General features: G+C 53.6%; 39 protein-coding genes (1 of these 39 running past the window's edge). 10 read left to right on the forward strand and 29 right to left on the reverse strand.

The genetic code is table 11. The features are described from left to right. From HBA55_RS08795 to HBA55_RS08810, 4 genes are all read right to left on the reverse strand, one after another. On the reverse strand, positions 1 to 8,973 hold an 8,973-nt coding region (locus HBA55_RS08795; RefSeq protein ID WP_166989594.1), incomplete at its 3' end, for a retention module-containing protein. A gap of 62 nt (positions 8,974 to 9,035) precedes the next feature. After that, positions 9,036 to 10,331 carry a TolC family outer membrane protein gene (locus HBA55_RS08800; RefSeq protein WP_166989596.1) on the reverse strand — a complete coding sequence of 432 codons (1,296 nt, stop codon included), beginning with the start codon at positions 10,329 to 10,331 and terminating at the stop codon, positions 9,036 to 9,038. A 455-nt stretch (positions 10,332 to 10,786) separates the two neighbouring features. Then, the gene (locus HBA55_RS08805; protein ID WP_338109381.1) at positions 10,787 to 12,181 is read right to left on the reverse strand and encodes an HlyD family type I secretion periplasmic adaptor subunit; all 1,395 of its coding nucleotides are present in this window, start codon (positions 12,179 to 12,181) and stop codon (positions 10,787 to 10,789) included. Then, a complete protein-coding gene (locus HBA55_RS08810; RefSeq protein WP_166989598.1) occupies positions 12,165 to 14,333 on the reverse strand; it encodes a type I secretion system permease/ATPase in 2,169 nt (722 codons plus the stop codon). Before HBA55_RS08810 ends, HBA55_RS08805 begins: the two co-directional genes overlap by 17 nt. Before the next feature lie 69 nt (positions 14,334 to 14,402). Here HBA55_RS08810 and HBA55_RS08815 point away from each other — a divergent pair, with 69 nt between their 5' ends. Further along, a complete protein-coding gene (locus tag HBA55_RS08815) occupies positions 14,403 to 14,798 on the forward strand; it encodes a hypothetical protein (protein WP_166989600.1) in 396 nt (131 codons plus the stop codon). On the opposite strand, the gene HBA55_RS08820 is transcribed toward HBA55_RS08815, so the two are convergent. From HBA55_RS08820 to HBA55_RS08830, 3 genes are all read right to left on the reverse strand, one after another. After that, a complete protein-coding gene (locus HBA55_RS08820) occupies positions 14,791 to 15,387 on the reverse strand; it encodes a regulatory protein RecX (protein ID WP_338109400.1) in 597 nt (198 codons plus the stop codon). The genes HBA55_RS08815 and HBA55_RS08820 overlap by 8 nt on opposite strands. Positions 15,388 to 15,412: 25 nt before the next feature. Then, entirely contained in the window at positions 15,413 to 16,444 is a 1,032-nt protein-coding gene (recA, locus tag HBA55_RS08825; RefSeq protein WP_166989604.1) for a recombinase RecA, read from the reverse strand. A gap of 178 nt (positions 16,445 to 16,622) precedes the next feature. Continuing rightward, positions 16,623 to 17,150: a CinA family protein gene (locus HBA55_RS08830; RefSeq protein WP_166989607.1), complete on the reverse strand. Its 528-nt coding sequence runs from the start codon at positions 17,148 to 17,150 to the stop codon at positions 16,623 to 16,625. A gap of 696 nt (positions 17,151 to 17,846) precedes the next feature. Between HBA55_RS08830 and HBA55_RS08835 the strand changes: the two genes are divergently transcribed. The 6 genes from HBA55_RS08835 to fdxA all read left to right on the forward strand — a co-directional run bounded on the left by HBA55_RS08835 (position 17,847) and on the right by fdxA (position 24,321). Next, a complete protein-coding gene (locus HBA55_RS08835; RefSeq protein WP_166989609.1) occupies positions 17,847 to 18,626 on the forward strand; it encodes a hypothetical protein in 780 nt (259 codons plus the stop codon). A gap of 31 nt (positions 18,627 to 18,657) precedes the next feature. Then, on the forward strand, positions 18,658 to 18,912 hold the full coding sequence (locus HBA55_RS08840) for a hypothetical protein (protein ID WP_166989611.1): 255 nt from the start codon (positions 18,658 to 18,660) through the stop codon (positions 18,910 to 18,912). Continuing rightward, positions 18,909 to 19,820 (forward strand): HprK-related kinase A, encoded by a 912-nt coding sequence (locus tag HBA55_RS08845; RefSeq protein ID WP_166989613.1) that lies wholly within the window; start codon positions 18,909 to 18,911, stop codon positions 19,818 to 19,820. The genes HBA55_RS08840 and HBA55_RS08845 overlap by 4 nt, the downstream gene beginning before the upstream one ends. Continuing rightward, entirely contained in the window at positions 19,820 to 20,908 is a 1,089-nt protein-coding gene (locus HBA55_RS08850; RefSeq protein WP_240946005.1) for a nucleotidyltransferase domain-containing protein, read from the forward strand. Before HBA55_RS08845 ends, HBA55_RS08850 begins: the two co-directional genes overlap by 1 nt. Positions 20,909 to 21,154: 246 nt before the next feature. Continuing rightward, on the forward strand, positions 21,155 to 23,833 hold the full coding sequence (gene mutS / locus HBA55_RS08855) for a DNA mismatch repair protein MutS (protein ID WP_240945981.1): 2,679 nt from the start codon (positions 21,155 to 21,157) through the stop codon (positions 23,831 to 23,833). 164 nt (positions 23,834 to 23,997) lie between these two features. After that, a complete protein-coding gene (fdxA, locus tag HBA55_RS08860) occupies positions 23,998 to 24,321 on the forward strand; it encodes a ferredoxin FdxA (protein WP_166989617.1) in 324 nt (107 codons plus the stop codon). A gap of 143 nt (positions 24,322 to 24,464) precedes the next feature. Here fdxA and rpoS read toward each other — a convergent pair whose 3' ends face one another. The 6 genes from rpoS to HBA55_RS08890 all read right to left on the reverse strand — a co-directional run bounded on the left by rpoS (position 24,465) and on the right by HBA55_RS08890 (position 31,620). Then, positions 24,465 to 25,490 carry an RNA polymerase sigma factor RpoS gene (rpoS, locus tag HBA55_RS08865; protein ID WP_206019677.1) on the reverse strand — a complete coding sequence of 342 codons (1,026 nt, stop codon included), beginning with the start codon at positions 25,488 to 25,490 and terminating at the stop codon, positions 24,465 to 24,467. A gap of 173 nt (positions 25,491 to 25,663) precedes the next feature. Beyond that, positions 25,664 to 26,440 (reverse strand): peptidoglycan DD-metalloendopeptidase family protein, encoded by a 777-nt coding sequence (locus HBA55_RS08870; RefSeq protein ID WP_206019716.1) that lies wholly within the window; start codon positions 26,438 to 26,440, stop codon positions 25,664 to 25,666. A gap of 217 nt (positions 26,441 to 26,657) precedes the next feature. Continuing rightward, entirely contained in the window at positions 26,658 to 27,593 is a 936-nt protein-coding gene (locus tag HBA55_RS08875; protein ID WP_240945982.1) for a DUF368 domain-containing protein, read from the reverse strand. Between the two features lie 27 nt (positions 27,594 to 27,620). Continuing rightward, the gene (locus HBA55_RS08880; protein WP_166990914.1) at positions 27,621 to 28,262 is read right to left on the reverse strand and encodes a protein-L-isoaspartate(D-aspartate) O-methyltransferase; all 642 of its coding nucleotides are present in this window, start codon (positions 28,260 to 28,262) and stop codon (positions 27,621 to 27,623) included. An 83-nt stretch (positions 28,263 to 28,345) separates the two neighbouring features. Beyond that, positions 28,346 to 29,326, reverse strand: a complete 981-nt coding sequence (gene truD / locus HBA55_RS08885) for a tRNA pseudouridine(13) synthase TruD (protein WP_166989619.1) — start codon at positions 29,324 to 29,326, stop codon at positions 28,346 to 28,348. A gap of 2 nt (positions 29,327 to 29,328) precedes the next feature. Then, positions 29,329 to 31,620 carry a YgiQ family radical SAM protein gene (locus HBA55_RS08890; protein ID WP_166989621.1) on the reverse strand — a complete coding sequence of 764 codons (2,292 nt, stop codon included), beginning with the start codon at positions 31,618 to 31,620 and terminating at the stop codon, positions 29,329 to 29,331. A 227-nt stretch (positions 31,621 to 31,847) separates the two neighbouring features. On the opposite strand from HBA55_RS08890, the gene HBA55_RS08895 reads away from it, so the two are divergent. Genes HBA55_RS08895 through HBA55_RS08905 form a run of 3 tightly spaced genes read left to right on the forward strand, consistent with a single transcriptional unit; the run spans position 31,848 to position 37,585 of the window. Further along, entirely contained in the window at positions 31,848 to 33,245 is a 1,398-nt protein-coding gene (locus tag HBA55_RS08895) for an efflux transporter outer membrane subunit (RefSeq protein WP_166989623.1), read from the forward strand. Between the two features lie 21 nt (positions 33,246 to 33,266). Next, complete coding sequence (locus HBA55_RS08900) at positions 33,267 to 34,463, forward strand: efflux RND transporter periplasmic adaptor subunit (RefSeq protein ID WP_166989625.1); 1,197 nt, start codon at positions 33,267 to 33,269, stop codon at positions 34,461 to 34,463. Then, complete coding sequence (locus tag HBA55_RS08905) at positions 34,460 to 37,585, forward strand: efflux RND transporter permease subunit (protein WP_166989627.1); 3,126 nt, start codon at positions 34,460 to 34,462, stop codon at positions 37,583 to 37,585. Before HBA55_RS08900 ends, HBA55_RS08905 begins: the two co-directional genes overlap by 4 nt. On the opposite strand, the gene rfbD is transcribed toward HBA55_RS08905, so the two are convergent. The 16 genes from rfbD to HBA55_RS38005 all read right to left on the reverse strand — a co-directional run. After that, the gene (rfbD, locus tag HBA55_RS08910) at positions 37,545 to 38,549 is read right to left on the reverse strand and encodes a dTDP-4-dehydrorhamnose reductase (protein WP_166989629.1); all 1,005 of its coding nucleotides are present in this window, start codon (positions 38,547 to 38,549) and stop codon (positions 37,545 to 37,547) included. The genes HBA55_RS08905 and rfbD overlap by 41 nt on opposite strands. After that, on the reverse strand, positions 38,542 to 39,099 hold the full coding sequence (gene rfbC, locus HBA55_RS08915; RefSeq protein ID WP_166989631.1) for a dTDP-4-dehydrorhamnose 3,5-epimerase: 558 nt from the start codon (positions 39,097 to 39,099) through the stop codon (positions 38,542 to 38,544). The genes rfbD and rfbC overlap by 8 nt, the downstream gene beginning before the upstream one ends. A gap of 16 nt (positions 39,100 to 39,115) precedes the next feature. Further along, positions 39,116 to 39,979, reverse strand: a complete 864-nt coding sequence (rfbA, locus tag HBA55_RS08920; RefSeq protein WP_166989633.1) for a glucose-1-phosphate thymidylyltransferase RfbA — start codon at positions 39,977 to 39,979, stop codon at positions 39,116 to 39,118. Positions 39,980 to 39,981: 2 nt separating this feature from the next. Next, positions 39,982 to 41,064, reverse strand: a complete 1,083-nt coding sequence (rfbB, locus tag HBA55_RS08925) for a dTDP-glucose 4,6-dehydratase (protein WP_166989635.1) — start codon at positions 41,062 to 41,064, stop codon at positions 39,982 to 39,984. 3 nt (positions 41,065 to 41,067) lie between these two features. Beyond that, positions 41,068 to 42,267: a hypothetical protein gene (locus HBA55_RS08930; RefSeq protein WP_338109382.1), complete on the reverse strand. Its 1,200-nt coding sequence runs from the start codon at positions 42,265 to 42,267 to the stop codon at positions 41,068 to 41,070. Positions 42,268 to 42,338: 71 nt separating this feature from the next. After that, positions 42,339 to 43,400 (reverse strand): glycosyltransferase, encoded by a 1,062-nt coding sequence (locus HBA55_RS08935; protein WP_166989639.1) that lies wholly within the window; start codon positions 43,398 to 43,400, stop codon positions 42,339 to 42,341. A gap of 20 nt (positions 43,401 to 43,420) precedes the next feature. Further along, on the reverse strand, positions 43,421 to 44,305 hold the full coding sequence (locus HBA55_RS08940; protein WP_166989640.1) for a DUF6492 family protein: 885 nt from the start codon (positions 44,303 to 44,305) through the stop codon (positions 43,421 to 43,423). A 319-nt stretch (positions 44,306 to 44,624) separates the two neighbouring features. Beyond that, on the reverse strand, positions 44,625 to 46,631 hold the full coding sequence (locus tag HBA55_RS08945) for a response regulator (RefSeq protein ID WP_166989642.1): 2,007 nt from the start codon (positions 46,629 to 46,631) through the stop codon (positions 44,625 to 44,627). Further along, a complete protein-coding gene (locus tag HBA55_RS08950) occupies positions 46,628 to 47,215 on the reverse strand; it encodes a heme NO-binding domain-containing protein (RefSeq protein ID WP_206019679.1) in 588 nt (195 codons plus the stop codon). Before HBA55_RS08950 ends, HBA55_RS08945 begins: the two co-directional genes overlap by 4 nt. Next, positions 47,215 to 48,633 (reverse strand): sigma-54-dependent transcriptional regulator, encoded by a 1,419-nt coding sequence (locus tag HBA55_RS08955; RefSeq protein WP_166989644.1) that lies wholly within the window; start codon positions 48,631 to 48,633, stop codon positions 47,215 to 47,217. Before HBA55_RS08955 ends, HBA55_RS08950 begins: the two co-directional genes overlap by 1 nt. Before the next feature lie 224 nt (positions 48,634 to 48,857). Then, positions 48,858 to 50,423, reverse strand: coding sequence for a WecB/TagA/CpsF family glycosyltransferase (locus HBA55_RS08960; RefSeq protein WP_166989646.1), 1,566 nt, complete (start codon positions 50,421 to 50,423; stop codon positions 48,858 to 48,860). 19 nt (positions 50,424 to 50,442) lie between these two features. Continuing rightward, positions 50,443 to 51,414 (reverse strand): chain-length determining protein, encoded by a 972-nt coding sequence (locus HBA55_RS08965; RefSeq protein WP_206019680.1) that lies wholly within the window; start codon positions 51,412 to 51,414, stop codon positions 50,443 to 50,445. Positions 51,415 to 51,434: 20 nt separating this feature from the next. After that, positions 51,435 to 54,122: an SLBB domain-containing protein gene (locus tag HBA55_RS08970; protein WP_240945983.1), complete on the reverse strand. Its 2,688-nt coding sequence runs from the start codon at positions 54,120 to 54,122 to the stop codon at positions 51,435 to 51,437. A 432-nt stretch (positions 54,123 to 54,554) separates the two neighbouring features. Continuing rightward, complete coding sequence (locus HBA55_RS08975; RefSeq protein WP_166989648.1) at positions 54,555 to 55,481, reverse strand: sulfotransferase family protein; 927 nt, start codon at positions 55,479 to 55,481, stop codon at positions 54,555 to 54,557. Beyond that, positions 55,478 to 56,827, reverse strand: a complete 1,350-nt coding sequence (locus HBA55_RS08980; RefSeq protein WP_166989650.1) for a lipopolysaccharide biosynthesis protein — start codon at positions 56,825 to 56,827, stop codon at positions 55,478 to 55,480. Before HBA55_RS08980 ends, HBA55_RS08975 begins: the two co-directional genes overlap by 4 nt. Next, positions 56,817 to 57,671: the 3' portion of a glycosyltransferase gene (locus tag HBA55_RS38005; protein ID WP_206019681.1), read on the reverse strand. The gene runs 432 nt beyond the window's last position; only the last 855 of its 1,287 coding nucleotides appear in the window; the start codon falls outside the window, past its right edge; its stop codon occupies positions 56,817 to 56,819. Before HBA55_RS38005 ends, HBA55_RS08980 begins: the two co-directional genes overlap by 11 nt.

The raw sequence follows: 57,671 nt of genomic DNA on the forward strand, positions 1-57,671 counted from the left end.
CGCCCCTTCGGTAACGGTGGCCGGGCCACTGATCACCGCGTAAACCGTGTCGGCCGAGGTGGTGTCTTCCGGATCATCGGTTTCACTGCCGGCATCGGTAATGGTGCCCACGCCCACCAGGTCGTTGCCCGCCGCGGCCACATTGGCGCTCAGGTTCGACAAGGTGACGTTGTAGGTTTCGTCGCCTTCTTTCAGGAAGTCATCGGTGATGGCCACGGTGAGGGTGGTTTGGGTATCACCGGCACCGATCGAGCCGCTGCCGCTGTTGGCGGCGTAGTCCGCGCCGGCGATGGCGCTGTCGTCGCTGGTGGCAAAGTCGAAGGTCACCGCTTCGGTGGTGGCGTGACTCAGGCTGACGGTAAAGGTGGCCGTGCCCGCGTCTTCGTTCACCGTCACGTCGTTGATGCGGATGGTCGGGGCGGTGTCGTTGTCCTGGATGGTGGTCAGCTGGCTCGGGGTTTGACCGTCGGCACCGTTGGTGGTGTCGATGGCTTCAAACTGACCGGTGTCTTCCACGCTTTGGATGCTGGCGGTAAAGGTGTCGTTGTCGAAGTCGGCGTCTTCGTGGGTATCAACCGTGAGTGTGGTGCTGCTGGCACCACTGCTGATGGTGACGGTCTGCGAGGTCGCGTCGTAGTCGCCCACTTCCGCGCTGCCGTTGGTAAAGACCACGGTCACATCGGTGTCGGCATTGACCGTGACCGCGTTGCCGCTGGCGTCGATCAAACTGACGGTGTAGTCGGTGGTGGTCGCCCCTTCGGTAACGGTGGCCGGGCCACTGATCACCGCGTACACGGTATCGGTGGCATTCACCGTTTCAGGATCGTCGGTCTCACTGCCGGCGTCGGTGATGGTGCCCACACCCACCAAGTCGTTGCCGGTGGCGGCCACATTGGCGCTCAGGTTCGACAGAGTGACGTCGTAAGTTTCGTCGCCTTCTTTCAGGAAGTCGTCGGTGATGGCAACGGTTATCGTGGTTTCCGTATCACCGGCACCGATCGAGCCATTGCCACTGTTGGCGGTGTAGTCCGCACCGGCGGTGGCGCTGTCATCGCTGGTGGCAAAGTCGAAGGTCACCGCCTCGGTGGTGGCGTGACTGAGGCTGACGGTAAAGGTGGCCGTACCCGCGTCTTCGTTCACGGTCACATCATTGATGCGGATCGTCGGCGCCGTGTCGTTGTCCTGGATGGTGGTCAGCTGGCTCGGGGTTTGACCGTCGGCACCGTTGGTGGTGTCGATGGCTTCAAACTGACCGGTGTCTTCCACGCTCTGGATGCTGGCGGTAAAGGTCTCGTTGTCGAAGTCGGCGTCTTCGTGGGTATCCACAGTGAGCGTTGTGCTGCTAGAGCCACTGCTGATGGTCACGGTCTGCGAGGTCGCATCGTAGTCGCCCGCTTCCGCGCTGCCGTTGGTAAACACCACGGTCACATCGGTGTCGCTGTTAACAGTAACAGCATTACCAGACGCATCGATCAGACTGACGGTGTAATTGGTGGTGGTCGCCCCTTCGGTGACGGTGGCCGGGCCACTGATCACCGCGTACACGGTATCGGTGGCATTCACCGTTTCGGGATCGTCGGTCTCACTGCCGGCGTCGGTGATAGTGCCCACGCCCACCAAGTCGTTGCCGGTGGCCGCCACATTGGCACTCAGGTTCGACAGGGTGACGGTGTAGGTTTCGTCGCCTTCTTTCAGGAAGTCATCGGTGATGGCCACGGTGAGGGTGGATTGGGTCTCACCGGCACCGATGGAACCGCTGCCGCTGTTCGCGGTGTAATCCGCACCCGCCGTAGCGCTGTCATCGCTGGTAGCAAAGTCAAAGGTCACCGCTTCGGTGGTGGCGTGACTGAGGCTGACGGTAAAGGTGGCCGTGCCCGCGTCTTCGTTCACCGTCACATCATTGATGCGGATTGTTGGCGCGGTGTCCTCTTCGCGAATGGTGGTAGTCTGGGTCGGCGTTTGCCCAGATGCACCATTGGTAATATCGATGGTTTCAAACTCACCGGTATCCTGAACACTTTGGATACTGGCGGTAAAGGTTTCATCGTCAAAATCTGCATCTTCAACGGTATCCACAGTAAACGTTGCACTGCTGCTACCGCTGCTGATCGTTACGGTTTGGGGCGCTGCATCGTAATCACCGGCCTCTGCTGTGCCATTGGTAAAGACGACGGTCACATCCGTATCGCTGGTAACCGTCACAACGTTGCCACTGGCATCGATGAGGCTTACGGTATAGTCCGTGGTGGTGTTACCTTCAACAACTGCACTTGGACCACTGATCACTGCATACACAGTGTCTGCTGCACCGGTTTCTTCTGGATCATCGGTTTCGCTACCGGCGTCGGTGATCAGCCCATTACCCGTGGCAGAGGTATTTGACGCATTGATAATGGAGGTCGCGTTCAGGGTAAATCCTTCATCACCCTCCAGCAGGAAATCATCCACAACTGGTGTGCGCACCTTGACTTCGGTATCCCCTGCGGCAATCGTGGCACTGGCAGCGTTTACCCAACTTCCGCCAACCTGAACCTGAATATTAGAAGCACCGACGGCACCATAATCCACTCCACTTCCTGTCGCTCCAGCATTCGACAAGGAAAGATCAAAGCTCACCGACTCTGCGCTCGGCGTGCTCAGACTGATGGTAAATTCTGCATAGTCCGCGTCTTCATTGACGGTAACATCGTCGATACTGAGGAGCGGGGCTTCATTACTGTCTAATACCACTGTCGTGGCCGAGCCGGTACCGATCAACGCCCCCGCACCAACAACAGAGTTAATGGTTACGGTTAAATCTTCTGCCCCTTCGAACACCTCATCGGCGATGGTCTGAAGATTAATAGTGACCTGGCTATCCGCATCGCCCGCAGGAATCACAACCGAATAGCCCAGTGGTGCAACGTAGTCGGAACCGTCAACATCACCACTGATGCTAAAGCTGATCACAACATTTTCGCTGGCGACCGAAGTCTGACTGAAGGTAAAAGTGGCTTGATTGCCTTCAATAACCGCTTCGTCCGTGGCGACACTGACATACAGAGTGTCGTCATTGTCCCCGATAAACCCATGAGCGGATACGCCACCAACACTTAGTGACAGGGCCTCTGTATCTTCATCCAGCACATCATCGATGGTCGGCAAAAGCACCTGAAATGAACTGACGCCTTCAGGCACCGTAAGCTGAGTACCCGCGCCATTCAAAGTCACACCGTTGGTAAAACTGATGCTGCCAAGATCATAGTCAGAATTGACGGTCGAAATATTTGCAACGGAAAACGCGTACTGCTCGGCCTCCTGTGTGGCTTGACTCAATGTAACGCTGAAGCTGAGGGTGTTGCCTTCCGTCTGGAAATCACCAGAGACACTTTGTACGCCAGGCGCCGGAAAATCATTATCAATGACAGAGGCGGTAACGGAATCGACAGGAAGACCGTCAAAATTAGGATCATCGCTCTCGACTGTACCCGTAATTGCAGAAACGTGGTTACCCTCGATCACTACATCATCAAACGCCCTGACGGTAATGCGCTGACTCTGATCCCAATCGTCGGGTGTAAAAGTCACCCGATGCGGTTGACCGACACCACTGCCCAAATCACTTTGAGCATCCGGCTGCAGGGTCACGGTAACGTTTTCTTCAGGACGAGCGGTCAGAACCACAACCAGATCGTCTCTGGCGCCGTCTTCAGAGACGGTGGTACTGCCACCCGTTTCAATCAGCCTGACACCCGCTTGGTCGTTGTCCTGAATTTCAACAATACCCGTGCCGTTGGTCACCACCAGATCTTCAAAACCACCGCCGCTGGTGCCTGTGATGGTCACCTGTGCGGTCTCGGTATTTTCAATTCGGAAGTCGTCAAAGGTGTCGATGCCAAAGCTGACGCTGGTAGCGCCGGCCGGAATAACCACCTCCCGTGTCACTGCCTCAAGGTCACCGTCATCGGTGGTGATATGCCCGATCACAACGGTCACGGTCAGATCTGTAGCAGGCGGATGACTGACGGTAAGAACGCAAACCGCCGTTTCTCCCTCCACTACCGGGCCTTCACCCGTCATGGTCAGGGTCGCGCTTTCCGTAGGCCCTGCGTCCAGAATGGTGGTTTCAATTGCCTCACCCAGTGCGACATTTTCGAAGCCGCCACCGCTACTGCCTTGTAGCGAAATCGAGAAAATCTCGCCGCTGTCGACATAGATATCATCCAATGTATCAACACTGAAATTGGCGCTGGTGGTACCCGCTGCAATTAAGATCTGTTGCGTGACGGGGGTAATATCTCCATCGTCTGTGGTGATGTGACCGACTTGAATTTCGACCAGCAGATCCGAGACAGGTGCCTTATCGACGCTGACGGTGTAGTTGGCAGTATCTCCTTCGTCCACCGAAGCATCCCCGGCAAGCGTGATGGTGGCCGTATCTTCGGGACCAGGGGTCGCGTCGCTGCCAATTTGATCAAGGATTGTGGTTACAACCGAGGTATCACCCAGAACCAGGTTCTCGAAACCGCCACCTGAGCTGCTATCAATACTGATCCGGAAGTCGCGATTGTCATTGTCGTAGGCATTATCGAGTGTTTCGACCTGGAAAGAGACGGACGTCTCACCGGGATTGAGAACAAAGGTTTCGTTGACCGGCACCAGGTCACCGTTGTCCGCGGTAATAAAACCGGTGACGATACTGACGCTCAACGGCGTTGCAACGGGATGCTCGACACTGAGGGTATAGTTGGCGGATTCGCCTTCTACGACACTGGTGTCACCACTGATATTGAGAACAACTTCATCACCTTCACCCTGGTCAATGATAGTGGTGTTGACGGGTTCGGCTGGCAGTTGTATCGCTTCATAGCCACCACCGCTGGACCCAACGACCGCAACGGAAAACTCTTCGCCGCCATCGGCATAAACGTCATTGAAGGTTTCAACGCTGAAATCGACGCTGGTACTGCCCGCCGGCAGTGTTACCTGCCGGGTGACTGCGCTGACGTCGCCATCGTCCGTGGTGATGTGGCCAATAACGATTTCGAGCACCAGATCTTGTGCCGGTGCCGGTCCCGCAGTGATGGTATATACCGCGGAATCTCCCTCGTTGACCGTTTCTGCACCCGCCAGGGAAATGACGGCGGTATCTTCCACGCCAGGTGTCGCGTCACTGCCCACCTGGTCCACGATGGTGGTTAAGACCCGGGGTTCCGCCACCTCGGTATTTTCAAAACCACCACCATCGACGGTAGTAATTTGCAGATCAAATTGACGCTCAGTGTTGTCATAGGCGTTATCCAATGTTTCAACACTGAAGCTGACTGAAGTCTCGCCGGCGGCAATCACAAACGTATCGTTAACCGCTACCAGATCACCATTGTCGGCGGTGATAAATCCGGTCACCACAGAAATTTGCAGATCGCTGGCTGGAGCCTTGTCCACACTCAGTGTGTAGCTGGCACTTTCACCCTCTACGACCTCGACATCCCCGGTAATAGATACATAAGCGGTATCCTCTTCTCCCGCAGGCGCATCGCTTCCGGTCTGGTCCAGAATCGTTGTGACCACCGGTTCGGGGTCCAGAGCAACCGCTTCGAACCCGCCGCCACTGAAGCTCTGCAGGCTGACGTTAAACTGCTCGCCGCTGTCAGTGTAGGCATCATCTAACGTCTCGACAGAGAAACTGACTTCATTTTGGCCCGCCGGAATGGTTACCTGCTGTACCACCGCGTTGATGTCGCCGTCGCTCGTCGTTAGATGCCCAACAACGACATCCACCACAAGATCAATGGCGGGAACTGGTGTCACTGAGAGCGTATAACTGGCAGCTTCCCCTTCAACCACCTGGGTGTCGCCGCTCAGGGACACCACGGCGGTATCCTCTTCCCCGGCGATGGCATCACTACCCACCTGATCGAGAATGGTAGTGACCTGCGTGGCGGTACCCACACTGAGTTGTTCGAATCCGCCTCCGGTCACCTCGGTAATGGTGACATCGAACTGACGCGCGTCATTATCGTAGGCGTTGTCCAGGGTTTGGATTTCGAAACTGACGGAGGTTTCCCCCGCGGGAATGACAAAGGTCTCATTGACCGGTATCAGATCACCGTTGTCCGCGGTAATAAAGCCGGTGACTACGGACACGTTCAAGTCTGTCGCTGCAACCTGGTCGACGGTCAGGGTGTAGCTCGCATTCTCGCCTTCGACAACCGTTTCGGAACCGCCGATGCTGACTGTAGCCCTATCTTCCTCACCGGCGATCGCATCACTGCCGACCTGATCAAGGATCGTGGTCTCAACCGAATCGTTGCCCACCTCAAGGGCCTCAAAGCCACCCCCGTTGACAGATTCAATTGAGACCGAAAAACGCTCTCCGCTGTCGGCGTAGGCATCGTCGAGCGTACTGACAGTGAAGTTGATCTCGGTCTGCCCGGCGGGCAGGGTAACCTGTTGCACCAGCGCCGATAGGTCACCTTCGTCCGTGGTGATGTGACCAACCACCACATCGATCTGAATATCGGTTTGCGGAGCAAGATCAACGCTGAGCGTATAGTTCGCGCTCTCGCCTTCAACGACCTCAGCATCGCCGCTCAGAGTCAGGGTGGCCGTATCTTCGACACCGGCAATGGCATCACTTCCGATTTGATCCAGTATTGCAGTGGTTGTGGTTGCGCCACTGAAGTCGACGTTTTCAAAACCGCCACCGGTACTGCCCTGCACCCTTACTTCAAATTGTTCTCCCGAATCCGCATAAGCGTCATCCAGAGTAGCCACGGTAAAATCAGCACTGGTGGTGCCTGCGGCAATGGTGATCTGAACACTCACAGGCACCAGATCGCCATCGTCCGTTGTTACATGGCCGGTGACCACATCCAAAAGCAGATCGGTGACGGGGGCCAGATCAACGCTAAGGGTGTAGCTGGCCGTTTCCCCTTCAACCACTGTTGCGTCTCCGGTGAGACTGATGGTTGCCGTATCTTCGGCACCGGGTTCGGCATCACTGCCTACCTGGTCCACAATCGTCGTGGTGATAACATCGTTGTCCACAACGACGTTTTCAAAACCACCACCGCTGGTGTTTGCCAGAGTGACATTGAATTCACGGCCGGAATCGGCGTAGGCGTTATCCAGTGTCTCGACCTCAAAGCTGACCGAAGTCTCCCCGGCTGGAATCACAAAGCTCTGGTTAACAGGGACTAAATCGCCCTCGTCACTGCTGATAAATCCGGTGGTAACCCCTACGGTAAGGTCCGTTGCTGTGGGCAGATCAACGCTGATGGTATAGGTGGCGTTTTCGCCCTCGACCACTTCCGCATCGCCGCTGAGCGTCACCGTCGCGGTGTCTTCCGGACCCGGTTCGGCATCGCTTCCGGTCTGATCGAGAATGGTGGTCGTCACCGGGTCTGTGTTCAGTTCGATGGCTTCGTAGCCACCGCCAATGGAGTCACCGGTTAAGGCAACCGTAAAGGTTTCACCACTATCGGCGTAGGCATCATCACTGGTATTAACCACAAAGGTGATGCTGGCCTGGCCTGCGGGCAGCACCACTTGCTGTACAACAGGCACAAGATCATCATCGTCTGTGCTAACGTGTGCGACGACGACATCAACGGTCAGATCTTCGCCGGGCACAGGATCTGCGCTTAGGGTGTAGGTAGCGGCTTCCCCTTCAACCACGGATTCGACGCCACTCAGGGTAATGATGGCAGTATCTTCCGGTCCGGGTTCGGCATCACTGCCAACCTGATCGACGATGGTGGTTGCCACCGTGCCGTTATCAATGACCAGATTTTCGAAACCACCGATGCCGGTAGCGGCAATGCTGATATCAAACTGCCTGGCGTCATTATCGTAGGCGTTGTCCAGTGTCTGGACGGTAAACGAGATGCTGGTTTCTCCAGCGGGAATGATCAGGGTTTCGTTAACCGGGATCAGATCACCATCGGCAGCGGTAATAAATCCGGTCACGATTTCAATTGTGAGATCTTCGCCTGCCGGATGGTCAAGACTCAGGGTATAGCTCGCGGCTTCCCCTTCCACCACTTCGTCCTGTCCAGTCAGGGTGAGAGTCGCGGTATCGTCTTCTTCATTGCCTGCATCATCAATGATGGTGACATCGACGAAGCGAGCGTTGCTGTCGATCAAAATGGCGCCGCCATCGCCGCGCTCAACAGCTTCAATGGTGATGGTAAAACCGCGGGATTCGTCAAGATAGACGTTATCGATGGAGTTGATAGGGAACTGCGCCGTATCGAGGCCGGCCGGTAGTGTTACGCTGGAGACGCCAGCGAAATCGGTGCCATCCTGAGCCACACCACTGTATGAAAAATAAACAGTAACTTCTGCGTCGACGCCGAAATTCAGGTTCAACTGAAACAGGCCGCTTTCACCTTCCAGAATTTCAGTGGTACCCGTTAGCCCCACCGCGGGCACACTGCTGCCACTGAAGTCGTCGGTGGTTTCAGTGCTGGCTGCCAGACCGTCGGTTTCAAATCCACTGGTAGGCGTCACCCTATCCGCCGTCAACTCAATACGGATTCCGGGAGTACCGGCACCACCCTCGGCACCACCGCCCTCACCGGCAGCAGGCGCTGGCAGCAATTCGTTAAGATCACCGCCGGCCTCCAGGGCCTCGGCAATTTTATCAAAATCGATGATCTCTTCTGGTTGGTCAGGCTGTGTGCTTTGCTGAATATCTTCGAGCAGCTGGAAAAGCTGTTGGTCCAGGGTCAATTGCTGATCCTGGCCGAGGGAAATCACTTTGCCATTGGTGAGTTTGAGCACAACCACACTGGCGGAGCCAGTCTGGAGGATGTCGTTTTCTCGCAAATGGTCGCCAACCGCCAGCGTGCGCGCTCCTTCCCCGGTCTTGGACACCGCCTCTCCCTGAGACGAAACGATCAGTCCGACCACGTTGGAACTGCCCTCATTCTGGGCGACAGCTTTTTGACCATCAACGAATTGCTGATTGAGTTTTACGTCATCTGCCATATTAACAACACCTAAGTGAAAGTCCCTATAAACACAAAAGCCGCCCGTAGGCGGCATTGGCTCTAAGATTCAGAGCTTAAATCCCGAAACTCGAAAAGCAGCTTGCCCATCGAGTTGTAAATTCTGTATTGAGAAAACAGCCGGTCGTAGGTGGCGTTAATCAACGTCCGCTTGGAATCCACCAACTCATTCTCCGTATTCAGCAAGTCCAACAGGGTTCGTCGACCGATGTTGAACTGTTTTAAATAGGCCGCTTTGGTATCTGTGGCCGCCCTAACGTGCATTTCCAGATATTTCATCTGCGCCTCAATCGCTTTAAAGGCACTCCAGGACAGTCGCAGACTTTCCACCACCTGGCGCTGGGTGTTGCCACGAATGTCTTTCGCCTCTTCCAACAAATAGGCCGTCTGTTTGCGACGGGCCTGGTCCGCACCACCGTTGTAAAGGTTGTAGGTCATCCGCAAAGCGACAATCAGGTCTTCGTTATCACCTTCGATCCCACCGATGTCTTCATCCCAACGTTTGTCGGCTTCCAGTTGCAGGCGAGGCCAAAACGCACTTTCGCTCGCCTTGTACTGGGCATGGGCCGAGTCTATATCGGCTCCCGCTGACAGCAGCGTTGGATGATTCTCCAGAGCCAATGCCTGGGCCGCTTCTACACTGGGTGGAAGCGATTGCCGCATGGTCGGCATGTGCAAGTCGTCCAGCTGCACATCAACACCGGTGATACGGTAAAAATTGGTTCTCGCGTCCATCAGATTGGTCTGGGCACTGATCAAGTTGCTCTGTGCCAGTGCCAATCGCGCGGAGATCTGGTCCAGGTCCGCCTTGCTGCCAACTCCGGATTTGTTCCGCAGCACCATCTGGTCATGGATATTCTGGTGTGCATATAGCGTCTCGCGAGCCAGGTCCAGCAGCTGATTGCGGCGCAGCAGGTTGAGATAGAGCTCAGCGGTTCGCAGCGCCGTTCGCTCTTCTATTTCCTGCAGCTTATAGGCGGAGCTGTCTGTCCTCGCCTTTTGCCGCTTGATCTCTTCGCTGGTGGCAAAACCATCGAAAACCATCTGGCGGGCTGCAATCGACGCCTCCTGACGAGTCAGGTCCACCTCTTCATTGCCGGTCGCGGGCGCTTCAATGGTCTCTCGACCGATTCCTGCAGCCAGATCGACAGTGGGAAGATAGCCGGCCTTCGCCTGGCGGATTTCCTGCCCCCTTGAACGTACCTCATTGCGCGCTGCCTGGACTTCAGGATTGGTTTCCAGGGTATGCCTTACCGCCTCCTTCAGCGTTAAGCCATGAGCCCCCATGGCCAGCAGCGCACCACACGCTGCCGCTCCGATGATCCCCATCAATCTCATAACGTTGGATTTCTCCCAAATCCCTAAAGCAAAACCGAAACTTTCTTCGTAACAATCTCTTTAACAGCGGATTGTAACGTTAAGAAAGTAACTAACAAAAGCTTCGCCTTAGCATGAAATCCTATATAGGGGCCAAATATCCACCAAAAGCGATACAAATCAACCAGATAACATCTAATCCACAGGGTTCAAATATTAAACTATGATGATTATAACGCCAAACAGCGGTTAAAAAAGGCTACCCTAATCACATTTAGGAATATAAAGATGATTTTTATGCCATTTCACTCAGATCGTGAAAAATCGGATTTTACGTGTTTTTACAACTCGCTGAGTGCCCCCACCCGCCCTGTCGGCGATACCTTCACATTTATTATTTCTGTTGAAGGTAGCCAGTGACGGTATATCGAACTCGAGTATAAACAAGCAGGCGCAAGAAAGCAGCCAACTCACGGCTATCGCTCTCGCAGCGCCAACTGCTTGGTCTTGAGTATGGGCTTTAACAGATAATCCAGTACAGATTTTTTGCCCGTCAGAATGTCTACACTGGCGGTCATGCCCGCAATGATCGGCAGTGCCTGGCTCTCACTGCCCAGAAAGTTTCGATCGGTTTCCACCCGCACCAGATAAAAGCTCTCATCGCTCTCATCGACAATAGTGTCCGGGCTGATATGGACCACCTCGCCGTCCAAGCCACCATGAATGGAGAAATCATAGGCCGAGAATTTAACCATGGCCTTTTGGCCGGGGTGTAAAAAGGCGATATCCGCAGGACGGACCCTTGCCTCCACCAGTAACTTATCTTCTGTGGGGACAATCTCGACAATATCCATACCCGGCTGAATCACACCGCCGATTGTTTTGACCAGCAGCTGCTTGACCGTGCCCGCCACCGGCGAGCGCACCAGGGTACGTTGCACCCGGTCTTCCAGTGCATCGCTGGTCTCCACCAGCCGCGACAGCTCCGCCGCCGCCTCACTTTTTTCCCGGCGCGCTTCAGCCTGAAAGGCAAGCTCTGCGTTATTGAGTTTCTGGCGGGCCTCCTCCAGACTCGACTCGGCTCTCGGCAGAGCCAGTTTGGCCCCCTGGAGCTCGCCTTCCAGATCATTGACCTGCCGTTCCAATCGCAGCAATTCTACACGAGAGATGGCCCCCTCATCGGCCAGAGGGCGAGTCATATTCAACTCGCTTTTTAACAGCTTCAGACTGCGTGCGAGCTGGTTTCGCTTGGCCTCCAGCTCAGACAACTCCTGACGCTTTTGCTGAACCTGCTGGTGCAGTACCTGGTTGCGGCTGTTGAGCTCCCGGCGGCGGGAGTCAAACACAGCTTGCTCTTCATCAAGCACCGAGGCCTCCAGATCCGAGAGCGCACTGATATCAAAGGGCTCGCCCTCTGCCTCGGCATCCAGCCTAGCCACCTTTGCCTTAAGCTGCGCAAGGGTCACGTCGGCCTCACGCAAGGATGAAGAAAAACGGGTATCGTCAATACGCAGCAACGCCTGGTTGGGTTCTACCCTTTGACCTTCCTGCACATGCAATTCAGCCAGAATGCCGCCCTCAAGATTCTGAACCACCTGCACATGGCTGGAAGGAATCACCTTGCCATCGCCACGTGTAAACTCATCCACATCCGCCAAGGCCGCCCAAATCAGCATCACCACAAAAAACAGGGCGATGGCCCACAGTAATTGCTGCCCGCCACGGGGGGACTGCTCCAGCACCGCACCCGCCGCTGAGGACATGTAGTCAATGTCGCGCGGGTCTCCCTGGGTATCCTGTTCAAACCACTGCTTCCACAGAGGTTTGCCCTGAATCTCGCGGCGCAGGGCGTCCTTAAGGTTGTGCAACACGGAGCTGTCCTTTTCTGAGGGCTTCCACAACGGATTCCTTGGGACCATCGGCGATCAATTTACCGCGATCCAACACAATGACCCGATCCACCAGGGACAAGAGTCCGGTCTTGTGGGTAACGAGCACCAGTGTTTTACCCGCAGAGGCCTTCTCAAATTTATCCTTCAGGCGAGCTTCGGTGCTGTGATCCATACCGGTGGTTGGCTCATCCAACAGATAAATGGGTGGATCGGTTAACACAGCCCTGGCAACCGCAATGCTCTGGCGCTGCCCGCCGGACAAGGCCCTACCCCGCTCCCCGACGGAGCGGTTAAAACCCGCCGGATGGCTGTTCACAAATTCAGTGACACCGGCAATATCGGCAGCTCGCAGAATCTCAGCGTCCTCCACATGGGGGGCGCCGTAGACAATATTGTCTTTGACAGAGCCATAAAACAGCACGGCGTCCTGAGGGACACAGCCGATATTGCTGCGAAGATCCGCGGGGTCAATCTGCTTGATGTCAACGCCGTCAACCAAAACGGCTCCGGATTGCGCCTGGTACAGGCCCAACATCAATTTTTGCAGAGTACTTTTACCGGAGCCGATGCGCCCGATAATGCCCACCCGCTCGCCGGGATTAATGGTAAAAGACACATTGCTCAAGGATTCCTGCTCTTCGCCGGGGTAGGCAAAGCTCACCTGATCAAAACGCAGACTTCCCTGCAGCACCGGTCGCTGGACAAACTGCTTGTCCTCGGGACGTTCCTGTTGCTTCTCCATAATCTGCTGCAGGCCGGTGTAGGCGGTCACGGTTTGATGATAATTAACCAACAATCCTGCTACCTGCCCCATAGGGCTGAGGGCACGGGAGGTCAGCATCACCGTCGCAATCAAAGCCCCCATCGTCAGCTCCCGATCGGCGATCAAATAGACACCGATGACCACCACCGCAACCGAGGTAAACTGCTGAACGGCCGCGGCGACACTGGTCGAGCTGCTCGACAACAGCCGCATTTTCTGGCCCCACTGGGACAAGTGGCCTACCGATGCCTCCCACTGGCTCTGTATGCGCCCTTCCGCCCCGAGGATTTTGACCGTCTCCAGGCCAGACAAGGTTTCAATCAAGGCTGCATTTTTCTGGGCACCCGCCTGATAGGTTTGCTCCACAGCCTGGCGCAACGGCCGCTGCAGGTAGAGGGCGTAGCCGATAATAATGGGAATCGCCGCCAGTGGCGCAAACACAACCGGGCCGCCCACATAGGCAATCACCACCAGGAACAACAGAACAAACGGAAGATCCACAAATGCGGTTACCGTCGATGAGGTGATAAAGTTGCGTACGGTATCGAATTCTCTGAGCTGGCTGGCAAAGGCACCGACAGATTCCGCCCTGTCGGCCAGCCGGGCACCCAGCACTTTTTCGAAAATATAGCTGGAAAGCAGCACGTCGGACTTTTTACCGGCCACTTCCAAAAAATAGGTACGCAGGGTTTTCAGCACCAGATCAAAGCCGTAAACGATCATGACACCGATGGCCAGAACCCAGAGTGTTTCCAACGCGTCATTGGGAACCACCCGGTCATAGACGTTCATGACAAACAGGGGATTGGCCAGTGCAAACAGATTGATCAGCAATGACGCCAGGAGTACGTCCCGATAGATACGCCAGGAGCCCGCCATTACGCTCCAGAACCAGTGCCCCTCTCTCTTGCGTTGGACGTGTTGAGTACGCTTATCAAAACGATAGGCCGGACGGGCAAAGATGCAGTACCCACTATAGAGGGCCGCCAATTCATCCAACTTCAGCTTTTGCTCGCCGTCGGTTTCCAGATCCAGCAATACCGCCTCTTGGGCAGTTTGATTGATCTCTACCAAAACAACAGCAGAATCATTACTCAACAACAAAACAGCGGGTAGGACCAGCGGCTGTATATCGGAGAGGTCCCGTTCAAGAATTTGCGCCTTGAACCCTGCCCGGTCCGCCGCCCTCACAAACAGCTCGGGGGTCAGCTTCTCGTTTACCAGCGGCAATCCAGCGGTGACGGCAGCCGCCGAACAGGGTCGATGTTCCAGCTTTGAAAGCTGCAACAGACAGGTCAACAGGGGGTCAAATACGCCTGAACTCACCTGAGCGTCGTCGATCATCTGGGGTCGGCCTTGAGAAGTCATTGGCATTACTAAATAATGAACGTGGCCCGCATTGTAAACCCTTGCCAGCGAAATAGCAGTGCCTGTTCAATGCAGAAGCAGTTTGAGGGCCATCTGATCAAACCCATCCAGAGGGAGCTCACAAATATCATGCCTTACGTCATTCGAAACCGGCAAGGTCAGATCACGGCGCTGCTTAAAGAACCTGCCTTGGGTCTGGAGGAGCACCTGGACTCGGCTCACGAAGATATTGTTGAGTTTCTAAACGAAAAAAAAGAGGATAGCCCCGAAAAGGCACTGGCCAGCTCGGATAGAGACATTGCTCGGGTGACTGAAGATTTGGTAAATCTGCTGATCGCCAAAAACCTGATTCTGTTTACAGAATTACCTGAGGCAGTGCAACGCAAGCTGCTGAACCGGGAGAAACTACGCTCTTCGCTACAGGGCGCCATTGAGAATTTTCTCGACGACGATGATGCTATATAAAGTGCTGGTAGTCGTCCTGGCTAAAACCACGATACTGTAGAAAGCGCAGCTGTTTGGCTTTTTCTTTGAGATCCCGCTGCGTGTTTCCTTGGGCAGCGCGGGTGAATTTTCGACTCCAGCTGGCAAAAGCCGCTTCTGCCCAGTCGTTTTGCTCGCCGAACACCTCGGCGTTGGCCAACTCACCATTGACCCCTTTGTCCCGCAACTCTTGAATGATGCGTTGAGGACCAAACCCCTTGCGTTTACGCATGGCAACATAGGCCTCTGCGAATCTCGCATCGCTCTGCAGATTCTCTGCCTGCAACTGATCAAGAACTACGTCCACAAGCGTTGAGTCATCAGGGTAGCGTTTGAGTAGTTTTTGCCGCAACTCCCGATAGGCGTGTTCCCTCCTGGCCAACAACCCCATTGCAGACCAGCGGATTGATCTGAGAGTGTCATCGGAGGAGTCTGACTCTGACTCGTCTGATTGAGAACTGATGGAGTTGAGCTGGGGGGAGAGTGAAGGGGAAGCAGCAACCTCCCCTTTTAATAGCGATCGCGCAGTGACCAGACCAAGCTCGTCGAGATTCAGCGGCGGGTTGGTCACCTTGGACAAGAGAGCTTAACCTCGATCAGGCCTCAGCTTCTGCAGCGCTTTCCTCTTCCGCCCCGTTAGACTCGGGTAGCAATTCCGCACGGATCTGTGCCTCAATGGTTTCGGCAACTTCGGTATTTTCCTGCAGATATTTCACAACGTTGTTTTTACCCTGGCCAATTTTGGTGCCCTGATAGCTGTACCAGGCGCCGGCTTTGTCCACCAGGCCAAGCTTAACGCCAAAATCGATCACTTCGCCCAGGCGGTTAATGCCTTGGCCGTAGAGAATTTGAAATTCGGTTTGTGTAAATGGAGGCGCGACTTTGTTTTTGACCACTTTCACCCGGGTTTCAGAACCAATCACTTCATCGCCATCCTTGACCGCACCAATACGACGGATATCGAGACGAACCGAAGAATAGAACTTAAGAGCGTTACCACCGGTGGTGGTTTCCGGGTTACCAAACATAACGCCGATCTTCATACGAATCTGGTTAATAAAGATGGCCAGGCAGTTGGCGCTCTTGATGTTACCGGTGATTTTACGCAGAGCCTGGGACATCAAACGTGCCTGCAGCCCCACGTGGTGATCACCCATTTCACCTTCAATTTCAGCCTTGGGGGTCAGGGCTGCGACGGAGTCCACTACCAGCACATCAATGGCTCCGGAACGCACCAGCATATCCGCCACTTCCAGCGCCTGCTCACCGGTGTCCGGCTGAGACACAATCAGGTCATCAACATTAACACCGAGCTTTTCAGCGTAGATGGGGTCCAGGGCGTGTTCAGCGTCGATAAAGGCACAGGTGCCGCCGGCTTTCTGGGCCTCGGCAATCGCCTGCAGGGTCAGTGTGGTTTTACCAGAAGATTCCGGACCGTAAATCTCTACAATCCGCCCCTTGGGGAGGCCGCCAATACCCAGAGCCACATCGAGGCCCAGGGAGCCGGTGGAGATGGCGGGAATGCGCTCACGCTCTTTGTCGCCCATGCGCATAACAGTGCCTTTACCAAATTGGCGCTCAATTTGGCCGAGGGCGGCCTGTAATGCTTTTTCCTTATTCTGGTCCATGACCCACCTCTTTATAGATTCTCAAACCGACACGCTAGCCGGCTCTTAGTTATTCAGTTATTGACCACTGTTGGCTGGTAAACTCAACTGGGTGCATTGAAACACAATCGAATCTACTGTACAACCAAACAGTACTATTTTTTTATACAGCCTTTTTGCTGCAGCTTGCGCATCGGTCTCAGCCTGCCGCCTGCAGCTGCTCCATAAGACCGTTCAGGGCGAATAACACCGCTTGTTCGCGCACCTGGCGCCGGTTGCCGGCAAAGACTTCGCACTGGCTGTGAGTGCCCTGAGCCGTTCCCCAGGCGAGCCAGACCGTTCCGACCGGCTTATCGGCACTGCCACCATCGGGGCCGGCAATGCCACTGGTGGCAACCGCAACATCAGCGCCCCGTGCCAGGACTCCGGCAACCATCGCCTCTACTACGGGCCGACTCACCGCCCCGTGCTGATCCAGAACAGCCTCATCCACTCCCAGAAGGCGCTGCTTGCTTTGGTTGGCGTAGGTCACCAGCCCCTCCTCAAACCAGGCGGAACTGCCGGCGGTATCGGTAATGGCCGCAGCGATCATGCCACCGGTGCAAGACTCCGCCGTGCCCAGGACCAGTCCCTGCTGTAGCAGTTCTCTACCCAGAGATTTTGACAGCGCCTCACAGCTCTGTTGGTACGCCTCTTCACTGCTGGTGTCGCTGTGATTTACAGTCATTGGAATGCCCGAGTCCTTGATGAAAGCGGGAGCAATTATGCCAAAGTTCATCAGGACCCAGTAGACTCAGCCTCTCAGAAATTTGATTGAATCGGGGCTATCGACTGCCCATAAATTTGTCGCCGTTCCAGCACCGAGCCCTTGTCATTTTATTAGCCAAATACACACCACCGGACAGCTCATTGGCTCAACCCGGGTCAGCGTCGACAAATTAGATCAGGAACTTCTCAAACTCCGGCCACATATGCGTAAATGTGATTAGAACGATAGAATAACAGTCGGTACAAAGTAGAATAAGGCGACACCGGCAACCTGACATCAATTTCAACAAGCAGATTCAAAGATATTTCACACTCCTTTGGGAAAATTTGAACAATCCGAACTTGTGTTTGCAAATTATGTCGTTACTATTGGATGCAGCTGGTTTTAATGGCTTCGGAGGCAGCCCGACCATAAAAACCTAAGCAATTGTTTTACAAGGATTTTTGCCAGAGAAAATCACCCTTGGACGCAAATGACCGGCATCAGTCCAAGCCTGGTGGCCCGCAGTTTGCTTACCAATGATCAAACAGTGAAGAATTCTGGCAGATTGTAAATTTAGCTGACAGCAACACGATCGGCGTGAGTATATTCCAGCAGCCCAACATGCTGGCCTGTAAATAAAACTGACAGAATTGCGATCGATGTGAGTGAATTATGGAAAGTAAAAAACCTGTAGAGGAATCTGCATCAGTGCCAGTGGACTCCAGCAAAAACGAGAGTCGCAGGAAGCTGATTAAAAAGGCGGGAGTGGTTGCTCCGGGCCTTCTCATACTCGCAAATCGCCCTGCGATGGCAGCAAGTTGCTCTATTTCCGGGTTTATGTCGGCTCGCGTTGGCACCTCTTTGACTACCTATGACCCGGGTCTTTGTGACGGCTGGAGTCCAGGCAACTGGACACAGAATGTCGGCCAGATCACCGACCAGGCCTGGGCGCTTGCCGGAATTGCTCGAACCACACCGTTCAACAGCGAGTTTACAACGTCGGGTCCAAATTTTAGTGGCGGAGTGATTCGTCGGGTTGTCGATGGCGTCCCGGACGCTGCGGCCTATGATTACGACAGCATGTTCGCCCAGACCTTTCAACAGATATTAGAGGGCATACTTCCCGGTCAAGGCAGCCTTAAGGACATTACAAAACACGCCGCGGCGGCCCTGCTCAATGCCCTGTTCATTCAAAATGGTGGCGGCGGTGGCAATCCGGACCCCTGGATGATCAATTATGTGTCACCCGAGGATGTGATAGGGCTGTATCTGTTGTATGAGCTGACTTTTCAAGACCCGACACCACAACCAGCGAATACTACGTTTGTATACGAGCGCGGCGGCGTGGTTATCGCTAGTTCGGAGGGCATGTCATCTGCGGATTATGCTGCCTTCTTCTTGAGCCTTGCAAACGGCTCCGGAAGCCAGGCCTGGCAGGATGGACTCCCATAACAATGGAATGACTAGCAGCCAACTTTACTGTTTGAAACATACAGAATACCTTGAATACACGGCCAACGATGAGTTGGTCGTGTTTGTATCTGCCTCTAAGAAAACCTTATTACTGCCGGGCCACTTCAAAGTTTATTTGGACTATCTCAGGCAGGCCTTTCCAGCCACACTGGGTTTTTCAATTCTGGCAGAGACCACCATGGAACAGTTCGATATCAGCATGGATCAGGTTGCCGACGATCTCAATACACTGATCAGAGCCGAATTGGTTGCCCTTAGCCAATGAGATTGGAAGACGCTGAACCCGGGAAATTGCGGGACAGGCTCTCGCAACGCGGACTGACACTGCGAACCGGGAGATTCACTACCTGTATCCGCAGCTCAATTGAGCCTTTGGCCAACGAAATTATTAACCTTTATGGTCAATCTGAGTTGGTCGAATCGGGGTACGTAGACTTCAACGTCGAACTAAACCCCTCGTCCGGGCTTCGCCGCTACTACCGCCCCCAGGTAAACTTCAGTTTTAATGGCCTGCAGCCCTTTGCTCCCCTTCCTGTCGACCAGTGCCTGCCACTGATGGAATGGGGGTTAAACTGGTGCGTCAGCACACACTTTCATCAGTGCCTGATCATCCATGCGGCCGTTGTCGAGAAATATGGAAAATCTCTAGTACTCCCCGGTCAGCCCGGCTCCGGGAAGAGTACCCTTTGCGCGGCACTTGTCACCCAGGGCGGATTCCGACTGCTTTCCGATGAACTCACTCTGATCGATCCGGATACCGGGCGCATCCTGCCCAACCCGAGGCCGGTAAGTCTCAAGAACCGATCAATCGATATCGTTAAGGAAATCAATCCTAGCGGTTATTTTTCTTCCGTGGTCAGTGACACCATTAAAGGTACCGTTTGCTTAATGGCGCCACCCGAAGGAAGCTATACACAGTTTCGGACCTGTGCGGAACCAGGCCTGGTGATATTTCCGACTTTTGACCAATCCTTTACATCCTTTGAGCTTGAAGCCGTCACTAAGGGGCGCACTTTTTTGGAGTTGGCCAACCAGTCGTTTAACTATTCAATTCTGGGAGAAACCGGCTTCAAAGCGATTGGCAAACATTTGGATTTTGCCGAAGGTTACAACTTCAGGTACGACGGCAATTTAGAACAGGCCGTTGCCGTAATAGACGAGTTTATGCAGTGATGGAAACACTCTCGCTGTTGATTGGCGTGATCAGGAACCCGGAACTGATTCGGGGACTCGATACGGAAGCATGGAATCTTCTGATGGCACAAGCTTACCAGTGCAAACTCATGGGGCGCCTGCATGCCATTTTCGACAACAACGAACTCCTGGATCAGATTCCCGCAGCCATTGCCTGGCATTTTCATTCCGCCAGGGTCATGGCCAGTGCCCACGCACAGGATGTGGAAATAGAAATTGGTAAGATCAACCAAGCCCTGAAGATAGGGGGCCTGGTTCCCACCTTCTTAAAAGGGGCAGCCTATCAGCTGGCAGATAAAGAGGTGGCCGATGGCAGATTATACTCAGACGTCGACATTTTCGTGCATAAGAAGGATCTGCCCGCCGCAGAGCATCTGCTAAAAATAAACGGCTGGCAACCGGGAGACATGAACGAATACGACCAACAGTATTACCGGCGCTGGATGCATGAAATCCCACCCTTGGTTCATAGAGGCAGAGGGACGACACTGGATGTTCACCACAATCTGTTGCCTCTGACCTCCCGCATCAGTCTGGATGCCGACAAGTTAAGCGAGGGTATAGATAACTCCCAACGGGTTCTGCAACCAACTGACCGTATTCTGCACAGCATTGTTCATCTGCTCCTGGAAAGTGAGTTCGACAAGGGCATTAGAGATTTGTCGGATATCCATTTGCTGATCCAACACCACGGGGCGGAGAATGCGCTTTTCTGGGATCAACTTATCGACCGGGCGTTGGAATTGGGGGTTCAACGACTGCTTTTCTACGCCATTAGGTATCTGCAAAAGATTTTCGGAGCATCCCCTCCAGCACAGTTCGCGAAAAGGCTGGCCCAATACGCGCCAAATAAACCCATGTTAGGCGTTATGGATTGGCTGTTTATCAGCGTCCTGTCTGAGCCTTTGGATCTTAACAAGCAGCTGAACAATAGAACTGCGCACCTTCTGATGTACCTCAGGGGGCACTGGATGAGAATGCCACTGCGCTTGCTGCTCCCTCACCTGCTGACTAAGGCTGTCTCCGGCTTGAAACGCCAGCAGGACGAAACAGCAGAAGTCGTCTGAAGTCGAAATACAGTCTCAATTTCAACACAATATTGGTGCCCTCAGTCGCCCAACCGGCCAGTTGACCATTTGCCAATGCCTCAAATCGAGCAGTTCTGATAGTGGTTTATCAGCCCTTTTGGTATCCTCTCCGGCTTGGATTTTGACGCCCAACCGACTTATCGGCGATCAACTTATCGCCAAATAGTGGGCAGCCGACAGAAATACTCATAACACTCTGTTTTCTATCAAATTAATACTGCAAGCATGACCAAAAACACCACCAAATCCAGCGCTTCCAACACCACCCATACCCCCATGATGCAGCAGTACCTGAAGATCAAGGCGGAACACCCCCACGAGCTGGTGTTCTACCGCATGGGGGACTTCTATGAGCTGTTCTACGACGACGCCAAACGCGCCTCTGAACTGCTGGATGTAACCCTCACCGCCCGCGGCAAGTCCGGCGGCGAACCCATCCCCATGGCCGGCATCCCCTTCCATGCCGCCGATGGCTATCTGGCGAAATTGGTCCGCAAGGGTGTGTCGGTAGCGATCTGTGAGCAGATTGGCGACCCTGCCACCAGCAAGGGTCCGGTGGAGCGCAAGGTGGTGCGTATTGTCACACCCGGCACGGTCAGCGATGAGTCACTATTGGATGAAAGCCGGGATAATCTGCTGGTGGCGCTGCATGTGGTGGAGGACACCTTTGGTATTGCCACCATGGACATCGGCTCCGGTCGTTTTCAGGTTTTGGAGGTACAGGGCCTGGATGCCGTGCTGGGAGAGTTGCAGCGGCTGAATCCGGCGGAGCTGCTGGTACCCGAGGATTTGATGGCCACCGGGATTCTGGAAAATCGCCCGGGCCTGCGCCGCCGTGCGCCCTGGGAGTTTGAACTGGAAACCGCGCAGCGACTGCTGACCCAGCAGTTTGGCACCCAGGATCTGGCCGGCTTCGGCTGTGACCATATGACCGTCGCTTTGGCTGCTGCGGGCTGCCTGCTGTCCTACGCCCAGGAAACCCAGCGCACCGCCCTGCCCCACGTCAATTCCATCAGCAGCGAAAACCGGGACGAGGCGGTGGCGATGGACGCCAGCACCCGACGTAACCTGGAGTTGGATATCAATCTCAATGGCAGCGATGAAAACACGCTGTTTGATGTGCTGAATACTTCTGCGACGGCCATGGGCGGGCGTCTGCTGCGCCGCTGGCTGAACCGCCCCCTGCGTGATTTGCACACCCTGAGCGCCCGCCAGGATGCAATTGCCAACCTGCTGGAAAATTATCAATTCGAACCCCTGCACCAAAGCCTTAAGCGAGTGGGGGATCTGGAGCGGATTCTTGGCCGTGTAGCCCTGAGATCCGCCCGCCCAAGGGACTTATCTCGCCTTTATAGCTCCCTGGCCACTTATCCCGAATTACAGAGCCTGTTGGCGCAAACCTCTGCACTTCATCTCGCCGAGCTCGCAAAAACTGTCGGCACCTTCCCGGAATTGGAAGACCTTCTGTGCCGGGCAATTGTCGAGAACCCTCCAGTCGTCATCCGCGATGGTGGTGTGATCGCCGAGGGGTACGACAGCGAGCTGGACGAGCTGCGCAATATCAGCACCAATGCCGGTCAGTTTCTGGTGGATCTGGAAACCCGCGAACGGGAGAAGACCGGCATCAGCACGCTAAAAGTCGGCTACAACCGGGTTCATGGTTATTATATTGAGATCAGCCGCGCCCAATCTGAACAGGCCCCCACAGAATATATCCGCCGCCAGACACTCAAGAACGCTGAACGCTTTATAACGCCGGAACTGAAAGAGTTTGAAGACAAGGCCCTGTCTGCAAAGAGCCGCGCTCTGGCGCGCGAAAAGGCGCTCTATGACGATATCGTTGAGCAGCTCAACCAGCAGCTGTTGCGCCTCCAGGATGCCGCAGGCGCCGTCTCAGAACTGGATGTACTGACCACCCTGACGGAACGTGCCGACGCCCTGAACTTTACCCGCCCCTCGCTGACACAGGAGCCGGGCATCCGCTACAGTGCCGGGCGCCATCCCGTGGTGGAGAAGGTTTCCGATCACCCCTTTGTGCCTAACGATCTCGATCTGAGCCAAACACGCCAGATGCTGATCGTGACCGGCCCAAACATGGGCGGTAAATCAACTTATATGCGCCAGACGGCCCTGATCACACTACTGGCCCATATCGGCAGCTATATTCCCGCCGAGAGCGCCACCATTGGCATGGTGGACCGTATTTTCACCCGTATCGGTTCCTCAGATGACCTGGCTGGCGGACGATCCACCTTTATGGTGGAAATGACCGAGACTGCTAATATTCTTAACAATGCCAGTGACCGCAGCCTGGTCTTGATGGACGAAATCGGCCGTGGTACCAGTACCTTTGACGGCCTGTCCCTGGCCTGGGCCTGCGCGGTGCAGCTGGCCGAGCAAGTCAAGGCATTTACCCTGTTCGCCACTCACTACTTCGAGCTGACAGAACTGCCTCAGACCCACAACAATGTTGCCAATGTGCACCTGGACGCCACTGAGCACAACGACAACATTGTCTTTCTACATAATATCCAGGAGGGGCCGGCCAGTAAGAGTTATGGCCTCCAGGTGGCAAAACTGGCGGGAATTCCAGCGCCAGTGGTGGCGCTCGCCCAGCAACAGCTGCAGCATCTCGAGGAACAATCACAAACGGAAGTGGCAACCGCATCGAACTTGACGCCGCCATCGCCCCCAGCCACTGAAGAATCGACTCCTGGCTACACTCCTGAGCCAACGCCGGTGCATAGCCCCAGCCCTGCCAACCCTTTTCAGGGGGATATGTTTGGCTCGGGAGAACCCCATCCTGCGCTTGAGCAACTAGAGGACCTGGACCCGGATAACCTGACGCCACGCCAGGCACTTGAGCAGCTTTACGCACTCAAACAGACATTGGCGGAAAATTGACCGGTTAACGGGAAAATCGTTAAGGATAATCAGATATTAAGTCTCCCGCCGATTAGAGCAAGCTGGTACAATCCTCCGCCATTAGCCTGGGGCAGGGCATAGCACCCTGCCCGGAGAACGATTTCAATCCAAGATAGACAATTTAGAAAAGTGGAGTTTTGACCATGACTTTTGTGGTTGCGGATAACTGCGTCAAATGTAAGCACACCGACTGCGTTGAAGTGTGCCCGGTAGATTGCTTTTACGAAGGCCCCAATTTCCTGGTTATCCACCCAGACGAATGTATCGACTGCGCCCTGTGTGAGCCAGAGTGCCCCGTGGACGCCATCTTCTCAGAAGATGAACTGCCTGCCGGTCAGGAAGTGTATCTGGAGCTGAATGCGGAGCTGGCTGAAGTCTGGCCCAACATTACTGAGAAAAAAGACGCTCCGGCCGATGCCGAAGAATGGGATGGCGTCGAGAACAAGCTGCAGTATCTGGAGCGCTGAGCTCAATCTGCTGACCCATCAAAGGATATGTGATCTTGTCATAGCCCCATAGGGATATGATGGACACCTCCCTGAAATAAAAAACCGCGGCAAGCCGCGGTTTTTTATTGGTCAGATATTATCAGCGCTGTAGTTATCGGCCTCTAAAGGCTGCCAAACAAAGATTCGCTGTTTAGCCCCTGTTTCTCCATGATATCCCGCAGGCGCTTTAGCGCCTCCACCTGGATCTGCCGCACGCGTTCGCGAGTCAGGCCGATTTCACGCCCCACTTCTTCCAGAGTGCTCATCTCGTAGCCCCGCAACCCAAAGCGCCGGGCAACCACTTCCCGCTGCTTTTCGGTCAACTCAGTGAGCCAGCCGTCGATGCTGTCACTGAGATCACTGTCCTGCAGCAACGACGCCGGATCGGAGACCTGCTGATCGGCAATGGTGTCCACCAGTGTTTTCTCGGAAGACTGGCCGATGGGCACATCCATGGAGGTGACACGTTCATTAAGCCCCAACATGCGCTGAACATCTTCGATGGGTTTTTCCAACAGGTCAGCAATATCTTCCGGGGTAGGCTCATGATCCAGCTTCTGAGCCAGTTCACGCGCTGCTCGCAGGTAAACATTGAGTTCCTTCACCACATGAATCGGCAGGCGAATGGTGCGGGTCTGATTCATGATGGCCCGCTCAATAGTCTGCCGGATCCACCAGGTGGCATAGGTGGAGAAACGGAACCCCCGCTCCGGATCAAATTTTTCCACCGCGCGGATCAGGCCGAGATTGCCTTCTTCAATCAGATCCAGAAGGGCCAGCCCGCGATTCACGTAGCGGCGGGCGATTTTTACCACCAGGCGCAAATTGCTCTCAATCATGCGCTTGCGTGATGCCTCACAGCCCCGCAGCGCCTTGCGGGAGAAGTAGACCTCTTCCTCAGCCGACAGCAGCGGCGAAAAGCCGATTTCGTTGAGATACAGTTGGGTGGCGTCCAGTGTCTTCTGGAACTTGTCGGAATCTTTCTGTTCGATGGCGCCCTTGCGTGCGCGCGGTTTGGTTGGTTTGGCGGGCGTCGTCTTTTTAGACGCTGCCTTTTTAGGTGCGTTTTTGCCGTCACAGAAGTCCAAATCCGTGACCGCAGCTACAACTTCACTCTTCTGATAGGTTGATTCTGTTTGTACTGCCATGTCGCTAGCCCCGTGAGTCTTCGGTTTATCGTTAGTCCAAGCGACTCCGATACCCCGGGAGCGCCTAACTTCACCCTCAGTGGACCACTTTTACCCTTCTGCAGCAGTAGTCACTGCACGTGGTTATTATTGTTAAGTGTGGTCAGCAGCCACATCAATGGAACCCAGACCTTTCAGCGCTTTGGCAGATACCTCAGAGGATCCACCGGCTTCCCTTCCCGCCGAATTTCAAAATGCAGCTTGCTTTGGTTGGTGCCACTATTACCTATCTCGGCAATTTTCTGGCCCCCTTTAACAACCCCCCTCTCTTTAACAAGCAGCCGGCTATTGTGTGCGTAAGCACTCAAGAACTTCTCGTCATGCTTGATGATCAGCAGATTGCCGTAGCCGCGAATCCCGCTGCCAGCGTAAACAACGACACCGGGAGCAGCAGCAACTACAGATTCTCCCAAACGACCGTCAATATCAACTCCCTTGTTTAGATTCTTTTGTGAGGAGAAACCGGCTAAAACCTTACCTTTGGCCGGCCACTGCCACTTCCACTTTCCGCTGTTCTTTGGTAGTGGCGATGTTTTAACCACCCGAGTTGTCGTGGTTTTTGAACGCTTGGTTGGCGTGGATTTTACTGTTGATTTAGGCGCCGCTTTCGGGAGATTCGCGGCAGCCTTATAGAGCTGGATCTTCTGGCCGGGATAAATGGTATAACGCCCGGATATCCCGTTACGTCTCGCCAGCAGTTTGTAGTCGATTCCATATCGCCACGCAATGGAGTACAGAGTTTCTCCCTTGCTGACAACATGGTATCCCAATTTACTGGTTTTAAGAGAAGGCCTGTCCTGCACAGGCGCCCTCTGTGATGCACTGGAGCAAGACAACAACAGCGCCACCGCGATCAAAATCTTGAACACGTTGATGACACTTTTATTGCACTTACAGCCCTCAGCCAGCATCAATTTGGCGTCTCAATCCGGTCAAATTACAGTTGTTAATAGTCGATTAAACAATTAACTACATGGGGTTATGCGAAAACCGTCTAAGAAACTTAGACAAATTTACCAAATAAAGCTTCGATTCTGACCCGTTTCCGAGGTTGCGCACAGTTCAGCACAATATCCCAAGCATTGATGAAAAATCTGTCCAGCCAGTCATCTAAAAAAACAATCTGATTCACCTGTCGCCTCGCTTGGCCCAGAACTCCAGGGCCAATACTAGAGCCATTCCCAGCAGACACACAATCAGTGCCATCACCAGCTGCGAAGGCTGCGATACCAATTCAGAATATTGAGCAGGTAAAACGGCTTCCTGTCGCAGGGGAACCACTTCTCCATGGCGGTTCAAGGTGGTTTCAACCGTCACCTTCCAGGGCCAGATGATTTTCAAAGAACCCACCAGAATGCCCGTTAACAGGGCCATAGTGGCCGCGGCAAAGCGGCGCAACAACCAGCTCAACACATGGGAGAAGAGCAGTAGCCCCAGACCGCAACCCAAGGCAAAGGGGACCAGGAGCAACAACTGAAACTGGGATACCGCTTCAACCACCCTGGCATACATGCCCATCATAAGGAGAAGAAAGCCGCCGGAAATGCCGGGCAGAATCATGGCGCAAATAGCGATGGCGCCCGCCAGCGTCAACATCCACCAGGTATCCGGTAATTGTGCCGGTCGCATCTCCGACACCATCAGGGCAATGCCCATTCCCAACAGCAGCAGCAGCGTCCGAGCGGGATTCCAGTAGGGTATTTGTCGCAATAAATGCACGGAGGCAGCAGCGATGAGGCCAAAGAAAAACGACCACACCAGTATGGGTTGCCGCTCCAGACACCAGGTCACCAGCTTGGCCAGAGAAAAAATGCTGAGCAGGATGCCGCCGAACAGGCTCAGTAGAAAAGCCCCGTTGATGTGCTGCCAGGCCGCCTTGGGGCCTCGCTGCCAAAGAACCCGCAGCGCATGATGATCACAGCTTCTCAGCGAGTCGATCAGCTCATGGTATACACCGGTAATAAAGGCGATGGTACCGCCTGAAACACCCGGTATCACGTCCGCGGCCCCCATCGCAGCCCCGCGTGCGAAGACCGACAGATAATGCTTCATTCCCTTGCGCAAACTGCGCCTCCGTTGATTATGTGGTGATCAGCGGGTAACGCCCGAGAGCAGAGGCACAAACTTGACGGGCTCCAGCACCTGCGTAACGAAATCTTCAGAGTCACCATCGCGGATGATTAGACGCAGCTCCTGGGTATTGCCACCCACCGGAATCACCAGCACGCCATTGGGTCCCAGTTGGGCCAGCAGTTCCGCGGGCACTTCCCGCGGCGCAGCAGTACTGAGAATGCCATCGAAGGGCCCTTTTTCAGGCCAGCCAAAGCCGCCGTCCGCGTGCTTCAGCTCCACATTGTTCAAACCCAGCTGCCGCAGGCGCTGGCGAGCTTTATCCTGCAGTGGCTTGATGCGCTCAACGCTATAGACCTTTGGCACCAGCTGTGCCAACACACTGGTCTGAAAACCGGAGCCGGTACCCACTTCCAGCACACGCTCAAGTTTGCCCGCCGCACCCAGCAACACTTCCGTCATGCGGGCAACGATATAGGGTTGGGACAGGGTTTGGCCGTAGCCAATGGGAAGGGCGGTATCTTCGTAGGCTCGATGCGACAGGGCTTCGTCGAGAAAGATGTGGCGCGGGGTATCCCCCATCACGTCCAGCACTTGTAAATTGGTGACGCCCTGTTCCGACAATCGATCCACCAGCCGTTGCCTCGTACGCTGCGAGGTCATTCCAATACCTTGTAACTGCAGGCTGCTCACCCTCTATCCCCCGATAAAAGCTGTTATTTGTTCTGATATCGCTAAGCGGAGAACTATACCATATCCTCAGGCGCTGACATCTGTTTCAACTGGCAGATTTCCCTTAGAACTGCAGTGGCATAAGTCCCCGGGGGCAAGGAGAATTGCAGCTTCAAATCCTCTGCTTGCCGCTGCCATTGAAGAGCCTCAGGAATTAGCTGCAGCGCCCGCCTCTCCTGGGTCAGCCCCACGTGCTCCAAGCCGTTGCACCAGGCTTGCAGCGGCTGCAGAATGTCCAACTCAAGCTGCTGGCACTCATCGCTGGTGGCCAGCCGACCTCTACCCCAGAGTGGGCCTGACGGAGCATCATTAATGGCAACCTCCCCCGGCAGTTGGCTGAGCCAATCCCCTCGCCGAACCCGCTCACTCAATACCCGATTGAATAAATAGGATCGGGCCGCCGACATCGTCAGGCCGCGCCTTTGACGATTGCGTATTTTGTCGCCGTCCACCAGCAGCCGCTGAGCCAGCTCCAGATTGCCGCCATCGTGACCAAAACGCTGTTCCCCAAAATAGTTGGGCACACCCTGCTGTGCCACTCGCTCCAGTCGCGGCTGCAATCCTGAATCATCGCCCTGCAACTGCCGCAGTCGAATCGCAAATAAGTTGGCTCGATGGGTACCGCGGCGCAGTTTCTGGCGATGACGCGTAACCGCCAACACCTTGATGGACTCACTGTTGAGCGAAGCCCAATCCGGCTCCTCCCCTTTTGGCAGGTATACGCTGAACCACTGAGTGGTTACCGCGTTGCGATCCTTGAGACCGGCATAACCAACATCCCCGGTGTTGACGTCGGCCAGGCGCGCTATCTGCTTGGCCACCCAGGCGGTGTTGTCTCCGCGCTTACGGATGTGCAGATAAACATGTTCGCCCTCACCGGTCAGTTCAATACCAAGATCTTCGTCCACCTGAAAATCTTCCGGCTGTGCACGAAACAGCCCCGTGACCTCGGGGGCACCCTGGGCATAGGCCCAGTTAAGAGGAAATTGGGTCATCACTAGCGTCGGCGGCCCTTATGAGATGTTCTGCCACCGCCGCGGTTCGGTTTGCGGGCATCTGGCTTGCGCTGGTTGGTTGTTTTGCGACTGGACTCTCCGTCCCCCGCACTGCGCCCCTGGGAGCCAATGGCAGGATTGTAATCCTTGTACTGACTGGAACGCTTATCGCCTCGCTTCTGACCGCTGCGCTGGCGCCCTTTGCCCTTTTCCTCCCAAGGTACCAACTGATTGGGGCCATCACCAATTAAGTCCCGGCGATTCATATCGATCAGCGCCTTGCGCAGATAAGCCCAGTTTTTGGGGTCGTGATAGCGCAGAAAGGCTTTCTGCAGGCGTCTCTGCTCCAGTTTGCGGGGAATATAGATGGGTTTGCTCTTGTAGCTGAGGCGATGCAGCGGATCTCGCTCGGAATGATACATGGCGGTGGCCAGGGACATGGGTGAGGGATAGAAGGTCTGCACCTGATCAACACGGAACTTGTTTTTCTTCAACCACAGGGACAGATTCAGCATGTCCTCATCTTCGCAGCCGGGGTGTGCGGCAATGAAGTACGGAATCAGGTATTGCTCTTTGCCCGCCTCCTTGGAGTATTTGTCAAACATGCGCTTGAAGCTGTAGTAGGTATCCATTCCCGGCTTCATCATTTTATTCAGTGTGCCCTCTTCACTGTGCTCCGGGGCAATCTTCAGATACCCACCCACATGGTGGGTCACCAGCTCCCTGACATACTCGGGGTCACGCACCGCCAGGTCATAGCGCAGGCCAGAAGCAATTGCCACCCGCTTGACGCCGGGTATCTGCCGCGCCTTGCGATAGAGCTTGGTTGTAGGCGAGTGATCCGTCACCAGATTTTTACAGATGGTGGGAAACACGCATGACAATCGCCGGCAATTGGCATGGATCATCGGATCCTTGCAGTTAAGGTGATACATATTGGCCGTGGGGCCACCCAGATCGGAAATGGTACCGGTGAATCCGGGCACCTTATCGCGGATCTCTTCGATTTCGCGCAATACCGACTCCTCAGAGCGGCTCTGGATCACCCTGCCCTCGTGTTCGGTAATCGAACAGAAGGTGCAACCACCAAAGCACCCGCGCATGATGTTCACCGAGGTTTTGATCATCTCGTAGGCGGGTATATTCGCATCACCATAGCTGGGGTGCGGACGACGCTGATACGGCAGTGCGAACACATCATCCATCTCATCGGTTTCCAGGGGAATCGGCGGCGGATTTACCCACAGTTCGTGATTGCCGTGCTTTTGTACCAGCACCCGCGCGTTTTGAGGATTCGACTCCTGGTGCAATACCCGCGAGGCATGGGAATACAACACCGCATCCTTGCTGACTTTCTCAAAAGAAGGCAAGCGAATACAGGTCTTGTCCATATCCCACACACTCTTACCCTGCAGCGGCATGGGAATAATACGTACCGGTTCATCAACGGCCTCACCTGCAGCCGTGTCCGCCTTGGAACACTGGCCTTCGCTGGTATCCTCAACGTCGTAAGGATTGGGCATCGCATCAATATGTTTGGGCCAGTCGATACGGGTGGAATCGATTTCCGTCCAGCCACCCGGAACCGCGTTGCGAATAATGGCGGTACCGCGAATATCCTTAAGCTCGCTGATGTCCTTGCCCAGGGCAAGCTCGTGAGCCACCTCAGCAATGGCACGCTCGGCGTTGCCGTAAAGCAGAATATCGGCGGTGGCATCAAACAACACAGAGCGACGCACCTGATCGCTCCAGTAGTCGTACTGGGCAATCCGGCGCAGACTCGCCTCAATACCTCCCAATACCACGGGTACGTCTTTATAGGCTTCTTTGCAGCGTTGACTGTAGACGGTCACCGCACGATCCGGGCGTTTGCCAGGTGCACCATCGGGCGTATAGGCATCGTCGTTTCGGACTTTCATATCCGCTGTATAGCGGTTGATCATGGAGTCCATATTGCCGGCGGATACCCCAAAAAACAGATTCGGCTTCCCCAGCGCCTTGAAGGGCTCGGCACTGCGCCAATCGGGCTGGGCGATAATACCCACCCGAAAGCCCTGAGCCTCCAGAAAACGGCCCATCACCGCCATACCGAAGCTGGGGTGATCCACATAGGCATCGCCACAGACGATAATAATATCGCAACTGTCCCAACCCAGATCATCCATCTCCTGGCGCGACATCGGCAGATAAGGTGCTGTGCCATAGCATTCCGCCCAGTACTTGGGGTAGCCAAACAGGGGATCGGCCACCACTGGCTGGCCAGCGCGGCGGGATTGGACATTGGGACGGGACATCGAGAACTAGCCTTGGGTCAAACCTGAGTAAAAAGGTCGGCTATTTTCCCAAAAAATACCGCCTGGTGACAGCAATATTCCCCATTGACTGAAAAATAAACAACCGTCCTATTGCATCCTCTGTACTGTTACGGAGACACTGAGATTTGCCACACTCTTGATACAACTTTGCGACAAAAGTTAACCAAGGTAAAAAACAGGGTTAACGGCAGACACGGACCAGCAAAATGAGTACTCTTGCCAGCAATTCCACCCAGGTCGTGAAGATGTTCCCGCCAATTCGCCCACTACTGGTCGTTTTACTCCTGGCAGGTTGCCAGTCGGTCGCCATTGACCCTGAAATTCGGCAACTGGCCCCCGATTCACTGGGCGCATCTGCCGCAGAAACATCGATAGCCGCCCCTTCCGGCTGGCTGCAAACCTTTGCAGACCCCCAACTGAACCAGTGGGTCGGCCAGGCCATCAACGACAATTTCAGCTTGCAGGAAGCCCGAGCCAGAGTTGAGGCCGCCCGCCAACAGCGCCGGATTACAGCTGCCAGCCTCTGGCCACAACTGGATCTCGGGCTCGACGGACAGCGACGCAAGGCAGAGGATGTCACTCCTGTTAACAGCTTTGACGTGAGCCTGGACATCAGTTGGGAGCTGGATCTGTGGGGCAAACTGGATGACAGCCGCGATGCTTCTGATTACCGCCTGATGTCTGAACAGGCCCAATTTCAGGCCACCAGGATCTCCCTGGCCGCCCAAGTAGCCCGCAGATGGTACGATCTGGTGGCACAGCGGCAACTCAGTGAACTCTTCCGCCAGCGGGTGCATAACCTGCAGACCAATCTGGACATTATTCGCAGCGGTTACCGCCAGGGCATCAACAGCGCCCTGGACGTTTACCTCGCGCGCAGCGACCTGGCCACTGAAAACAGTAACCTGAGCGCTCAACTGGAACGGCAGAAAGAGGCCGTGCGGCAATTACAATTACTGTTGGGGCAACATCCCAGTGGCTCACTGACATCGGCGGACAGTAGCGAGTTACCCGAGTTACCAGGCCTGGATGCCGAAAATCTGAATTCGCAGCTGGTGCGTAACCGTTATGATGTTCAAGCCAGTTACCTGACTCTGCTGGCCGGCGACCGGGAACTGGCCCGCGCCCATAAGGACCGGTTTCCCAGCGTGCGCCTGACCGGCAGTACTGGCGACAGCAGTGACGAATTTGACCAACTGTTGGATGGCGGCTCTCTGGCCTGGAGCCTGCTCGGTGGTCTGACCCAGCCACTGTTTGCCGGTGGTCGCCTGCAGGCACGGCAATACCAGGCCAAGGCAGAGCTGGAACAACAGGAACAACGCTACCTTCAGACCCTGTTTGACGCCTTTGCCGAAGTGGAGCGTGGTCTCACCAACGAAGTGGCCCTTAGACAACAGCTGGAACAACTATTTGCCGCCCGCAAACACGCGGAGGCAGCGGAAGAACTGGCATTTGAGCAATATCGGCAGGGGCTGCAGGAATACACGTCGGTACTGGAAGCCCAACGCCGGGCCTTTAGCGCCCAGAATAATGTTATCGGCCTGCGTAATCAGTTACTGCAGAACCGCATTAATCTTTACCTCGCCCTTGGCGGAGATTATTAACCCAGGACCACAGAAGAGCTTATGCAAACCCGAGCGCCACAATTGATTAAAGCTGTTGCTGTACTGGCCGTGTTCGTGGTCATTGCTTTTGTGATCTCCATGAACAAACCGGAGGTCAAGCGCAAGACGGACAGGGCTCGGCCGGTTCTCAATGTGGACAGTCAGGTCATCACGCCCCAGCGTTTTCAGGTGGAAATCCGCAGTTTTGGTACCGTGCAACCCCGCACTCAGACCTTGCTGGTGGCGCAGGTCAGTGGGCAGATCGTTGAAGTAAACCCAAGCTTTCGCGATGGTGGCTTCTTTAATAAAGACGATATATTGATCCGCATCGACGACCGGGATTACCAGGCAGCCGTTAAAGTTGCCGAAGCCGCCCTGCTGCAGGCCAAAGTATCCCTGGAAGAAGAAAAAGCCCGCGCCGTTCAGGCTGAACGCGATTGGCAGCGGTTGGGCGACGGCTCGCCGGCGCCAGCTTTGGTGCTGCGCAAACCACAACTGGCGGCCGCTGAAGCTCAACTGATTTCCGCCCAGGCCAACTTCGATAAGGCCCGTCTGGACCTGGAACGTACCCGTATCCGCGCCCCCTATGATGGCCGCGTAAAAACCATTCGAGTGGACCTGGGCCAGTTTGTTAACAGCAGCGCACAGTTGGCGGACGTGTTTGCCACCGACGTGGTGGAAATCCGATTGCCCTTGAAGAACAGTGAGCTGGAACTGGTTAACCTGCCGGAAAACTTCCGAGGCAAAACGCTGAGCGAAGCGGATTACCCCAATGCCACTATTGTCAGCGAGCTGGGCCAGCGCCAGGAGTGGTCCGCACAGATCGTTCGCACCGAAGCCGCGCTGGATGAAAACAGCCATCAACTCTACGTCGTGGCACAGATTAAAGATCCCTTCGCCGTGCAACAGAGCAATAAGGCGCCACTGAAAATCGGACAGTATGTGACCGCCAAAATCGAAGGTAAAAGAGTGGAGCAGGCTCTGGTGGTGCCGACAAGCAGTCTCTACCAGGGCAGCTTTGTCTATGTCATCAAGGATGGCCTGCTGCAAAGACGCGAAGTCAGTCTGCAGTTCCAAACGCCCGAACACTCGGTGTTACTCAGCGGGATCGAGGGGGGCGAGGTTCTGGTGACCTCTCCCTTGGGCCAGGTATCGAGTGGCACAGCGGTCAATGACGGCACCCAGGCCATGGCCACCCGCGCGGAGACCCAACCATGATCGCCTGGTTTGCCCGCAACGACGTCGCCGCCAACCTGTTGATGGCAACCCTGCTGCTGCTCGGGATTATGTCGTTGCAACTGCGTATTCCGCTGGAGGTATTCCCCACCTTTGGTGCCGATACGATCAGCGTCTCTGTGTCACTGCGAGGGTCCACTCCTGAAGAGGCCGAGCAGTCGGTAGCGATTCGCATCGAAGAAGCCGTACAGGACCTGGAGGGCATTGAAAAAATCAGCAGTCGCTCTACTGAAGGCAACGCCCGTGTCACCATTGAGGTGGACACCGGTTACGACCCCCGCGAGCTGCTCAACGATGTCAAAACCCGGGTCGACGCTATCAACACCTTTCCGGCAGAAGCGGAAAAACCCGTTATCAGCCTTGCCATTCGTACCCGTGAAGTGATCGATGTTTCCGTCTCCGGCCCGTTCAGCGAAAAGGAAATCCGCCAGCAGGCTGAGCGGGTGCGGGATGATCTGCTGCAGATTCCCGGCATCACCCAACTCTCTCTGGACGATGTGCGGGATTACGAAATCTCCATTGAGGTCTCCCAGGACCGGCTGCGCCAATACAACCTGCGCCTGGCCGATGTAGCTGCAGCCATCCAGAGCAGCTCACTCGATCTTTCAGCCGGCAATGTCAAAACCCGCGGTGGTGAAGTATTGATTCGCCTGAAAGGCCAGGCCTACGACCGCCCCCAATTTGAAAGCATTGTGGTTGCCACTGACCGCGATGGCAGCATCGTGCGCCTGGGCGATATCGCCATCGTGCGCGACGCCTTTACCGAAGATCCCATGCAAACCCGCTTTAACGGACAGCCCGCCGCCATGATTGAAGTCTTCCGGGTGGGTGACCAAAGTGCGATCGACGTTGCCGACAAGGTCAAAGCCTATATCGCCAGTCAGCAGGATCGCCTTCCCGTGGGCATGGAATTGTCCACCTGGCGCGACCGCTCCAAAATCGTAAAAGCCCGCCTGCAAACCCTGACCAGTAGTGCGATCCAAGGTGGTATTCTGGTGCTGGCTCTGCTCACCCTGTTCCTGCGCCCATCGGTGGCGCTATGGGTCTTTATCGGCATACCCGTGAGTTTTACCGGCGCCTTTCTGGTGATGCCAATGTTCGATATCAGCCTCAATCTGATGAGCCTGTTTGGCTTTATTCTGGTGCTGGGTATCGTCGTGGATGATGCCATTGTCACGGGGGAAAACGTCTACCGGCACTTGGAAAACGCCGAGTCGGGAGAACACGCGGCCATTGTCGGCACCCGCGAGGTTGCGGCCCCGGTCACCTTCGGCGTGCTCACTACCGTCGTCGCTTTTCTGCCCATGACCATGATCGACGGTCCCCGTTCGATTCTATTTCAGCAGCTGGCCGTGGTTATCATTCCCATCCTGCTGTTTTCGCTGATCGAATCCAAGTTTGTACTGCCGGCGCATCTCAAGCACATTAACATCAGCAAAGCACGCAATGCCAATGCCTTTTCCCGTTGGCAGCAGTCTTTTGCCAAAGGTTTTGAACGCGGTATTCTGCGTTATTACCAACCTCTGTTAAAACACGCCCTCGCCCACCGCTACACCACATTGGCGGTCTTCCTGGGTGTCTTTATTGTACTCATGACGTTGGTTACCAGTGGCTGGACCCGTTTTGTTTTCTTCCCTCGTATTCCGTCTGAGACCATCAGCGTTACTTTGACGATGCCCGCCGGCACACCATTTGAAGTCACTGATCGCCACATCGAGCACATTACCCAACAGGCCATGAAGCTGCAGCAAAGATACCGCAATGATGCCGACGGCGAGTCGGTGATCATGAACGTCTACTCCACCACTGGCAGTGGTGGCCGCGGTCGCAAGAGCAGTAACTACGGCCGGGTCCGCTTTGAGATCACGCCGCCGGAGCTGCGTGACAACCCTGTCAGCAACCGGGAATTGGTCACCGAATGGCGAAAACTGGTGGGCACCATTCCGGGCGCAGAAGAACTCGCCTTCCGCTCCGAAATTATGCACGGCGGCAACCCGGTGAATATCCAACTGGGTGGCAATCACTTTACCGAGTTGCGCATCGTCGCCGACAAAGTGAAAGAGCGCCTGGCCACCCACCAGGGCATATACGACATCATTGACAGCATGTCCACGGGTAAAGAAGAACTGCGCCTGCAACTCAAACCCGAAGCCTACGCCCTGGGCATCAGCGAATCCGACGTAGTGCGGCAGGTACGCGAAGCGTTTTACGGTTACGAAGCCCAACGCATTCAGCGCGGTCGCGAAGATGTGAGAGTCATGGTGCGCTTCCCGCGGGAAGAACGGCAAGCCATTGCCAACCTGCAGGACTTCCGCATCACCACCGCAGACGGGCGCAGTGTACCGGTGGCGCAAGTTGTCGAGCTGGTCCCGGGCAAAAGCCCCACCGCCATCTATCGCAATGACCTCAAGCGCACGCTCAGCGTCGAAGCTGAAATCGACAAGGGCAGCGTTAATATGGCGCTGGTCAACGATGATATGCGAGGCTTTCTCGACGAGCTCCTGATTCAGTATCCCGGCGTCAGCTACAGCCTGGAAGGCGAAGCCAAAGAGCAGGCGGACTCCTTCCGCAGTCTGGCCTATGGTTTGATCTTTGTGCTCTTCGCCATTTACACCCTGCTGGCGATTCCGTTTAAGTCTTATGCACAGCCGTTACTGGTGATGTCCGTTATTCCCTTCGGCACCATTGGGGCCTTTATCGGGCACTGGATCATGGGCATCCCCATGACCCTGTTCAGCATACTCGGCATGTTGGCGTTGATTGGTGTGTTGGTGAATGACAGCCTGGTATTGGTGGACTTTATCAATCAGCAACGTCGCCAGCACGGTGTGCCGGTTCTGGATGCGGTGTTAAAAGCGGGAGCTGCGCGCTTCCGCCCTGTGATGCTGACCTCACTGACGACGTTTTTTGGTCTCGTGCCGCTGTTGTTTGAGCAGAGCACTCAAGCTCAATTTTTGATCCCAATGGCGGTGTCACTGGCATTTGGGATTATTTTCGCAACCTTTATTACGCTGCTTTTGGTACCGGTAAATTACCTGACCGCCTATGAACTGCGTGAATGGTTCAGAGGCCGGAAGTTGGAGTTTCATACTGAGGAAGCCTAAGTGCCTGTGGCTGGGACAGTAAGCGACATGACGACTCTGCGACGTGCTCAGATAGTGAGCTGCCTGGTAACATAAGCCTGCTGCTGAGCATTGCTCTGAGCTCATCGCACCAGCTGACAGTGTGTATCTTGGGATATACTGATTCGATCTTGCTGCAATCAAGTACCGAATTCAATGGCCGCCTGGCTGCGACGGGATATTGATTGGACGAGATAGGCACGAGCGCTGGCGGTGCTGGCACCACCCCAATTCGAGCCGCTTCAGCAAAAATGGCTTTGCCAAACTGATACCACGAACAAGCTCCCTTGCCACTGTAGTGATATAACCCCCAGCGCAGAGTTCCATGGGCGAAGTACTGTTCTGCCAAATAAATGATTACCGCTGCGATATTAGCGGCAGGGGTCGGGCAGCCCTTCTGGTCCGAAACGATACGCAATGTTTTGTTGTTGGCCCCCAGGCGCAACATCGTCTTTACGAAGTTGTTTCCATTCGCACCGAATACCCAAGAGGTCCGCAAGATAATGTGCTTACGCAGTAAACACTGTATAGCCCTATCACCGTCCAGCTTGGTTCTCCCGTAGACATTGATAGGATTGCTGTAATCTGTCTCCTGGTAGGCACAGGTTTTTTCGCCGTCAAACACGTAATCCGTGGACAGGTGAAACAGTGGGATCGACAAGGCATTACAGGCCCTGGCCATAGCCGCTGCCGCATGGTGATTAATTCGATCCGCTAGCTTTCGCTCCGACTCGGCCTTATCCACCGCCGTGTAGGCGGCGACGTTAATCACTAAGTGAGGCTTGCAAGCAATAATTGCTGTGCTTATGTCTTCCGTCTTGGTCAAATCCAACTGCTCTCGATTTGGCAAAATCATATCAATCTGACGGTTCATAAAACCCTGTAAACATTCGATACCCACTTGACCGGATACACCCAACATCAGCACTCTTTTCTTCTCAGTCATCCGCCTGGCCTCCAGGTTCAACGAATTGCATTAACGTAGGCGCTTTAGCGTCCTTAGGCGATAAGGTTGGTTTGACGACAGGCCAGTCCACACCGACCAATGGGTCATCCCAAGCCACACTGCCTTCGTCAGAAGGGTCATAGTAATCTGTGCACTTGTATTCGAAATCTGCCACATCAGAAACGACCACAAAGCCATGAGCATAACCCGGAGGCACCCAGAACTGACGTTTGTTGGCCTCACTGAGGAAGACACCTTCATACTGCCCAAAAGTGCTCGATTGAGGGTTAATATCAACGGCGACGTCATAGACCTCGCCGGTTACCACCCTTACCAATTTCCCCTGAGGTCTGGACTTTTGAAAGTGCAGTCCCCGCAAGACGCCCGATGTGGAGCGGGAATGATTGTCCTGCACAAAAGGCTGATCGATTCCTACTAAGTCCCGGTAACGCTCAACCTGAAAAGACTCCACGAAAAATCCACGCTCGTCACCAAATACCTGCGGCTCGATAATAGTGACCCCAGGCAGTTTTGTTTTGATAATTTCCATAGTCAGTCGCTCCTGATCAATGCACCAGACTCTCCAGATAGACACCATACCCACATTGGACCAACGGCTTCGCCAGAGCACGAAGCTGCTCATCACCAACCCACCCCATGCGCCAGGCAACCTCCTCCGGGCAAGCTACCTTCAGGCTCTGGCAGTGTTCTATGGTTTGAATAAACTGTCCGGCTTCCAACAACGATTCGTGGGTCCCCGTATCCAGCCACGTCATGCCGCGCCCCATCACTTGCACCTGCAATTGCCCCCGTTCTAGATAGATATTGTTAAGGTCAGTGATTTCAATCTCGCCCCTACTGGAGGGCTTGAGTGAGCGGGCAAGATCAACGACAGCGTTGTCGTAAAAATACAGTCCGGTAGCCGCGTAGCGACTTCTCGGTTTGGTGGGCTTTTCCTCCAGACTGATAGCGGATCCAGAAGCATCGAACTCGACGACACCGAAGCGTTCCGGGTCTTTGACTGGGTGCGCGAAAATGCTGGCGCCGTGAGTTTGACTCGCGGCCCGTTTCAAAAGCTCAGACAGGTTTTGACCATAAAACAGGTTATCACCCAAAATCAGGGCGCAGTTGTCGTTTCCTATAAACGGCTCACCGATAATAAACGCCTGTGCCAGCCCTTCCGGACGTTGCTGTACAGCGTACTCAATACTAATGCCCCACTGACTGCCACTGCCTAACAGCTGTTCAAATCGACAGGTATCCTGTGGAGTGGAAATTACCAGTATCTCTCGTATCCCGGCCAACATCAGTGTGGTCAGTGGGTAATAGATCATGGGCTTGTCATGTACCGGCAGAAGCTGCTTGCTCACCGCCAAAGTGACAGGATGAAGTCGAGTTCCGCTGCCGCCGGCCAGAATAATACCTTTCATAATTATGCGCTCCTCTGTAGAGGCAGGTCTTGCCATTGAATCGTTAGATAGCTGCCATCACGCACTCTTCGGCACCAGGCTTCATTGTTCAGATACCAAAGAACCGTGTCACGAATACCGCTCTCAAAGCTCCTTTTTGGCGCCCAACCGAGTTCTCGTTCGATCTTTGAAGCGTCAATAGCATAGCGTTGATCGTGTCCGGGCCGGTCAGGCACGTGAACCATTAAGTCCTTGTAATTTCTCACTCCCGACGTTTTTTCAGGGACAAGCACTTCCAGGACTTCACAGATCTTTGCAATAACATCAATGTTTCTTTTCTCACAGCTGCCACCAATATTGTAGGTCTGGCCCACTTTTCCCTGGAAAATAGCGGCCAAGAGTCCACCAACATGATCATCCACATGCAACCAATCCCGAATCTGGCTGCCATCGCCATAAATCTTCAGCGGTTTGCCTTGCAGCGCATTCAGAATAGTCAGAGGTATCAATTTCTCTGGAAACTGAAAAGGACCATAGTTGTTTGAACAGTGCGTGATAACGATCGGCAGTCGGTAGGTTCGGTACCAGGCGTAAACAAGATGATCAGAAGCCGCCTTTGATGCGGAATAAGGCGAACTTGGGTGGTACGTGGACTGCTCGCTAAACAGGGCGGAACTCCCTGATCCAAGGTCTCCAAAGACTTCGTCGGTCGATACATGATGAAAACGGAAAATTTCCCGCTGTTTCTGAGACAACTGACAATAGTAACGACGACTCGCCTCCAGCAGGGTACAGGTTCCTGCAATATTGGTTTCGATAAAAGTGTGTGGCTCATCGATAGACCGATCAACGTGCGACTCCGCTGCCAGATGCATCACGACATCTGGCTGGTGCTGGAGGAATACGCGCTCAAGCTCGCGTGCATTGCAGACATCAACCCGTTCAAAACAGTATCTATCGTGCGCGGACACCGATTTGAGAGAGTCAAGATTGCCAGCATAGGTAAGCTTATCGACGTTAACAACGCAGTGATCGGTATGATGTATCAGGTGACGAACCAATGCAGACCCAATAAATCCAGCACCACCGGTAACCAATAATTTCATTGTCTAGTTCCTTCCAAGCAGATGTAATGAGGCTAGTGCGAATCCCGTAGAGGCCAAGGTAATACCTTGTGCGTAGGCCAGCCCGGGATTAAGCACCAGGTTAAATGCGAGGGCTGTGAGCCACATAAAGATCCCCCAAAGCAGCGGGTGAATTCGGCCGTTTTGTTCAACATGCCGCATATTGGCCATCCACAACCGTCGCCAAATTTTGAAGTGCATAAACAAATAGAGTGCGGCACCCATCACCCCATATTTATAAAGCGTGCCTACCAGACCGATATCATCAGGATAAAAATAGGGAGCAACAATATCCTGATACGTGGCTCCATAGGCATTATCCTCTCCCGCACCAAAGAGTGGATGCATGGGAATCTTCTGAAATGCCAATCCGAAGGCCTTGGAGCGAATCGCTCCACCATCGGACCCCAGAAAAACGTCAAGCATGACTTGAAAGCCGATGGGAAGCAGAAGAATAACCAAAGGGCACAACACCACCATTAAAGGCAAACGGGTTTTAGACGAAAAAAATATAGGATACAACACAATGGAAAACAGCATTGTGGCCAGAGTGGACCGGAACATCACAATGGACCAGATATAAACAGCAATAGCTAATATGGAGCACGAGATTACCCAGGATAAAGGCCCTCTCGCCTGCCCCAGTGAAATCAAAGCGGCCATTAGAGCTACCATGATTGCGAACAGTGGGGGCTTTAAACGAAAACCTCTCCATTCATCATAGGTAACGAGATTGCTGAGCGTATGGTCCGTAGAGAAAAACAGCGATTTCAGGTCTAGGGTAAAATAGAAAAATAGGTAATTCAGCATTAACGCAATCAGGGTAAATTGAATAATCCTCTCCGCGACACTCAGTGGTAAGCCAGATCGACAAAGCAGAAATATTCCCGGGCCTACAAATGCCAACAAGAACTCTCTGGCAGAGAAGAAGCTGTATAACGGATTGCCACCATAATTCAGGTAAAATGCCAACGAGCTGACGACCATAATGCCTAGGATCAGGCAGACCGGCCGTACAAACCAAGCCAGCCAAGTACGGAGATCAAGCTGAAACAGAGCCCTCCAGGTACCAAGCAGAAACAACCCCAGTGCAGAGGCAATCCCCAGCTCCTGCAATCGATTGGCGAGGTAGTAACGTCCTCCCTGACAGCCTGCAAAAATTGCGATGAAAATCAAGGCACACACCAGCGGCTGGATATTCAGGGGGCTGCTCTGCCTGGCCTTTGAGTCAATGCCCTGCAGCGGTTGAACCAGCATCAGTGTTCTCCTGAGCCAAAACTGCGGACGTTAGCGTGCTTTGCCAACAACACTGAACAGACTATTCGAGCGTTTTTGTATTGCCTCCTTAAAAGTCGTTTTCCGACCTCTGCCCAGCTGCTCAGATAGCACCAAATCATGCTGCCTGGATAGTAACGGCGCATAAACAGGTGCTTGCTGCGAAACACGTGATAGTCCGCAATCAGAGAAGGGGTTCGTCTCTGCCAGGTAGGCGAGCCAATAGAGCCTCCCTCACGATGGTAAACATGCGCATCTTTTGCAACACAGCGCTGGCAGTAGTTGCCCGCACGCGTAAACCAGTCAATCTCCTCGTAGTACAAGAAGTAGTTTTCATTTAACAATCCCACCTCCTCCAGGAGACAGCGAGGCATCATCCATGAACAGCCGCTGATGTAATCAATTTCGTTCTCAGCAGCCTTACAGTCGCCTATATCCTGCTCTTTTTTGAACCGCCCTGCAGACTGCATAGCGACACCGGTGCGTTTATTGAACCGATTACCGCCAATCGCTTGAATGGTTTCAGGCTGATCGAAGAAATGGATAATAGAACCACAAGCCGAGGGCGCCTTTTCCGCCGCTAAACGCTTTTGCATGTTGGCCAGACAATCCGGATCAATGATCGTGTCATTATTCAGAAGCCAAATGTGCGTCATGTCTTCTTGGGCAAGCGCGAAGCGTATACCGACGTTGTTGCCTCCGGCAAAGCCGAGATTGGCTTCGTTGTCAATAATGACAAGAGAGGCACCCTCGTCACTTGCTCCCGCTGAGTTCACCTCTGTGGCCGTCAACTGTGAATATGCAATAGGTCGAGAGCAATGCCCCACCAAACGGCGCAGCCTCGGGTGTTTCGGGGATGGCGCCGCGATTTCCCCCCGCGCCCAAGCGGCAATTGAGGACAAACTGGTGTCTGTGGACTGATTATCGCAGACAACAACCCGAAAACGCGCCGCTCTGGAAAGGAAAACCGATTCCAAGCACGCTATCGTGTCCCCCCAACTGTTCCAGTTCAGTATCACCACATACGTGCAATTGCTCGACATATTCGCCACCTTCGTTTTGTTCAAGAAACAGCTGCCAATTGATTGCGAACCAACCTCATTAGGAGATTGACTTCCTTGTCATCGAGACCGATATTGGACTGCAGTAAAACAGCTTGAGGGGACCGTTCGTAGTTAAAGTCTTTCAAGAACGAATTGGCCTCATCGCCAAACCATAGACAATGACAGAGATCATCCGCATTAGCGAAATGTCCGGAGTTTGGCAAGCCCAATATCCGCTCGACAAATACCCCATAGAGCGTGTATTCGGATACGGTCAGCCGACGACCGACCGATTCGAACCAGGGCCGCTGGGTACCTTCCTGGATATGCTCCTTGAGTTTAATCAGATTGCTGCGCCGCCAGGTGGCCAGAGGCCCGATATAGTCAAAGTCGCCCACTTCGACATCCAACCCCAGGAGTTCTGCGGCTCCACGGTGCCACTGACAATGCATGTCATCGGGATTTGTCATGGGCTTGCGGTGCAATCGTAGTGCTCCGTTTTGGAAAAATCTGCCAATTTGCAGCGGCGTAATAAATTCGATATCCGAATCAACAAACACAATGTGTTCGCAATCAGTCACTGCGTCTGCACTCAGTTTTGTGAGTTGTTGCATGATCCACCCCCTGACAGGCCATAAGGTGTGGTCCAGCCACCACTTTTTGAACAGAGGTAAATGGAAAAAGCGCGCCGGCAGAACATCCTGTGCACTGACGACTTCGCGACTTTCAGAGCGCAACGGTGAGAATAGTTTACGATCCCGATTTGGAACAACGAGAAACTGTCTGACGTGTTTACCGGCAAATGCATCGATACTTGAGCACAATCGAGAACAGCGGTCAAAGTCCGGCCCATAAGAACAGATCATCAGGGCCAATTGATTGTTGGTTTTGCTAGAGCTGAACATTGTATACCTCCAGTCTTTGCCAAAGCATTTATTAACGTTACTGCAGCATTTGTACCAATCTCTCAAAGACCCCCAAGCACTTCTGTGGCCCACTATTCCAAAGGGCTCTGGCGACAAAAGATGAAAAAGACAAATCCTGAACCGGCTTTTACGCTCGGGGAGGCAAAGTGGCTCCAGCTATGCAATGCAAATTGCAAATAGGGCGGGGAATCGTTTCCGAGATTGGGATTGTGACGCCGCAATGCCTCAAGACCTTGCGATCTTAAGATCAGAACAAGATATTATCGTTTGATCTCAGGCGAACACCTGAAGAAAGAAATCAGAAATTTGAGAGCTCAGCCTTTAACGCGAGCATTCCCCTGTTAAGCTTTTGCCCGGTTTCAGCAACAAAATCCGAGCTGCTACCGACGGGCGTATTGGCTTGCGCCTCGATGACATTGAGGGCGTCCGCCACCTCAGGCAAGCCAAAGCTGCGACAGGTACTGGCCAATGTGTGTGCCTCTCGCACCACATCATTATTGTTCGATGCCAGTTGCAAAGTCCGCCACCGACGATCAGCCTCATCACAAAACTTCAAAATAATGGATGATAGACGTTCTCTACCAATCTGTTTGAGCAGGTTACCTAACACCTCCCTGTCTAATCGAACAGGCTCTTGTATAACGGCCTGCTCATCTGCGAATAATTGCTCATCCTTACCCTTTCTGAGCAGCCAGGTTTCCAGTGTTGACAACAGTTTCTCTCGCTCGATTGGTTTGGTTAGATAACCACGCATGCCACACGCCCGGCTCTTTTCCTGCTCTACCGAGCTCGCATAGGCGCTCAAGGCCACGACCGGGATGTCCTGCCCCCCCTCATCTGCACAAATTCTCCGCGTTGCTTCGAAGCCATCGATTCCAGGCATGCTGATGTCCATCAACACCAAATCGAAGTCCTCGCCAACCGCCAGCTCAACTGCCTGTTCACCCGAATTGGCCGTGGCCACCGAAACGCCCAGATCTTCCAACAACATGGTACCCAGCATCAGATTGATGTCATTGTCATCGACCAACAGAACCCGCCCACGAAACAGGATTTCCTGATCAACCACAGGCGTGGCCTCATAGTAGGCTGACAGGGTTTTAGCGACAGCCTTAAACGGCAATTCAATCCAGAAGGAGGACCCGGATCCCGCTTTGGAAATAACGCCAATCTGGCCTAACATGGAATCAATATTTCGCTTTGCAATGTCGAGTCCCAGGCCAGTCCCTTGATGATCAATGCCGGGTAGACCTGACTCCAAAGTCGAAAATGGTTGAAAGACGCTCTGTTGGTCTTTCTCGTTAATACCGATACCCGTGTCATTGACCTCAAATCTCAGCGTATGATCCGACAGCTGGGCTTTACTGACCAACAGTGAAACTTCCCCGGCTTCTGTAAATTTGATAGCGTTGATCATCAGATTCAATAATGTCTGCCGCAGACGAGTGGCATCGCCAAGGTAGGTAGCCGCAAGTCCTTGACCGATATCACAGCGGAGTTCCAGGCCTTTTTCCAATGCTCTGGCACGAACAATATCCGTTACCGAGGTGACTAATTCCCTCAAATCAAACTCTATATTTTCAGGCGGCGAGTAGGCAGACTCCAACTTGGAAATATCCAATACATAATTAATCACCTGCATCAGGTTGGCGGATGACTTACTGGCCAGATCCAAAAGCTCCTTGGCTCGCCCCGATAGATCCTGCTCCTTAATCAGAGATAGTGCTGAAACGACGCCATTGAGTGGAGTGCGCATTTCATGACTCATCTGGGCAAAAAATGCGTTCTTGACCGCCTGAGCTGACTCTGCTTCCTCCTTCGCTCGCTTTAACTGATCGTTCAGTGCTTCCAGGTCCTCAACCATTTGTTTTTCCGTGGTCATATAGAACAATTGATCAAACTGAACGTCTTGTGCTGAGAAGTCGTTAAGCCCCAACTTCAAGTCCGGACGATGGTTAAGCAGCCAGGACAGCCACGGAGCCCCACAGAACACCAGATATTGCTCATTCTCCCAGGTTTTTTGAATCATTTGCCCACGGATAGCGAAGCTTTGATCTCGGGCAACAAACAGGAACAGCGAGTTCAAATGCTTGGAGACGGATTCGTAATTTTGCAGTGCTCGCGGCCTGACAGGATCGAGCAGTTCTGTCAATTTTGGCGCTTCGGTGATATCCGGCAAGTGTCGAATCAGAGTGTCGCTGCTATGAACAATTGTGAGCTCGCGATTCAGAACCATCACGACCGAGAATAACCGCTGCAATGTTCCCAGACCTGGTGTATCACCAAGACTGTTGCTGGCTGTCATTTTACGCTGACCTCGAAGATTGCGTGCGTACCCTGAGCTACATCCTCGGACTGCTTGTTGTGATAGAGCAACTCACAGTCGAAACGTTTCGCTAGTCCATTAAATAATCCCACGACAAAGGGAACCAAGCCCTCTCGCTGACTGATATAGTGTATGCGATAGCGATTCTCTCCCACATCCTCCACTTCAAATTCGGGAGGGACGTAGTTTAAGAACGTACCCGTAATGCGATCGTGCAGAGCATTCAAGTTTCTGAGGAACTCCACCATATCCCTTCCCGACGCATCCATTAATGGCCCATAGGACTTTGTCGCAGTTTCCAGAACCCAATACTCTCCGAACATTTCCAGACAGGTTTCAATCGGCGCACCCAAGACCTCGGCAGCAGCACCGGCCAGTTGGTAAGTAATGCTGTCGTCGTAGCTACGCATGGTCAGGAAAGAATCGTCAGGAACTCCAGACCTTTCGAGAATCTGTTGCCATTTTTCATCGCCGTAGTTTTGGCGGATCATGCTTTGCAAGGCGTTGTTAATTAGACCGTACACTTTTTCGTCCTTATCTGAGTTGACGTTGGATTTGAGCATCAGGCTTGGCGTTTCTTCCAGGATTGCAGCTTCCGGTACACCGTTGAAGGAGCCACCTCCAGTAGTCCAGCGGCCTGATTGACACTACCACCGCAAACTTCAATGGCAGCCTCAATGGCATTTTTCTCCGTCAACCAAAGCGGTTCTACTTGTTGGCGCCGCTGCACATGTGGCACAGCGCCCTCACTGATATGCTGGTGGGCATTCTCGGACCCGGTGGCTCCAGTCGCGGGAACATCTATCTGTCCCGAAGTAACAGAGGTCGGCAGCATGGATAGTTCAACGCTATCGCCTTCGCTGAGCACTACCACCTGATGCATGGCATTTTGCAACTGCCGTACGTTGCCGGGCCAGGGATAACGGCGAATCGCTTCTTCCGCGGCAACGCTAAAACCCTCAAAGGATTTTGCTTCTCTGTTGTTAAACAGTGCCAGAAAATGGTTTGCAATCAGCAGAACGTCTTCGCCGCGTTCACGCAGGGGAGGCATTCGCACTGGCACCACATGAAGACGGTAAAACAGGTCTTCACGGAACCGCCCTTCTCGAACTTCTACCAGTGGGTCTCGATTAGTTGCGCAGACAAAGCGCAAATCGACTTTCTCCAAAGTGTTACTGCCTACCTTTCGGAAGGTACCTGTCTGGATAAACCGCAATAGTTTTTTCTGCAGCTCAAGATTCATTTCACAGATTTCGTCGAGAAACAACGTGCCTCCGTTGGCGACACTGACGGCGCCCTCGCGACTGCTACTGGCCCCGGTAAACGCACCTTTCACATGACCGAACAGCTCACTCTCCATTAACTCGCCCGGTATGGCTCCACAGTTAATGGCAACAAACTCCTTGTTATGGCGTCTGCTGTGTTGATGGATCGCTTCCGCAGCCAGCTCTTTGCCAGTACCGCTCTCCCCCACAATAAACCCCGTAGCATCACTACTGGCAAGAGATTCGATGGTTTTGTATACGGACTGCATCGCCGGAGACTTGCCGATAAAGCTGCCGAAATGATCGCGCTGCAAACTCGCCAGCTCGCTGACTCGCTTGCCAAGCCGCAGTTGCGAGGCCGCATTGTTCAGTGTGACTTTCAAGCGTGCGGCGTCAAAAGGCTTGGTCAGAAAATCAATCGCCCCCAGCTGTATGGCTTCCACGGCCATGTCGGTGGTGCCGTGGGCAGTCATAACAATTATCTTTGTTGGTTTGTCCGAGGCCTGTGCGTCCGCGAGAAAGTCCATACCACTGCCATCAGGTAATTCAATATCCAGAAGCACAATGTCGGGCTGATACGCTGCCAGTGCGGTATGAGCTGCGGCCAGCGTCTCGACCGATACGATGTCATAGTTGGTTCCGTCCAGATACGCCTTATAGACCTCAGTCAACGAGGAACTGTCCTCAATCATCAGGACCTTCAGTATTGAATTCATCAGCTCATACCTCCTGCAGCGATCATTTTCCCAACGCGATGGACTTAGATAGTCAAAAATTGTACCAACTCGTTGCAAAATGAAATGCAACCCATTAGAAATTCGTAATCCATTGATTTTACTGTGAAAATCACCTAGAACTCTTTTTTTCCAGCCCGGAATTTCTAACTTTAAGCTTAGACCATAATTGCAGTTTGCAACGTATTTTGCGTTGCTCTATGCATTCAATGTGCGTCACAGATGGCACTAAAGAGACCTTGATCGCTTAGAAAATGCTCGGGAGAACCCAGTCCGGCCATCCGGAACATCTGCATCACCCCGACACGAGCGCCACTGAAGAGCACTCGCCCCGGCTGGCCAGGCTCGCTGCACAGAAACGGCTTAAGAGCGACAATTGCGGAGCTTTCCAATAGAGAGACGTTGCGAAGGTCAACGATGCAGTCTCGATCCCGAGCAGTCTGAGACAGACACTCAACGAACCCCATATGAGACAAATCCTTTTCTGTGACCTTGCCCCCCAGGAAAATCAAGGCGCTGTCTTTCATCACGAAACTGCGGCAGGAGAAGCGAGCACCACAGCTGGCACCGTGACTGCCTAAAGCCTCCAGCGTGTCTCCCTCTTCGGTCTGCAGCGCATCCAGTACCCGAGTCCTGCATAAGTCTCGTCGAAGACCGGCAGGAATACCCAATAACAGCAAATTGTGGTCTTCTCGCTGTTGCAGTTCCGCCAGGGAAAGCAGAGCCTGGTGCCCTGACATCTGCACCTTTTTGACGGCACTGAAATCCAGCAGTCGCAGTGTCGTATCGCTGGGCTGCGCAATGATGCTCTCTACCAGCGCTACGAGGTACTGGCGTGTTACCAGGGGCGGCAATCTGAGTACGTCTAGAGACTGGTCTCTGGCTGACCAGATCGAACGCCAACGCAATGATTCCGGAGTGGCAACTCGCCTGCCCGCAAAAGCCATCATCTCCGATACCCTGGCCACAAGCAGAGGAGCCGTCAGCAGGCCGAGTTTAATCAACCCCTTAGCGTAGCGAGCCCAAAGTCTTGCGGGGTCTTGGGTGATACGAAAAGCCCATTCCAAATTAAGCCGCTGCAGCCAGAGCGGTGCTCGCTTTATGTTCCCCGTAATAAATTCGAATGTACCGCCAACACCTATCGTAACCGGAACCTGCAACTTATTGCGGTTGCGATTGAACCAAAGCTCCTGCTTGGGATTACCAAGACCAACCAAGAGAATGTCGGCGCGGGACTGATTGATTAAATCCGCAATTACCGCGTCGTCTTCTACACAGTTCGCCAACTCAGGACCGTGCGTGTGAATAAAGGGCGCCGCAACCCCAGCGATCCGTAACCCGGGATACCAGCCCTTCAGTTTGTCAGCAGCTGCCTCGGCGACTCCACCACTGCCTCCTAACAGGAATATTGACAACCCTTCTCGAGCGGCGCGCGCAGCCAGGCCAGGCACCAGATCGGAACCACAGACCCTCTGACGCAGGGGCTTGCCTACAATACTGCTTAGCCAGAGGATCGGGAAGCCGTCCGCAGTCACCAGATCAGCATCCCGAAGCACACTGAGTAACTCTGGGTGACGCGCCCGAGAAAAGCGCGTACCCAGACAATTGACGAGAAAGTCTACGTTCAGCGTTGATACCAGTCGTGACCTGCCTCCTCGCGTCTTCGCCATTTCTGTGATTTTGGCAATTGCATCTTCCAGGGTAAGATCGTCCACCGGAATACCCAATGAACTCACACAATCGCGCTGAGGGTTGTGAATTAAAGTACTCATGTCGTTAAACCCCTTTATGTTAGTGATGGGCCGCCTGGCAGTCAGAGAATCCATCTCTGGACTGAAGCTCTCGATAATGCATAATGGACCGCCACATACGCATCAGAAGCACCCAAGCAAGAATGGCAAAGGTGGCCAGCAAGGCTCCCACAACAGAGCCAATAAGAATCTTTTTCTTTCGAGACATATTAAAACTACGATAGGGCAAGGCTGCCGGGTCTATTATCTCTAGCACATACTCCTCTCTGGCACTGGCCAACATCGCGATGGCAGTTTGCGCTTCTATCAGGCGATATATCGACTGCTGAATTTCAAGCACGTCAGAACGACGCAGCTCCTCTTCCAGGTACGCCTGTTTTCGCCGAACATCGTTCATCGTACGTGCGCGGATAAATTCGTTGAAACTGGCCACATATTGGTTGGCCCAATCCCGTGCGACAGCGGGGTCGATCCAGTTCATACTGACGGTAATGATGTCAGTTTCCTCGTCCCGATAAATCGTTCTTACTTCGTCTCTGAAACGCGTGAAGACTTCCCCTCGATCGGGTTTGAATCCATCCTTCCAGCGTTGCTCTTTCGACAGCCATTGGCCCGCATAGAAGTGACGATACACATTGTGTGCATCGAGAAAGCGCATCGTAAAATCACGCGACGCCAGTCGGCCACGGATAACATCGTTGTAATTGTCATGGGTTGTTCCCATGACGAAGCCATGTTCAACAAGCGTGATGACCTCCGAGGCTCGTCGGTCATCTGGGGCGACCCCACCCGGGTCCTCTATATCGACAATACTGACCTTGACTCCAGACTGAAAAACATAAGGTTTCGAATAGGCCCAGAACCCTGTCAAAGCCGCCGACAATAGAGCCGCTGCCAGCGGTAACCACCAAAGTTTGATAAGGGCCAGAACGTACACCATAAGATCCAATTGTATGGCCGCTGTCGTTTCGGGAATAGATTGTTCTGATCTGCTAACATTGTGCGTCGTCATAACAATTTTACCTTCATGAATTAGAGTACGACTCCAGCCAGAATCGCGGAGTTCACCAATGTTTGTACCCAGGTTTGCGCCTTCTCTGTGGCATTCATACGGTCAACATTCAACGGGACATAAATTCTGGCTCCGGGCATCACCTTGTTGCGTGCAATACGCTTGGAGATACGGCTACCTTTGTGGCTCAGGACTTCACCATTGGCCTGAATGACGTACGCATGGCTCAACTTTCCAATAACCGTAGGGCCTCCGCTGAGAGCCAGGTAGTCTGCAACTCTTCTCTGAGGCTCATACCGATGCGAAGTCGGCACATAGACTTGGCCGGTCACCTGCACGTAATCTGGCTGTCTGGGAACAGAGAGACTATCGCCGGGCTCAAGTCTCAGAAGGTCTTTTCTTCGGCACCTGCTGTGTCTTTTGAGATCGACAACCAGGCGGCCATTTGCTTCCGCACGCTCCAGCTGCTGGATGGCTTTGAGATAATCCTGCTTGCCACCCCATTCGTGAGAGCTTTTGTCACGGTTGTTAAATGAATGGGATAGTGACAACTCCACCATTAGGTTATCCAACTGCGCATGAAGCTGATCAATCGTCTGTTGCTGCATCGCACGCACAGATTCTCTGGTAAACACAGCCCCAAAGGGGTATGCCTCGGAAGTGAGACCGCCTGCACGCTTCAACAGCTGGCAGAGAGTCTCTCCTCTCTCAATGGTATATACCCCCGGATGTCGCACCTCCCCGCTGACAGTTACCGAGGCCTGATCCAGCCAACCGGATTTTCGGCTGAACGTCATCTGGTCCAAAGGTGTGAGACGAGGATTGAGACGGTCATCATCGTATAACGCCTGATATTCCACTCGGTTTCTTCGCCCTTTTTCCAGTTGGCGCTTTAGCAAACAAATTCGCAACAACAACTGGCTGTCCAGAGACATGTGCTCAGTGTTCGCACTTGCCCCAGAGCGGTACGATACGCGCGACAGCTCGGCTGTCACGCCATTGGCTTTTCGGGTCAAGCCTCCAGCGGCGCACAACAGGTCACTGGCTCGCATTTCCGGCACCCTGGGGTAAACTCCTCCATGCTGCACTTCTCCCAGAATCGTTACCAGGTTTTCGTCTGCTCCGTATCGAGCCTGCTCGCGCAAACGTTTTACCTCATTCACCAACAGTGACGAACGCGCTTGTTTTTCGAAAAAAAAATAGAGTCGATCACCAGGTGAGACAAAGGGATTGTGTTCGGAGGTGGGGCTCTGCCTAGCCGCGCGCAGGCTAAAAGAATGTATCTCCACCTCACTGCTGGGATGCCGGGTTCTAGCCAGCACTCCATAGTGCAGATCCGCGCCGACACTGAGACCTCCCCCCAAGGCAACCACATCCAGCAGCCTGGCTCCCTCTTGTAGCGGCAGGCGACCGGAAAAGCGGAGCGCTCCTCGCAACTCGACGACCCGTGCCGGCCGATAGTCCGTTGCCTGCAGTTCCAGATTACGTACCACGGATGCCAGAGCTTTTTCCCGTTCCTGCGCGAGATTAAACACCTGAACCTGATCCCTGGGCTGAAGCAATAAATCCGCCTCGCCCCCCGGTGTTTCGAGCACTTTGAGTAAATTGGTATAGAGCACATGATTTAGCAGAGTTTCGCGTTGTTCGCGCTTTATCAGCAGAAATTCCATATCCGCCCCCGGCAGAAGCGCCCGTGCGCTGTCAATCAGATCGCTGATTCGCATTCCCTCGCGGTACTGATATCCTCCCGGGCGCTGCACCTGCCCAGAAAGCAGCACCACGTCTCGCAACTGATCTTCAAGCGCCAATACCCGCAGGAAATCACCATTGGAGACACCCATCTTGCGTATCGCCATTTCATCATTGGCGTTTGAAAAATCCAGGAGTGACCGAAAACCACCCTCTTCTATCCTCTCGATATGGGAGTCTTTCAGTGAGGCAGTTGGCAAGAGCCCGCCCGCCATATCGATCATTTGGCCGACGCTGGTTTCTCCACGCAATTCGTAAATGGCGGGACGCTGCACCTCCCCACCCACATACACCACGGGCCCGATGGGCGGTACGAATATCGTATCATTGTGCGCCAAATAGATGTCCTGACCACTGTGCCCTTTCAAAAGCAGATCATAGAGATCAAGATTGGCTACGCGTTCGCTGCCTCGAATTAATTGGATGTTTCGTAAAGAACCGGTCGTTTGCACACCACCAGTCGACAGCAGAGCATCAATCAGAGTGGACAATCCACCAACCGTATAGATACCTGGCTTCACAACATCGCCAGCCAGGCGAATCTGTACTGTACGCAAAGCTCCCATGGTTACAACGGCTCTCACCCCAATGACCCGACGTTCGAAGCCTTCGGTAATCAATCGTTCGGATTCATCAAACCCCAGTCCCGCCACTTTTACGGGTCCATATTCCGGTATCAGAATATGGCCATCCCGGGTGACAACCAATTTGTATTCCACATTGAGTTTGCCATAGAGCTGGACAATCAAAGTGTCTCCCGGACCAATAATGTAACTTGCCGGTACAGGTATGCCTTCGACAGGTGCAAATGTAGTTGGAACGTCGCTAAAAATGTCATAGCCAAACAGACTCAGATCAGAAGTCATGATTTGATCCTGTTGCGTTTCCGCCAGACTTAGAGGTCCTGACTTCTCTTCTGCGATAACCTCCAACCGGGATTCTTCCATCGTCGACGGCATACCGGACTTCTGCTCAGCGATGGTTTGGTCTGGCAGACTCAGAGGCTGGTCCTGCCCCTGAGGAGCGGATGCCCTCGCTTGCCGAAATTGAGTTATTGCAAGGGATTCAATATATGGAGCATACGACTCCTTGGCGTGGGTAGCGTCAACAAGAAAAAATGTAGCGAAAAGTGCTGCCATGCACCACAGACCCACTGCGTGCATGAAGCATTTTGGGTAAACCTGGCCCGCCTGATTTTCACGATCAATGTTTTGCATAACGGGATACCGGAAATTGCGTCTTTCCTGTATCGGAGCAATGGCTGTGCCAGTTGAGAAAAGTTCTAAAACCTCTTTAAAATTAGCGTGTTAGCCGCGCAATCTGATTGTAGGCCAAGGGCCATTTCAATCCGGGTTGCAATCTGCAATACGATTTTAAGCATTTTGCAATCACTACGCCTGAAGATATGCCTGGAGCCAGGGTGGTGCTTCGATTGGTAGCTTCAACAGCGCCTGAAGATCCTCGCCATAGTGCTTTTGCAATGCATCGCGCGTTGCAACAGAAATCTGCTTTTTCGTCAAAGGGAGTTTTCGCACATTCCATTGTTCATAGAGAAAACGAAGCCTGCCGCGTTTCGCTTCCGGCAGACACTGCCAAAGGCTATAAAGTAAATGGCGCTGACGTAGCCAGACTCTGACACTGTGAGGAATGAAATTGCTTGCGCCGCCTTGATGGATAACCTGCCCCAAGGTCTCAGGCCGAAACCCAGGCGTCAAGCCAATGAATGATAGCAAGCGGTCAAGCGTTTCTTCAGGTTTCGATTGTAAATCCTCCGTGTACAACACTAGTAACTTCTCTGGCGGAAACCATTGTGCGTAGCGACGAAGAATTCGGCCGTATTCACTCCAGGCCACATAGAAATCGGACTCCGATTCAAATCCTGATTCGTGTGTTGGTACCGGCAGAGATCTGACCCTGGTCATAGCCTCCGCTTGAAGCAATTCATCTACTGCCTCATCAAATGATCTTTCTTCAGTGCCTCTGCGTCTGCCCATTTGGTAATGCGACCATGTGCGTTCGATTGGATCCCGAAGAATTGCAATCAACTTTAGCTCGGGCATTAATTGGTGGATGCGCTCGGGAACGGAATCGTGACACATATATTGGGGCGTCGCCTTACCCCATAACCGATCGTCATTCTCTTCAAAATGCGACTTCGTAAAGTTCCTCCAGCGCTCCTTGGTGCAAGTGGCTTTCGTGAAGAAGGGGACTTCTTTTTCAAGTGGCATATTGATATCAGGATGTAAGCGCAAATGTTCGAACAGTGTGGTGGTTGCGCATTTCTGTGCACCAACAATCAAGAAATCAAGATTTTTCATAACACTTCTCCAACCGTCTTCAAGTAGCGAATCGCCAGAAGATAGGAAACAACGTTTTTGAAAATGATGGTAATGCTGAACAACCAGGCGAGACCAATGGCCCCGTAGTTGGCTCCAACAACAGGAGTGATAGAAAGCGCCAAAAACAAAGACAGGCATAAGGCTCCTAGTTCCAGCCGAGCACCACCACTCATATTCAGCAGCACCCCACTCAGCCCGGTGATCGAGTTGACCAGATGCCCCAGAGACAAAATAAGTAGATAGGACATCAGCAATCGGCCATCGACGTTGAAAACCGTCGACAAGGGCCCACTTGATAACAGCAAAGTGGCCGTAATAGGCACAAAAATCGCTGTGGATATCACCTGCGTTTTCCAGAGCAACCGCCACAATTCTCTTCTATTTTTGTGACCTGCAGCTCGGGCAAACGCAGGTCCAAATACCGCACCAAGGAGGATCAGTAAGGTGGTCGCGACATTCACCAGTTTATGTGCAACAGCATAGATACCGATATCGGACGTATTCGCGTACCAGGGCAGCACCAGAAACGGTAAATGCAGAAACACGATGCTCAACACACCACTCAGCCACAAAGAGCACAGTTCTTCGTCAAAGAGTTTTCTCTCACCATGCGACACCTTTGAATTCAAGTCGATTCGTTTGGATACAGAACCAACCAGACCTAACCAGGTTGCGGCAAAACCACTGACTCCCGCCACTAAAAGCGTTAGGGTATTGAGGGGCCAACCAAACGCCCAATAGACACTGCAAAAAACCAAGGCAACAAGCGGAATCAGTAGATTCTCAAGGGTGACCGCGACCAGAGGAGCGTCGACTGCTTTTAACGTTTCCGCCCAGAGACGCTGCCAAGCGAACAAAGGAGCCCCGATAAAAACCGCCATCACGACCAGAATAGAGTCAGACTCCAGGACCTTTTGAGCGTCAAACAGGCCTATAACCGAAAATGCAACACCTGACAGAATGAGAAGTACTGCGGCCCCTAAAATCCTCCGGGTCGCTCTTTTCAATATAAGAGCGATCTTATCGGTATCTCCTCTGGGGTAGAGCACAGCAACGCGACGCATGCTATGGGTCGGCAACCCCTGGCCCAACACCTCAGCCAACATCGACGACCAGGACATAAACAATTGCAACACGCCTAAACCGGCCGACCCGGCCAGAGCACCGACAACGACCTGGACAAGCAGTTGCAGACCAACCGCACTGCCACGACTGGTGGCGAGTCGCAAGGCAGGAAGGCAACGCCGAAAGCCATTCCAGCCCTTCGTTTGCTCACCAGACGGGGCAAGATCACCAGATGGGGTTTGATAGGCTTCAGCCCCCATAAGGCACCATGTTCTCCGAGTCTTCTTTGATTGGCTGGTTGCTATCTGCGAGAGTCTGATCGAGAATACGATGCATTTTGCGAAACATACTGTTCCAGTTGTATTTTTCGCGCACTAGCGCTCTGGAATGATGCTGCATTCGTTGCCACAGCTCCTGATTAATCAAGAGCTCATCGATACATTCACACATCGACACTGGCTCATCTTCCACAAACAGATGACTCCCGTTAACGACATCGATACCTTCCGCACCAATGGTGGTCGTTACAGTGGGCAACCCGCGAGACATCGCATCGAGCACCTTTACTTTCATTCCGCTTCCAAATAAGAGAGGCGCAACCGAGACCCTGCTTTGCTGATAAATCTCCTGTAAATCTGAAACAAAGCCTTTCAGGGTGATTCCCGAGCACGAGGCCACAGCAGAGGTCAGTCGCTCGTCCGGGTTTTTTCCAACAATTGAAAAGCCGAGATCTGGGTGTTTCTTTTGCAACCGAGGCCAGACCTCTCGAATAAACCAAAGGAGCCCTTGCACATTGGGCTCCCACCCAAGATAACCAACGTACATCAGGCACTTTTTCGTATCTTGGAAACGTAACTCCGGGAGTGCCAACTGGCTGTCATCGCCCAGGTGATAGGTATCATGTATTTTGTCAGGGGCAACGTCCATCTCCACCAGTTCCCGGGCATCATTTGGCGCAGCGAAAACCAGATTGGCTCTTTGAGCGACTGAGGATTCATAGGTTTTTACTCGCCAGGCTTCCAATCTGGCAACACATCGAAAAGCAGGATTACCCGGCAGGGAGGCATAGCGCTCCCACATTTTGTAGTACGCATTGTGTGCGTG

Source organism: Pseudomaricurvus alkylphenolicus (assembly GCF_011683955.1).
Lineage (GTDB): Bacteria > Pseudomonadota > Gammaproteobacteria > Pseudomonadales > Cellvibrionaceae > Pseudomaricurvus > Pseudomaricurvus alkylphenolicus.

Excerpts from the sequence above, each read along its gene's own strand:
- HBA55_RS08880 (WP_166990914.1), bottom strand. The coding sequence starts at position 28,262 with ATGACCTCGCAGCGTACGAGGCAACGGCTGGTGGATCGATTGTCGGAA.
- HBA55_RS08800 (WP_166989596.1), bottom strand. The coding sequence starts at position 10,331 with ATGAGATTGATGGGGATCATCGGAGCGGCAGCGTGTGGTGCGCTGCTG.
- HBA55_RS08870 (WP_206019716.1), bottom strand. The coding sequence starts at position 26,440 with ATGCTGGCTGAGGGCTGTAAGTGCAATAAAAGTGTCATCAACGTGTTC.
- rfbA (WP_166989633.1), bottom strand. The coding sequence starts at position 39,979 with ATGAAAGGTATTATTCTGGCCGGCGGCAGCGGAACTCGACTTCATCCT.
- HBA55_RS08850 (WP_240946005.1), top strand. The coding sequence starts at position 19,820 with ATGGAAACACTCTCGCTGTTGATTGGCGTGATCAGGAACCCGGAACTG.
- HBA55_RS08835 (WP_166989609.1), top strand. The coding sequence starts at position 17,847 with ATGGAAAGTAAAAAACCTGTAGAGGAATCTGCATCAGTGCCAGTGGAC.
- recA (WP_166989604.1), bottom strand. The coding sequence starts at position 16,444 with ATGGACCAGAATAAGGAAAAAGCATTACAGGCCGCCCTCGGCCAAATT.
- HBA55_RS08830 (WP_166989607.1), bottom strand. The coding sequence starts at position 17,150 with ATGACTGTAAATCACAGCGACACCAGCAGTGAAGAGGCGTACCAACAG.
- HBA55_RS08945 (WP_166989642.1), bottom strand. The coding sequence starts at position 46,631 with ATGACAGCCAGCAACAGTCTTGGTGATACACCAGGTCTGGGAACATTG.
- HBA55_RS08935 (WP_166989639.1), bottom strand. The coding sequence starts at position 43,400 with ATGTCGAGCAATTGCACGTATGTGGTGATACTGAACTGGAACAGTTGG.
- rfbC (WP_166989631.1), bottom strand. The coding sequence starts at position 39,099 with ATGGAAATTATCAAAACAAAACTGCCTGGGGTCACTATTATCGAGCCG.
- HBA55_RS08940 (WP_166989640.1), bottom strand. The coding sequence starts at position 44,305 with ATGTTCAGCTCTAGCAAAACCAACAATCAATTGGCCCTGATGATCTGT.
- HBA55_RS08810 (WP_166989598.1), bottom strand. The coding sequence starts at position 14,333 with ATGACTTCTCAAGGCCGACCCCAGATGATCGACGACGCTCAGGTGAGT.
- HBA55_RS08895 (WP_166989623.1), top strand. The coding sequence starts at position 31,848 with ATGAGTACTCTTGCCAGCAATTCCACCCAGGTCGTGAAGATGTTCCCG.
- HBA55_RS08950 (WP_206019679.1), bottom strand. The coding sequence starts at position 47,215 with ATGCTCAAATCCAACGTCAACTCAGATAAGGACGAAAAAGTGTACGGT.
- truD (WP_166989619.1), bottom strand. The coding sequence starts at position 29,326 with ATGACCCAATTTCCTCTTAACTGGGCCTATGCCCAGGGTGCCCCCGAG.
- HBA55_RS08970 (WP_240945983.1), bottom strand. The coding sequence starts at position 54,122 with ATGCCGTCGACGATGGAAGAATCCCGGTTGGAGGTTATCGCAGAAGAG.
- HBA55_RS08980 (WP_166989650.1), bottom strand. The coding sequence starts at position 56,827 with ATGGGGGCTGAAGCCTATCAAACCCCATCTGGTGATCTTGCCCCGTCT.
- mutS (WP_240945981.1), top strand. The coding sequence starts at position 21,155 with ATGACCAAAAACACCACCAAATCCAGCGCTTCCAACACCACCCATACC.
- HBA55_RS08960 (WP_166989646.1), bottom strand. The coding sequence starts at position 50,423 with ATGAGTACTTTAATTCACAACCCTCAGCGCGATTGTGTGAGTTCATTG.
- HBA55_RS08905 (WP_166989627.1), top strand. The coding sequence starts at position 34,460 with ATGATCGCCTGGTTTGCCCGCAACGACGTCGCCGCCAACCTGTTGATG.
- HBA55_RS08955 (WP_166989644.1), bottom strand. The coding sequence starts at position 48,633 with ATGAATTCAATACTGAAGGTCCTGATGATTGAGGACAGTTCCTCGTTG.
- rpoS (WP_206019677.1), bottom strand. The coding sequence starts at position 25,490 with ATGGCAGTACAAACAGAATCAACCTATCAGAAGAGTGAAGTTGTAGCT.
- HBA55_RS08965 (WP_206019680.1), bottom strand. The coding sequence starts at position 51,414 with ATGACGACGCACAATGTTAGCAGATCAGAACAATCTATTCCCGAAACG.
- rfbD (WP_166989629.1), bottom strand. The coding sequence starts at position 38,549 with ATGACTGAGAAGAAAAGAGTGCTGATGTTGGGTGTATCCGGTCAAGTG.
- rfbB (WP_166989635.1), bottom strand. The coding sequence starts at position 41,064 with ATGAAATTATTGGTTACCGGTGGTGCTGGATTTATTGGGTCTGCATTG.
- HBA55_RS08815 (WP_166989600.1), top strand. The coding sequence starts at position 14,403 with ATGCAGAAGCAGTTTGAGGGCCATCTGATCAAACCCATCCAGAGGGAG.
- HBA55_RS08900 (WP_166989625.1), top strand. The coding sequence starts at position 33,267 with ATGCAAACCCGAGCGCCACAATTGATTAAAGCTGTTGCTGTACTGGCC.
- HBA55_RS08845 (WP_166989613.1), top strand. The coding sequence starts at position 18,909 with ATGAGATTGGAAGACGCTGAACCCGGGAAATTGCGGGACAGGCTCTCG.
- HBA55_RS08975 (WP_166989648.1), bottom strand. The coding sequence starts at position 55,481 with ATGAAAAATCTTGATTTCTTGATTGTTGGTGCACAGAAATGCGCAACC.
- HBA55_RS08890 (WP_166989621.1), bottom strand. The coding sequence starts at position 31,620 with ATGTCCCGTCCCAATGTCCAATCCCGCCGCGCTGGCCAGCCAGTGGTG.
- fdxA (WP_166989617.1), top strand. The coding sequence starts at position 23,998 with ATGACTTTTGTGGTTGCGGATAACTGCGTCAAATGTAAGCACACCGAC.